Below are 57,671 nucleotides of genomic sequence, written 5' to 3'. Positions count from 1 at the left end.
GACCCAATTCACTTCTATAAATCGGCGTTATAGGTTCGATTTTTGGAAGATTAGTTTTCACAACAATTAGATGGCTCGTACGGTTTAATTGTGTTAATGTCTATCTGGTTTTGAGATTGATAATTGGTCTCGTTTATTGATTCGTTGATAGACAAGGAAGCTAAACTTAGAGGTCAACATTGAACTCATGATGAGTGAGACGGATTTACAGAGAGAAGAGCCTGAACATGCCAAAGCGTAGTAAAGAAGATACTGAAATTACAATTCAGAAGATCATGGATGCAGTAGTGGATCAACTATTGCGTCTTGGCTATGACAAAATGTCATACACAACACTAAGTCAGCAGACGGGTGTTTCAAGAACGGGTATTAGTCACCATTTCCCTAAAAAGACAGATTTCACCGCAGCACTAGACGGTCGAATCTTCAAAATGTTCGTTGAGCACGTAGAGTTTGAAAAAGGATTAGAAGAGTTTTCTTCTAGCTGGGTTGCCGCGCTAGACAGCGATGAGTTCTTAGCGATTCTACGTCTGCTATTCCACCATATCGTGACGTCACAAAGCACGCACGAGTTCGCAAGCAATGGTATTGATCGTCTATACAAGATGACTGAAAGCCAATACGGTGAAGGCAGTGCGAAAGAGCTAGAGTGGCTCATTGGTAAGTCCATCATCCGTATGGCACAATAACTTTTCTAAAAGCCTTCTTCGGAAGGCTTTTTTGTATCACCTCGCTTCAACATCTCTTATTGATGTACTGCCACACTGGCTTTTTAGCTTTCACCTTACTATTACTTCAATGATCTCAGCTTGTTAGAGGTCACTCTTTATCTATATTGCCGTTGCAGTATCTGATACGCTTACTATCTGTTAGACTTAATGAATTAGCTTCATAAATAGATGTAGGAGTAGGAATGTCATACCCCGTTCTAATCTGTGATGACTCTGCTTTAGCTCGAAAGCAAATGGCTCGCTCTCTGCCAGCATCGCTTAATGCAGACATTACATTTGCAGTGCACGGTTTGGATGCGTTAGAGCAGCTAGCGAACAACACATTTAAGCTGATGTTCCTCGACCTTACCATGCCAGAACTCGATGGCTTTGGAACATTAGAAGAAATCGGAAAACGTGGTATCGATGTACCCGTCGTCGTTGTTTCTGGTGATATTCAGCCAAAAGCGAAAGAGCGCGTAATGGCGCTTGGAGCCAAGGCGTTTATTCAAAAGCCGATCAATAAAGATGCACTCAATGCAGTGCTAAAAGAGCTTGTTGAACCAGCAAGCCGACCTCAGATAGTCACGCCAGTTGCGATTGATCTGCCTATTCTTCGCCGTCGTGATATCTATATGGAAGTGGCTAACGTTTCCATTGGTCGTGCCGCTGATGCGCTTGCCCGCCACTTTGACGTATTTGTCCACCTTCCTCTACCTAACGTTAATATCTTTGAAGTGAGCGAACTTCATATGGCATTGCGTGACCTTGCTGAGAACGATCAGGTTTCTGGTGTGTGCCAAGGTTTTAGTGGTGAAGGCATTGCCGGTGAGGCGCTGGTTCTGCTCAGTGATTCCAGTGTGTGTGATCTCAAACGCTTGATGAAAGTACCAGCAGACAGTGAAGAGTTAGAAGAACTCGAACTTTTGATGGATGTGTCTAACATCTTGGTGGGCTCGTTTCTAAACGGTTTGGGTGAGCAATCAGAAGTTCGCTTCTTCCAAAGCTCGCCAGTATTGCTTGGTCAACATATTTCTATCGATTCCATCATTCAGTCTACAACGGGTTCTTTTAAGAAAACCATGACATTTGAGGTGAGCTACAATATTGACGGAACAGATATCCGCTGTGACCTTCTGTTTATGTTTGTTGATGAGTCGTTGCCGTTATTGGACAACAAGCTTTCGTACCTAATGGAGGACTTTTAATGCTGAATCTTCCTGCTGAATTTGAGCAATTCCACTGGATGGTGGACATGGTACAAAACGTAGACTTGGGTCTGGTAGTCATCGACCGTGAATATAAGGTCCAAGTGTGGAATGGCTTTATGACGCACCATAGTGGGGTCCAATCTCATGATGCAATTGGTAAATCTTTGTTTGAGCTGTTCCCTGAGATCCCACAAGATTGGTTTAAATTAAAGACTAAGCCTGTTTATGATTTGGGCTGTCGAAGCTTTATCACATGGCAGCAGCGCCCGTACTTATTTAAGTGTCGTAACGTTCGTCCTGTGACCCAGCAAGCAGACTTTATGTACCAAAACATAACGCTCAACCCAATGCGTACACCAACAGGCGAAATACGTTCGTTGTTCTTATCAATTCAAGATGCCACAGCAGAGGCATTGGTCTCTCAGAGTCGATAGCGATAACCCTAAACTTTGCAGCTAACGCCAAGGTAATCCTTGGCGTTGTTGTATATGCTGTAGTTAAACCCTCAATTCGATTACCGCGATGATTCTGACCTCTTCTTTTCTCTACACTGCCGAGCAAGTTAAGCAAGGTGAACGCCTAGCGGCTAAATTGGCTGGCATTGAAATGTATGTTTTGATGCAACGTGCCGGTGGCGCAGTCTTTCGTGCAGTGCAGCAGACTTATCCTAACTGTGAGAACGTGATTGTACTGTGTGGCGGTGGCAATAATGGTGGTGACGGGTTTATCGTTGCAAAGTTAGCTAAGCAGTATGGTTTATCAGTAGCACTCTATTTGAGTTGCGATGAGTCGAAGCTTAGGGGCGATGCGAAACGAGCCAAAGATCAATGGCTGGAATGCGGGGGAGAAATTTCTTCAATCGGCCAGTTGAACCTCACCACACAGTCATCTAATTCAATCATCATTGACGCGTTGCTCGGTACTGGACTAAAAGGCGAAGTAAGAGCATCAGTGAAAAATGTGGTTGGGCTCGTTAATCAGAGCACTTTCCCTAAAGTTTCCATCGATATCCCATCAGGACTATGCAGTGATACCGGCGCTATTTTAGGTAACGCTATTCGAGCTAATCTGACCGTGACTTTTATCGGCATCAAACAGGGGCTTGTGACCGGTAAGGCCCGAGACGTAGTGGGAACACTTATCTATGACGGATTGCAGGTTGAGCGAGAGTTTTATTCGGTACAAGAGCCTACTGCGAGGTTATTAGATGCCAACGACCTTGAACTTCCTATCAGAGCTCAAACGGCCCATAAAGGCAACCATGGTCGTTTGCTTTGTTTAGGCGGAAATCAAGGCTATGCGGGCGCTATTCGTTTATGTGCCAGTGCTGCCGCTCGCAACGGAGCAGGGCTTATCACAACGCTTTGTCATGCATCATCAGTGTTGCCTTTGCAGGTCGCTTACCCGGAGGTGATGACTCGAGAATGGCAAGCGGGTTCAGACATTCTAGAAGGTAAGCTTCTGGAAGCGGATGTTATTGCCCTTGGACCGGGTTTGGGAACGAATCAATGGGCTGACTTAATGTACCAAAATGTTGTTAAGTCGAGTAAGCCCAAAGTACTCGATGCGGATGCGCTAACCATGTTGGCCCAAGAGCCGTTTGTCGACCCCAACCGAGTCATTACTCCTCATCCCGGTGAAGCTGCTAGATTACTTGATTGCACAGTCAGTGACATCGAAAACGATCGTTTCAACGCCGTTAAACGTATACAGGCCAAATATGGTGGCGTTGTTGTCTTAAAAGGGGCGGGGACGCTGATTTATGATGGCAGAGAAGTGTCGGTTTGCGATGCAGGCAATCCTGGAATGGCCAGTGGTGGAATGGGGGATGTGCTGACGGGTATGATCGCTGCTTTTCTCGCGCAAGGGCTACCCCCAGTCGATGCAAGTAAACTTGGGGTATTACTCCACAGTGTTGCGGCAGACAGTTTGGCAGACCAGTACGGCCAAATTGGGCTTCTGGCGAGTGACATTGTTGAAGAATCGAGGAGGGTACTGTCCCAATGGTGTAAAGAACGTCTGGATAAAAAATGAACTTTTTTCTTCCGTTTCTGGGACTTCGATTGTTATTTCACATTTTTTCGTTACAATGCTCGTTCTTTCCTGAATTGTGCATCCGTATTTGCATAAATAAGGACACGATTTCTCGTTTTTAGCTGGTTTTTATATCCATAAACTCATGAGCTAAAGACTTGTTTTAAATTGCATGTGTTGCTTGGTGTGCAACACCACTGTAAAGGATATTTTAATGCCTATTATTACTCTTCCTGACGGCAGTCAGCGTCAGTTCGACAACCCAGTTTCTACTCTTGAAGTTGCTCAATCTATCGGTCCTGGTCTTGCGAAAGCAACCATTGCGGGTCGTGTAGATGGCGAGCGTGTTGATGCATGTGATCTGATTGAAAAAGACGCAAGCCTTGAAATCATCACAGTAAAAGATGAAGTAGATGGTCTAGAAATCGTTCGTCACTCATGTGCTCACCTGTTAGGTCATGCGATCAAACAGCTTTTCCCTGAAGCAAAAATGGCGATCGGCCCAACAATCGATAACGGTTTTTACTACGATATCGATCTAGAGCACTCATTGACGCAAGAAGATCTAGAAAAGATCGAAAAGCGCATGAAAGAGCTTGCGAAGACCAAATACCAAGTTATCAAGAAAAAGGTAAGCTGGCAGGAAGCTCGCGATGCATTTGAAGCTCGCGGTGAAACATACAAGATCGAAATCCTAGACGAAAACGTCTCTCGTGACGATCGCCCTGGTTTATACCACCATGAAGAATACATCGATATGTGTCGTGGTCCACACGTACCGAACATGGGTTTCTGTCAGCACTTTACGCTACTTAACGTAGCAGGTGCATACTGGCGTGGTAACAGTGACAACAAGATGCTTCAACGTATCTACGGCACTGCATTCCACGACAAGAAAGCGCTTAAAGCACACCTAACTCGCCTAGAAGAAGCGGCGAAGCGTGACCACCGTAAAATTGGTAAGCAGCTAGACCTATTCCACATGCAGCAAGAAGCACCGGGTATGGTGTTCTGGCACCACAATGGTTGGTCTATCTTCCGTGATCTGGAAGTATTCGTTCGTGAAAAACTAACAGAATACGATTACCAAGAAGTGAAAGGTCCTTTAATCATGGACCGCGTTCTTTGGGAACGTTCAGGTCACTGGGATAAATACGCAGAAGCAATGTTCACAACAGCTTCTGAGAACCGTGACTACGCTTTAAAACCAATGAACTGTCCAGGCCACGTACAGATCTTTAACCAAGGTCTTAAATCGTACCGTGACCTACCGCTACGTATGGCTGAGTTCGGCTCATGTCACCGTAACGAGCCATCTGGTGCGTTGCATGGTATTATGCGCGTTCGTGGCTTCACTCAGGATGATGCTCACATCTTCTGTACTGAAAGCCAGATCCAAGATGAAGTGACTAGCTGTATCAAAATGGTGTACGATACGTACCAAACATTTGGTTTCGAAAACATCGTTGTTAAGCTGTCTACTCGCCCTGAAAAACGTGTAGGTTCAGATGAGATCTGGGATCAATCTGAAGAAGCCCTAAAACAATCTCTTGAAGCGATGGAAATTCCATACGAAATTCAAGAAGGTGAAGGTGCGTTCTACGGTCCTAAGATTGAATTTACTCTTCATGACTGTTTAGATCGTGCATGGCAATGTGGTACAGTACAGCTCGACTTCAACTTACCGGGTCGTTTGGGTGCAACCTACGTTGATGAAAATAACGAGCGTCAAACGCCAGTTATGATTCACCGTGCTATTCTAGGTTCACTAGAGCGTTTCATCGGTATTTTGATTGAAGAATACTACGGTTTCTTCCCAACTTGGTTATCGCCAGAACAGGCTGTAATCATGAACATCACTGATAAACAGTCAGGTTATGTTCAACAAGTTGCACAAAAACTACAAAAATGTGGAATTAGAGCCAAAGCGGACTTGAGAAATGAGAAGATTGGCTTTAAAATCCGCGAACATACTTTGAAGCGTGTACCGTATATGCTTGTTTGTGGCGACCAGGAAATGGAAGCAGGCGAAATCGCAGTACGTACTCGTAAGGGCAAAGACCTCGGCAAATTTAAGGTGGATGATTTTATTTCTTACATCCAAGACGAGATCTCTAGCCGTAAGCTCAATCTGGAGGAATAAACTATTAAAGGCGGAAGACGCGGCCAAGTACCGGCCAAACAAAATGCTCATCGTTTAAACGGTGAAATTCGTGGCGTTCGTGAAGTTCGTTTAACTGGCGCTGATGGTGAATCAGTTGGTGTTGTTTCAATTCAAGAAGCGGTAGCAGCAGCTGAAGAAGCGGGTATGGATCTAGTAGAAATTAGTCCAAACGCTGAGCCACCAGTATGTCGTGTAATGGACTACGGTAAATTCCTCTTTGAGAAGAGCAAGTCTGCTAAAGAGCAGAAGAAGAAGCAAAAACAGGTTCAGATTAAGGAAGTAAAATTCCGTCCTGGAACTGATATTGGAGACTATCAGGTAAAACTACGCAACCTGACGCGTTTCCTTGAAGAAGGCAACAAAGTGAAGGTAACAATTCGCTTCCGTGGCCGAGAAATGGCACACCAAGAGATCGGTGTCGACGTTCTAAATCGTCTTAAGGAAGACACTGTTGAATTAGCAGTAGTGGAATCTTTCCCTAAGAAGATCGAAGGTCGTCAGATGATCATGGTTCTTGCCCCTAAAAAGAAGTAATTAACGGCTTTGCAAGTAATAGAACTCAGCTGCCGTAAGGTGGCTGGGTTTTGTTCGCCCTGATTACTATTGTTTAATACAACTCAACAATGCGGAGTTATTCATCATGCCTAAGATGAAAACCAACAAAGGTGCTGCTAAGCGTTTTAAGAAAACTGCTGGTGGTATTAAGTTTAAGCACGCTACTAAACGTCACATCCTGACTAAGCGTACTACTAAGAACAAGCGTCAGCTTCGTCCAAATGCAATCCTTCCTAAGTGTGAAGTGGCTGCAGTTGCTCGTATGCTACCATACGCATAATTCTTTTTAGTTTATCAATCGTTTAGTTTAGGAGAAGCATAATGCCTCGCGTAAAACGTGGTGTACAAGCTCGTGCACGTCATAAGAAAGTTCTAAAACAAGCTAAAGGTTACTACGGTGCACGTTCACGTGTTTACCGCGTAGCTTTCCAAGCAGTTACTAAAGCTGGTCAATACGCTTACCGTGACCGTCGCAACAAGAAACGTCAATTCCGTCAACTGTGGATTGCACGTATCAACGCTGCATCTCGTCAGAATGGTCTATCTTACAGCCGTTTCATCAACGGTCTTAAGAAAGCATCTATCGAGATCGACCGTAAGATTCTTGCTGACATCGCGGTATTCGACAAAGCTGCATTCGCAGTTCTAGTTGAAAAAGCGAAAGCTGCTCTTTAATTAGAGTCAGTTATTAGGATTAAGGAAAGGAGAGCTTAGGCTCTCCTTTTTTATATCCGTCATACACCAACCCATCTCAATCGTTACTTCGAACACTCTGTTCAACCTCTTAAGCCTCTCGCCAGCATTACTCTATAAGCTCGAGAGCGGGCTCTGAACGCCACTAGCGCCTCTTTCTAATACATGGGTATAGATTTGCGTTGTGCGCACGTCACTATGGCCTAACTGCTCTTGTACGGTTCTTATATCTGCTCCAGATTCTAGCAAGTGGGTCGCAAAGCTATGGCGTAATGTATGGCATGTGACGTTCTTATCTATCCCGGCTTCTTTCGCGCTACGTTTAACGGCTCTTTGTAAGGCGATGGCGTTGATATGGTGACGTCGCAATTGATTGGATTCTGGATCGCGGGCGAGTTTTCCAGAAGGGAATAAATAGTGCCACTTAAATTCAAGCTCTGCTCCCTGATACTTTTTTTGCAGTGAACGGTTGAGCCAGACACCACTGTAGCCCGGGGTGTTCATATCTTTTTGGTAATATCGTCGTGCCATCGCTTCTTGCTCTTGAAGCATCGGGATAAGCTCTTTGGCTAGGGTCACTACTCGGTTTTTTCCTCCCTTGCTTTGCCAAACTCGTACTGCGTTATAGTCATAATCAATGTCTTGCACTCTAAGTCTGACCGCTTCCATAACTCGCAGGCCTGATCCATACAGCAACATGATGTGAAGGCGATACTTAGGATCGATATGCTTCAAGAATTGTCGGGTTTCATGTTTAGTAAGCACAACCGGCAATTTTCTATCGAGCAAGGACTTTTGAAATTTGATCTCGTTGTTGAGTGGGGTTCTAAAGTAATCGCGGTACAGAAAGTTAATCGAGTTAAGCGCCAAGGCCTGTGTCTTGGCTGCGACCTTGTCGTGAATGGCTAAATGCGAGAGAAAGGCTTCGACATGACTTTCATCGAGCTTAGAAGGGTGCTCCATATTATGGAAGGTGATGAACTTCTTAATCCAAAGTAGGTACGCGTCTATCGTTTTTGACGCATAGTGGCGCGTACGCATGTGCTCTTTAATTCCGAGTAAAAACTGGTTCTTCATAATGTCTGACTTGTTGTTCTGTTTTTTTATACAGTGATTTTGCTCAGTTGGAATTGCAATAAAGAAAGAGTTAAGAGCGGTATACTTCCTAGGTGATGCAAGTAGTTTGATTGGTGTTAAGCTTATGAGTTACAGAAAAATGTGAAGAAATGGTCGATAGCACAGATTAAAAAGTCCAATACCTATTTACAATGTAAATTTCTTAGCGATACTCTGAGAGGCCTCATTACGAAAGTACAAAGCTATAGAGCCCAAACGTGATTATAGGCCTCGAATTATTATCAAAATGGATTTAACGTGATATGGATAAACGCAGCAGAGATTATCTACAGAGTTTCCTAACGACTTTGGAGCAGGGTCAAGCAGAGCGTTATCACTCATTCAGTGCTGATTATTTCTGTGCCGATGAAGTTAATGCAAATATTTGCGCTGAATTGATCCTCCGAGGAGAGAAAACGGCTTCGTGTAGTCTGGCTCGCTGGTATACCCATGAAGGAGAGACCATGCCTGAAGTCGGCCACTTGCAAGTGGTCACTAACTGGTCAGGAGAGCCAATCTGCATTATTGAGATGACGGAAGTGTCACAGGCACGTTACTGCGACGTATCGGCTGAGTTTGCTGCCGCTGAAGGAGAGGGTGACAAAACGCTGCAGTGGTGGAGAGAAGCACATTGGCGCTTTTTCTCTAAAGAGTGCGAAGAACTTAAGATAGACCCAAGTGAAGAGATGCAGTTGGTATTGGAGCGCTTTAAAGTGGTCTACGCTCAATAGCAATAAAGTCATATGAAAACAAAAAGCCGCTAGACAGGTTCTGTCTAGCGGCTTTTTAAAAAAGGACTTACATTAGTCAACGAACATATAGTTGGCTTTAGTCACACCTCTATCATAAGTACAGAATGTGTCTGTAGCCGCTTCTGTTTTGCTATGAATTTTGATGTTGGTGATGACTTCTAAAGCACCGGCATCGTAACAGGCTTGCTGAGCGTTTTTGACAACCTCAAGTAAATGATTGAGTTCACCTTTCATCGTGGTTTCCATTGCGCCAACTTGATATGGCACATTAGCCGCTTTTACTACCTCAATCGCTTTATCAACCACTTCAAAATTGTTGCCTTCTTTTAGACGAGGGATAACTTGGAACGCAACGAATACATCTTTAACCACAGGGTTGTCTTGAGACATGATCTACTACTCATGGGGAATTATTATCGAGGCGTTGATATTACCATACCTCTAGTGATCAAGAGAAAACCAGAGGTATGAGTAGGCTTAGCTTGCGATGTTCATGGTCAAATTCAGATCAAGTGAGAGTTTAGACAGTTTATCTTTTAACACCCTGCGAGTTTTTTCTAACTCAGCCACAGGCACTTGGCTACCTTGAGCATGAACGTCAAGTTTGACACGAAGCTCGCGACCCACTTTAGTGACGGCTGCCACCTCTAAGTTTTGACTCACTTGCTTATCTAACGCTGATACTTCTGTGTCGACGGTATGACAAATCTCTTCACTTGGCTTCATCATCAGTAATTCTCGCAATGCGTCGCGCAGCATTTCAAAGGGTACTTTAATGAAATAGAACGACATCAAAATCATCATGGCTGGGTCGGCATAGACGGCATATTGTGAGAGAGGTGAAAACGACACCAACCACGCGGCGATAAATCCAAGAGTCACGGCGACACTGAGTAGCGTATCCATCTGCCACTGTTTGGCTTCAGCTTCAATCAGGCCAGACGAAAAGCGTTTAGATTTATTGGCGATATGCCACCAAGCGTAACCACAACCGATGACGTTTACGATGCCGAAAAGGGTTGCGATGCTGGCATCGACTTCACGGCCACCTGTGAATAGGGCAGTGATCGCAGAGTAGAGAGAGTAGGCAACGATAGCGAGAATAACACTGCCTTTAATGGCGATAACAATCGGTTCTAGAACAGACTTACCAAATGGAAACTCGCGCTTAGAGGGACGTTCAATAAATCGCGACACGGCGAGTGACAATAAAGTTAACAGCAAACTAACTAGAGAATAGACACCGTCAAAAACAATGACAAGTGAACCAACAAGCAATCCGAGTACTAAGCCACCGCCTGCAAAGCCCGATGCTAATAGAGCAGAGAAGGTGAGTATTCGTTTTTCATTTAAGCTTGTCCTGGCACACATAAAGGCATCTCTTGTATAAACACCCTTATAGTTTTCTCATAATCTGATTATTTCACAAACAGAATCTGCCTCACGCAAGTACCTACTTTGCTGTGTATTCAAATAAATTTATATTAATCAATGAGTTATGGCTGGTTTTTGCTGTCATTAAATTTGACGCTGACTGATTATTGCTCAAGCTAAGACAGAATGGTTTAGAAATCAAAGAGATACTCATTGAGCTTATCGGCAATCCAAGACATTCCCGGATGTTCTGCCATCCCTGCTGCGGTGAACATGCAGTAATCTTCCTGAGTTAATCCGTAGGTATGCTTGATGACTGCAAGATCTTGGTTTCTGAGAAGGTGACGGATTAAAGGTTCAGGAAGCACGCCCCACGCATCCTCTTCTAGGATGGTATTCAACATATAGTCAAAGCTTGAAAAACCGATATGGCGTAATGAGAAGGGCTGTAACTCTGGATTATCTTTTTCATTCAGATATACCATGACGGCTTGCATCGCGTTGCGGAGTTCTTCATCGGAAACACGTCTGAGGCGCGCAAGTGGATGACTTGAGCGACAGACAGACATTAGGCGAATTTTCCCTAGAGGCTGATAAGTCATCAATGGATCATCAATACGTTCATAGTCAACCCCAAAGGCAAAGTCCACTTGCGAAGTCGCCACTAAGTTGGCTAAATCCCCACTAGACGCCAGAACGATATTAAACGCAGTCGCCGGAAAACGGTTGTTTAACCTATGTGAAAGATCTTGCCAAAGCTCATCGGGAAGAGAATCATCGCGAGCAATCCAAACTTCTGCGTTGAACTCACCTGAGACTTGAGCGCAGGTCTGACGAATGCGAGATGCCGTTACCAATAAGTTTTGACTGTCTTTATAGATTGCTTTTCCGGCTTCAGATAAGACGAGGTTATTACCACTACGGACAAATAGTTCAACATCAAGGTCTTTCTCTAACGCCTTGATAGACATGCTTAATTTAGTGCGATTACATTCAAGTTGACGCGCCGCTTCTGAAACGGAGCCTGTGTCTGCAACGGTGCAAAAAGCTTCTATTTGCGAGAGGTTCATTAGGGACTCAATCTGGTTAAGATAGAATCGATCTTATAGTAAAGCTTTTCAAATGTCTGTTTTTAAGACTGAAATGCTATGAATTTCATGCAGTTTTGGTACTCTTGAGAGATGCCTAATGGATGTAGTTACAGGGAGATCATGATGGCTAACAGTTGGGACGATGTCGCAGTCAATTGGGATGCGGAAACGTCGACTAATATCTATGCTGATAAAGCATTGGAATCATTAAAAAGTGTCGTAGATATTAATGGGCTTCACGTTCTAGATTTTGGATGTGGAACGGGCTTACTCAGCCAGCGTATGTCGTCAGAGGCGAAAGATATTGTTGCTCTAGATAGCTCTGAAGCAATGATCGAGCAGCTTGATAATAAAGAGCTCCATAATGTAGAGCCTGTAGTGGATATGCTGAGTCGTGGCTTAGTCGCGATGCACCCAGCATTCCGAACGCAATTTGACCTTGTGGTTGCTTCATCAGTGTGTAGTTTCTTACCGAACTACGCCGATGTCGCGGATATTATCTATAGCTTGGTTGACGAAGGCAGTTACTTTGTTCATTGGGACTGGTTATCGGATAAAGATGAGGTTGGTGGAATGACCATTGGTCACGCCAAACAAGTTTTGACAAGCGTAGGCTTTGAAGAGGTTGTTGTGACAACGCCATTTGAAATCGATACGCCTCAAGGCAGTCTAAAAGTACTGATGGCGGTTGCGAAGAAGTAACCTAGTGCTTTAAGTCATGATGAATAAGCCCGATCTTGTGATCGGGCTTTCGTTTCTATAGCGTTTATCACTGCTGAGCTTGATACTGGCTTATCTCATCCAAGACCCAAGGGTTGGCGATTGCCCCTTTGTTCTTGACCTCTAGTCCATGAAGAACTTGTTTCACCGCTAACTCAACCAGTTTCCCTGACTTCGTTTTTGGCATTTCACTTAAGGTATAAATTTCACTCGGGACATGGCGCGGAGAACACTGCGTTTTGAGTGTCTGCTTGATTTGATCTTTCAGCTCAGTGTCGAGCGTATGCTCTGGGGCTAACTGAACAAACAGCACCACTTTTTCGTCACCATCGATTCTGCGACTGACCGCAATGGAATCCAAAACTTGTGGAATTTGATTAACCTGTTGGTAAATCTCAGCGGTACCAATACGGACACCACCAGGGTTGAGCGTTGCATCACTTCGGCCAAAGAAGATCATCCCATTTGATTCCGTCATCTCTACATCATCGCCGTGGTGCCAAGTATTATTAAACTTGCTCCAGTAGGCATTGTGATACCGTTCGCCGTCATCATGCCAAAAGCCCAGAGGCTGATTAGGGAAGCTATTGGTGCAAACCAATTCACCCCGCTGTGACACAACAGATTCCCCCTGCTCATTAAACACCGCGATGTTCATACCGAGTGCCGCACCTTGACACTCGCCTCGATACACTGGCGAAATAGGGTTCCCCAAGACAAAGCAGCCGCAGATATCGGTCCCACCTGAAATAGAGGCTAAGTGCAGGTCAACCTTAATGTTGCGATGCACAAAATCAAATTGTTGTGGGTAAAGTACAGACCCTGTAGAACACAGCGTTTTGAGGCAATCAAGTGCATAGTGTTCACAAGGAACAAAATCGCTTTTTTGTAGAGCCTCAAGATATTTCGCGGAAGTACCAAACAACGATACTTCGGCTTCGTCGGCAAGCTGCCATAGGACATCAGTATTTGGGTGCATGGGACTGCCGTCATAAATCACTAAGCTCGCGCCACTGGCGAGTGTAGAGACATGCCAGTTCCACATCATCCAGCCACAGGTGGTGTAATAAAACACTCTATCTTTCGGCTGAATGTCGCAGTGGAGCTGATGTTCCTTTAAGTGGTTTAAAATCGTGCCGCCAACCGAATGAACGATGCACTTAGGTTTGCCTGTTGTCCCTGATGAATAGAGGACAAACAAAGGATCGTTAAAGCTGATGCGTTGGTATCTTATTCCTCTCGGCAGGAAGCTAGCCAGAATTGCTTCCCAATCGGAAAACATAACTTGCTCTGCGTCATTCACCACAGCCTGCGTCGATAAGTATTCAATTTGGCATGTATTTACGATGCTTGGGATGGCAGCTACGATCTGACGGTTTTTATCTTCTAGCAGGAAAGGCTTACCATTGAACTCGTAGCCATTGCAGCAAAAGAGTATTTTAGGTTGTACTTGACCAAATCGCTCAACGACACTCTCAACGCCAAAATCTGGTGAGCTGGATGTCCAAATAGCGCCCAAGCTTGTAGTGGCAAGCATCGCGATGACGGTTTCCGTTAGATGTGGTAAATAACCGGCAACAACATCCCCTTTCTCAACACCGTTGTGTTTGAGCCATTGCTGAAGAACAGACACTTGGTCACACAGTTCTTGCCAGGTCATTTTACGGCTCTCACCACGCTCGTTTTTAAACCAAATAGCGATGTCATCCGGAGCCTGAAACGCGTACGCGAGAAGGTTTTCCGCGTAGTTGAGCTGAGATTGTGGAAACCAAATCGTGTCACGATTTGGCGTGAATGTGTCCCATTTAGGCAATCCTTCGCCTAAGATGCAATCCCCTTTGTAACCGATAACATCGCAAAATTGCCAAACTTCAAGCCAGAACTCTTTCTTGTGTTCAACAGACCAAGTGTGTAGCTGGTCATAATCACCGATATTAAATCCCTGAATATTAATGTGTTTAATGAACTGGGATAGGTTGGAACTCTCGATTCGCTCAGCGCTAGGTGACCAAATGGGTTCGCGCAAGCTAGGTTGGATATGAGACATGACATCCTCGTCTGAAGTACTCCTGAACTTGATTAAGCTTTGATGAAATATTAAACAAAGTCAAACATTCACCTCATCCTCAGATAACTGAAAATTAAGTAAAAAATGGAAATTGTAAAATATTTGTTACAGGAGTGCGAGCTTAGAGAGTATCTAGGTTCAATTGTCACCAATGCTTCATGGCGATAGGCTTTATGTAAAGGAATTGTTAATGAGGTTTTGTATGACACAGTACCATTCACGAGCAGTCAATGAACATGGAATAGTCGATTGGAGTGATGAAGACAACCAAGTTTGGCACGAGTTAATCATCCGTCAACAGAAGTTGGTTGAACAGCGAGCCTGTAAAGAGTACTTGGCAGGGCTGCGTTTACTTAACTTGCCAACTGATAAGGCGCCACAACTGGTTGATATTAATCGTGTTTTGAAAGGTGCCACAGGCTGGCAAGTCGAGCCGGTTCCAGCCTTGATTAACTTCGACCGATTTTTTGGCCTTTTGGCTGAGAAGAAGTTCCCAGTCGCCACCTTTTTACGCACCAAAGAAGAGTTTGATTACCTACAAGAGCCGGACTTTTTCCATGAGATTTTTGGTCACTGCGCGATGCTGACCAATCCAGAGTTTGCCGAATTTACTCACACTTATGGGCAGTTAGGGAAGCAAGCCAGTGACAAAGAGCGAACCTATCTCGCCCGTCTTTATTGGTTTACAGTTGAATTTGGTTTAGTGAAAGAAGGCGAAGAAACCAAGATCTATGGAGGCGGAATTTTATCTTCACCAGGAGAGACACTCTACGCACTCGATGACTCCGCACCACAGCGGTTAGAGTTTGATGTTCATACCGTGCTAAGAACCCCTTATCGCATCGATATTATGCAACCGGAATACTTTATCTTAAGCGACATCAAGCAGCTTTATCGACTGAGTAAAATGGATTTGATGTTTCATGTTAGACAGGCAATGCAAGCCGGACTATTACCCCCATTATTTGAACCAAAGGAAGTGACAAATGTTGAATGAATTACGTTGTGAGGCTTGTTCAAGCAGTGCTGTAGCGTTAGGTGAAGAAGAGCGTAGATTACTGTTCACTGAATTGAGTGAATGGACCATGCTAGAGCGTGACGGTGTGTGGCAGTTAGAGAAAGTCTACACGTTCAAAAACTACAAGTTGGCTTGGGCCTTTGCTAATCAAGTTTCTGAATTGGCAGAAGAAGAGTTTCACCACCCTTCGATATTATTAGAGTGGGGCAAAGTGACCGTGACATGGTGGAGTCATTCTATTAAAGGCTTACACCAAAACGACTTCATCTGTGCTGCGAAGTGTGATCAGTTCAATTAACCTACAAATATTAGGCGCTGATTTTCGCTTTCTGTGTGTCTAAGATTGCACCAAGTTGGCAGGCCGACACGGGCTTCGACTTCAAATAACCTTGGATGTAGTTGCATTTATGTTGGCTAAGTACTGCAAGTTGTTCTTGTGTTTCAACGCCTTCGGCCACGACCTCTAGATCAATGATGTGTGCCATATTAATAATGGCTTGGCACAAGCTGTCTGCATTACTTTGTCCCATCGCTATACGGCTGACGAAACTGCGATCGACCTTGATTACGTCAACTGGGTAGTCATTGAGGATGGATAGAGATGAATAGCCAGTGCCAAAATCATCCAAGTATAAGACAACACCGAGATCTTTGATGCGTTGTAACTGGTGGGCACTGCATTCATCCGCTAGCAGCATAGACTCGGTAATTTCAATGCCGATCAAGTGTGCAGGCACAGAGCATTCTTCAAGAAGATGAGCAAGAGTATGATAGATATGCTCAGACTCAAACTGCTTGGCAGAGACATTAATATTGACCCTAGGGACATGATGTTCTGGATACAACTTTTGCAGTCTAACGAGTGTTTTGAAGCATTCATGAGCAACCCAATCGCCAATCTTGATGATAAGGCCAGTCTCTTCAGCGATGGGGATAAAGTCTTGTGGGGAAATGGATCTCAGAGTGGGGTGATTCCAACGAAGCAGTGATTCAAAGCCAACCACTCTGTCGCTCTCTATGGCATAGATAGGTTGGTAAACTAAAGATAACTGTTTTAGGTCAAGGGCATTGGTTAATTCTTGTTCCAACTGAAAACGCTTTTTGGCTTGGTTGAACATTTGATCGTGGAAAAAGACAACTTTGTCATGGGTTGAGCTTTTCGCTTTGTACATCGCGGTGTCGGCTTCACGCAGAATACTAGCTAATGTCTGGCTAGGGTCAGTCACGACTGATATGCCAATACTCGCCCCGACGTGGCACGCTTGTCCCTCAATAATATAAGGCTGACTTAACACACTTGAATAGCGTTGACAGATATGAGTTAGCGCAGATGTAGAGGTGAGCTCGGGCAAACAAATCACAAATTCATCACCTCCAAACCGAAAACTCATGTCGTGATTTCGGCAATGTTTCACTAGGCGTTTAGCCACCTGCTGAAGAAGTTTATCTCCGTGTAAATGCCCCATGGAATCGTTGATGACCTTAAAGCGATCTAAGTCGATAAACAAAATCGAGAAGCCACGGCTACTTCCTTCAGCTAAGCGCGCTAGCTGTTTGTCGACTTCATTACTAAGGGCGGTTCGATTACGTAACTGAGTCAGGTTATCTTTAATCGCTTGTATGGCTAATGAACGAGTCTTCTCTTCAATCACTTGATCAGATACCTTGAGGCGAGTGGCATAAAAATTAGCGGCAAGGGTGGCTGAAAGGGTTAAAAGTAAGATCAAAAACGACGACGCAAAGCCATACATCAAAGTACTTCCAGAGCGATCTAACATCGAGACAGACAACGTCCATTCGGCGTTAAACAAAGGCACTCGAACGGTTCGGCTCGCCGAAACAATTCGAGTCAGTAAGCCATCATTTTCGAGTTCGGTGTTGAGGTGGGAGGCGAAGATCAAGCGGCTGTCAGGTTCTATATGAACCGAGATATCACTGTGAAGAGAGTTAACTTCTTGCTGCCAAATTTCACCGAGCAGCTCATGTAATACGATATCGGTCACGATGAACCCTTGAAGCTCTCCGCCATTTGAAAATTTAGGCAGTAACAGTTTGGTTGCTTGCTGGCCTTCATTTATATAACCCACCACACCGAAACGGTCGCTACTGATGGCTCTAGACATGGCAGTGACTATTTCTTGGTCACTGTCTAAACGAAGGCCTAGATAATCTGCGCCTTCGAATGTTGAAGAGATGTGGAAAATAGGGAGAACCGACTCATTCAAGAACCATGCGCTTTCTTCTTTGCCCGTGACTCGTGGATAGACCATATAACCTAGAAATCCCTGCTTTCTAGCCTGTCGTTCAAACTTACCTAGCTCTGCAATAGGAATAACCGGAGCCCACATAATAGGGTAGGCGATGCTCTGGCCATTATTGAGGTCAGTGAAAAAGGCTTCAAAGCTAGTTGGTGAAATAGTGCCACTGTTAGTGAGATAAGAACGGGTGGAGTAAAGCAGTGTTTCGATGGAAGCCAAAGACTGAGAGAGGGTCTGAATGCGGTGGTTGAGTTGATTGTCTAGTTGACGCGAGAGTTTCTGAGTCTCGTAGCTGTGGACCGTGATAAAACTAGCGACCATCAATACAAGGCCGATAAACCAAATTGGAATAATGTGCTTACAAGATAGGGCGAGTTTCACTGATCATGAGCTATGTTTGAATAAAGTAATTAAATAGTAATGATTCTCATAATCAATGCAAATGATAATTAATATCAAACTTGTTGAGTTAGTAACACTTTGTTAAATAAGAAAATGTCTTAAAATCATATATTAAGAGTGATCTTTATATGAATTTACTCTAAACCGATGTTTGAACCAAAGTGTGATGCAGGTCTATTTATGTGTTCAATCAGAAGGTTTCGGGCGGGACTGTTCAAGCGCGTCCAATTCGCTGACATAGTGACGCTTGAGTATATCTAACTGCTTGATTAAGAGCGTGGTGTCTTTAATTAACGCTTGGTTAAGCTGAGAGTAGTTTAGGCCGGTGACCATATTGATGGTGCTGGCACTGTTTTGGCAGTGCTGGCTAATATCAATCCAGTCTTGCTGTTGGTTTGCGATACGCTGGATCAGTGGGGCCAGGTTTTTGCGTTCTTGTTCAATGAGTCCAATGACGGTGAGTGAGGCGTGCAGTTGCTCCTGCATTCGTGTTTGATATATTGGATCTTTATTGGCCCACAGTTGTGTGAGTTCTTCGGCTGAAAACTCTTGAAAAAGAAACGGTCGGTCTTTGTGTTGCGTAAGGAAATGGTTAAACCGGGAAGCATGAAAGTTATAGCTTTCATCAATGTCTAACTGAATGTTAAGGAGATTATTCCAGCTTTTTTCATTGCAATGTGAAGCGGTGAGCTGAAAAGGTAAAGTGATCAGCACTGCTGCCGCTATAGTAGTAAAGTAATGCCATATCATAACTATGGATGCCGTGGTCTTGATTCGATAATTATAGGAAAAAATTCGAAGGAATATGAAAAAGCTAATAATGGTCGTCTTGCTACTTGTCGGAATAGGCTGCGCTGCTGGTGGCTATTACATTTTCTATTATAAGCCTCAGCAAGATGCGCTAGCGCAAGAAGCATTAGAAAAGAGTCAAGAAGCGCCAATTACACCTTTAGATATTGTCGAAGAGGAAGAAGAAGCGCCACCTAAAGCGCCAGTCACCGATTACTATGTGAGTCCACCTAAGTTGGGGGTTCGAGAAATGCCCAAGTTCGATGCGTTTGTCGAAAGCGTGGTCTACCGTGGCGACAAACTGCATATTCTTGAAAAGCGTGAGGGATGGGGGAGGATTTCTCCTTATTACGTCTATGAAGATGGTGGTCCTGAAGTGGCTGAATGGGTACCGATGGAAGCGCTACTTGAAGTTGCTCCGACGATTACCAATGAAGAACGCATCGAGACAATCAGCCATTACATAGAAAACTCTGATGACTTCAAACAATACTTCGATGTTTTCATCAAAACGACCGATTCATTACTCAAAGATGGGACATGCACACCTGAAGATTTTGAAGAGACTCAGGGCTGGATTCGTTCTGTCACGTTTAATGAGCAAGAAGCGTATTTTGTTTACTGTGGTGGCTTAAAACAAGCCAATAAGATCTATTTGGATGTGCACACCGGTAAGACGTTCTACCGCTAACACACTCTAAAACTGAAATATTAGCTTTTAGATTATTTTAGTTGTTTGACCCTGAGGTTAGATTTAATATCAGGGTGTCCTATATTATTTGGCTCGCCGATGTTTCAAAGACTTGTATCATATTTCTGGCTGATTTTGCTTGCGATGGTTTTACCAACGCAGGCTTTTGCCTATCTGTTACAAGCTGAAAATGAAGCGTCGGCCCGCTTAAGCTATCGAGGAGCGAACCTTGCTCCGACTTCGCAGCGTGACTTTCAAGCGCTGTTTGATGAGGTTCGTAATAGCTCGAACTCTGAACCTGTCAGCCAATCGGATATCTCTCATGATTGGCTTGCGATTATTCATGCGAACCGTTGGTCTACGCTGACCCGAGGTTTAGACGATACCGATCCTCAATCTGATTTTGAACCTGTAGGCTTTGAGCCTGCGGTTACTCCTCTCTATCGGTTATACAAACAGCCGGTCTTCACTTCAATGCAACGCGTTGCCACTCATCGTTCCATTCACCGTGTATCGGGGTGGAAAGAGTCGAACGCACTCTATGTTGCACTCAATAGTCACTTCTTAGCGATCTGAATTTAACCCAAGCGAAGAGAGAGTACTCTTCAAACGTTAAATACTAAGCGCGGACTCTCTGCGCATAGCAAAGTTAAGATAGATTATGACAAAACAACCTAGCAAACAGGCGAAATCCGCACGTCTGATGAACCGCTATTCGGCGTGGAAATATGTGGTGCTTATCGCCACTATCGTGATGCTTACCTTAAGCGCAATCCCGACATGGTATGGCGAAAAGCCGTCCATACAGGTGACAACGTCACAAGATGGAGATCAAACCGTACTCAACAGTGTGACAGAGCTGAACCACTACCTCGAACAGCGCAATATTGATGTCATCAAGATCGACCAAAAAGGCGATAAAACCACACTGGTCTTTGATGATGAAAATGAGCAGACTGAAGCAAGAAAAGAGCTCGATAAGCTACTTGGCAAAGAAGACAGCATTACGTTCTCTTATGTGTCAGTCGCTCCTGCTTGGCTGAGCGAAATGGGCTTCTCGCCAATTAAGTTAGGTCTCGACCTACGTGGCGGTGTGCAATTCCTACTGAATGTTGATATCGACAAAGCGTTTGAAGACCAACGTAATAGCTTGGTTGATGAAGTGCGTGATTTCTTACGCCAAGAGCGTATCCGTGGTGTTCAAATCACAGCTGTGGGTACCGAAGGATTCGACATTAAGAGCAATACAGAGCAGTCTTTGGGCTCGGTGCAAACCTTCTTAAAACAAAACTACCCAACATGGGATGTGAAGCGCCATTCTGACTTCATTGCGGTGAAGCCTACAGCACAAAGCAAGTCTGAATTCCAAACCGTTACATTGCAGCAAAACCTTAAGATCATGCGTGATCGCATCGAAGAGCTAGGGATCACCGAAGCGTTAGTACAGCGCCAAGGTGAACACAGCATTCGTATCGAACTGCCGGGTGTTCAAGATCCATCTCTAGCGAAAAACGTGATTGGTGCAACAGCAACACTGGCTTTCCATGAGGCGCGTTCTCCTTCTGAAGAGAAAGCGTATGGTGATGTGATTCTTAACGATAATGATGGCCGACCTGTTACTTTGGCTAAGCGACCTGTACTGACGGGTGAGCACATCATCAACGCCCGTGCTGGCATCGACAAAATGGGGTTCTCTGAAGTAAACATTTCGCTTGATCATGCCGGTGGCAAGATCATGAATGACTTCTCGGGCAACCACATTGGCAAACCGATGGCGACGGTCTATCGCGAATACACAACCAATGCTCGTGGTGAAACAGAGCGTAGCGAGAAAGTAATCAGTGTAGCGACGATTCAATCTCAGTTGGGCAGCCAGTTCCGTATTACTGGCGCAGGTTCAATGGAAGATGCGCAGAACCTAGCCTTACTGCTTCGTGCTGGTTCATTAACTGCGCCTGTTACTATCGTTGAAGAACGTACAATTGGTGCTTCGCTCGGTGCGGAAAACATTGAAAACGGTTTTGCAGCACTAGCGCTGGGCTTAGCAATGACACTGACATTCATGGCGCTGTGGTACCGCCGTTTAGGCTGGGTGGCAAACGTTGCTTTGATGATCAACATGGTGAGCCTACTTGGCCTCATCGCACTACTGCCTGGTGCAGTACTGACACTACCGGGTATTGCGGGTTTGGTGCTGACCGTGGGTATGGCGGTGGATACTAACGTGCTTATCTTCGAGCGCATTAAGGACAAATTAGCGGAAGGGCGAACCTTCGCGCAATCCATCGATTTAGGTTTTGGCAGTGCTCTAAGCACCATCTTGGATGCCAACATTACAACGATGATCACCGCAGTGGTTCTTTATTCAATCGGTAACGGCCCAATTCAGGGCTTCGCATTGACTCTCGGTTTGGGTCTATTAACGAGCATGTTCAGCGGCGTATTCGCGTCTCGTGCAATCATTAACTTAGTTTGGGGACGCGACGCTCGTCGTGATGTGAGGGTTTAATCATGGTTGAATTTTTTAAACAGCGTATTCGCCGTATCCGTTACCTAACGAGCTTTGTCTCTGTTGCACTGATGGTGATCTCTTTAATCGCTTTGGGTGTGAACGGGCTCAACATGGGCTTAGATTTTACTGGAGGTATGGTGACAGAAGTAAGTGTTGATGCGAACGTTACTCATGATCAGCTTGTAGACACCCTAGAGCCTGCGTTAGGTGAGTTCACCAATGTTACGCATTCCGATCAAGAAGGTCGCTGGTTGATTCGTTACCCAATCCCAGCAGAAGGTCAACAGATTGTAGACTTAACCAAGGTTCTGTCACCGATCTCGCATCATATCGAGGTGGTAAGTAACAGCATGGTGGGCTCTCAAGTGGGTCAAGACTTAGTGGATCAAGGTGGTCTTGCATTGCTTATCTCAATGCTGAGCATTCTTGGTTACCTCTGTTTCCGATTTGAATGGCGCTTGGCGAGTGGTTCACTCGTTGCACTGCTGCACGATGTCGTATTAGTGTTAGGCTTTTTTGCCGCGACGCAGATGGAATTTAACCTAACGGTGTTTGCTGCCGTGCTTGCGATTCTCGGTTATTCACTCAATGACTCAATCATCATTGCAGACCGCATCCGAGAGCTGTTGTTAGCGAAACAATCGACGCCAATCGAAGAGATTAATGACCAATCGGTTATTGCAACCTTCTCTCGTACAATGGTGACGTCGGGTACCACATTGATGACGGTGTCAGCGTTATGGATCATGGGCGGCAGCGCACTGCAAGGATTCGCTATCGCCATGTTCATTGGTATCTTATCGGGCACATGGTCTTCGATTTCAATCGGTACGGTACTGCCAGAGTGGTTCAAACTTGAACCTAAGCATTACCTCCCTGTTGAAGTGGATGATGCGCCATAGAGTATCTAAGCGTATAAGTTGCCTTTGAATGACTAGCCCTGCCGACAACGCAGGGCTTTTTGTGTGTGCTGTTTTGGATGGATCAAAAAAGCCTCCCGAAGGAGGCTCAACTTACAAGGAAAAGAACTCAGTTACATCGCAGCTTCAAAGATGGCAGAGATTTCTTCATGTGTTGCTTGTTTCGGGTTGGTAAAGCCACACGCATCTTTCAGGGCATTGTCTGCAAGAGTAGGGATGTCTTCAGACTTCGCACCTAGCTGCTCAATACCTGTCGGAATGCCCACATCTTTAGCCAGAGCAACAATCGCGTCAATCGCTGCGTTTGCGCCTTGCTCAGCTGTCATATCTTCAACGTTTACGCCCATTGCTTTTGCAACATCACGTAGACGCTCTGGACACACTTGCGCGTTGTAGCGCTGTACGTGTGGTAGAAGAATCGCATTACATACACCGTGAGGTAGGTCATAGAAGCCGCCTAACTGGTGTGCCATGGCGTGTACGTAGCCCAGAGACGCATTGTTGAACGCCATGCCAGCCATAAACTGCGCGTAAGCCATTTGTTCACGAGCTTCGATGTCTTCACCATTCTCAACAGCGGTACGTAGGTGAGCCTGAACCAGTTCAATTGCTTTAATCGCCACAGCGTCTGTGATTGGCGTTGCTGCGATAGAAACATACGCTTCAACAGCGTGTGTTAGCGCGTCCATACCCGTTGCTGCTGTCAGTGACGCTGGCTTAGCAAGCATCAGCTCAGGGTCGTTTACTGAGATTAGTGGCGTGGTGTGCTTATCAACGATCGCCATTTTAATGTGACGCGCTTCATCAGTAATGATGCAGAAGCGAGTCATTTCAGACGCCGTACCTGCTGTGGTGTTGATAGCGATCAGCGGTAGCATTGGTTTAGCCGATTGATCGACACCTTCGTAGTCAGCAATTTTGCCACCGTTAGATGCAACAAGCGCAATGCCTTTTGCACAGTCGTGTGGAGAACCACCGCCTAATGAAATAACGAAATCGCAATCGTTGTCAGTCAGTAACGCAAGACCATCGTTCACGTTGCTGATGGTTGGGTTTGGTTGTGTGCCGTCAAACACAACCGTTTCAACATCACGCTCAGCAAGCATATCTTGAACTTGCTTAACCATACCGATTTGGCTCAAGATTTTGTCGGTAACGATCAAGCCTTTCTTAAAGCCTTGAGATTGAATACTGTCAGTGGCGTCTTTCAGGCAGCCTGCGCCCATGAGGTTTACTGTAGGGATAAAAAATGCACTTGTCATTGGATTGCTCCATTCTTATATATTTAATAACTGCATCTAGATTCGCATAACAATCCAGGGATTTATTTTGATCTTAGACAAACAACCTATCCAAAAGTGGTAGGTGGAATTGGAACTGTGATGTAACGCTTCATTCTGATTAAAGTTGTTAAATATTAGTGGGTTAACGCAATCGATTTCTCAACAGGAGCGGGGGATGTAGATGGCAGCATGTCGGCGTATTTGGTTGGGGGAAGTAGCCCAATCATCCATAGTGGGAGGCTGGGCTAGCGAAGTCATTTACTCATCAGAGCGTTCTTCATCATTCTCTTGAATAGATTCTTCGGCGGAGCTTAACTCTTCTGGTTCTTCTTCGGCATAGTTTCTAACAACAAAGGGAATCAGCATTACGTTTGAAGGAAAGAATCGTTTCATTATTGGTGCCTCATACAGCGAGTAAGATAGGCTGATTATCTCGCCAATGACTTTCGTAATCTTGTTTCAGGTCATTTTGCCATCATCTAAATGCAACCAATTCCTTAACGTGAGCAGGCGGTCACATTCGCGAATACAGCGGTGAGTATGCAGAGAGTAGCGCTGCGACTTAGCGAAAATGTTTCGCTTTTTATAAGGAAAGATCTAGACTAGCTGCGTTGCCATAAGGAGAAACAAATGAAGTACGATTGGATCTTGTTTGACGCTGATGAAACCCTGTTTCATTTCGACGCGTTTAAAGGAATGCAGCTGATGTTTGCGCGAAAAGGTGTGGATTTCACTGAGCAAGATTTTGCCCATTACCAGACGGTAAACAAGCCGCTTTGGGTCGATTATCAGAATGGTACGATTACCGCACATCAACTCAAGCACACACGTTTTCAGGAATGGGCGAATAAACTAGAAACAACAACTTCCGAACTTAACAGCGCGTTTCTAGAAGCAATGGCAGACATCTGTACGCTACTGTCAGGTGCAAAAGAGTTGATGGACTCACTCCATGGCAAAGCGAAATTAGGCATCATCACCAATGGTTTTACAGAGCTTCAGGCGATTCGTTTAGAACGTACAGGAATGAGTCACTACTTTGATCACGTAATCATCTCAGAAGAGGTTGGTGTCGCTAAGCCTGACAATGCGATTTTCCACCATGCTCATGAGAAGATGGGATTGCCGTGTAAAAGCCGAATTTTGATGGTGGGGGATAACCAACATTCTGACATTCTTGGTGGCATTAATTTTGGTATAGAAACCTGTTGGTTGAACAGTACCGGTGCTGACGCTGACCTGTCAATTGAGCCGAGTTACACCGTAGAATCACTCCACGAACTAAAAAATATCCTGATTGCCTAACTGAAAGTGATCCAACCTGTGCTTCAAGCAGTACGTACTGTTGACGCACAATGGTGGAGATAATGCGATGTCGGTTCTTGGCAAAATAGTCGATTTAGATGTGGGGCACGGTTACGGTTTCATAAGAGATGAGAACAAATCTGAGATGATCTTTTTTCATGTAAGAGATCTCGACAAAACGACCATTAAACCTCACGTTAATGAGTTGGTAGAGTTTGATATCGAATCTGACTTAAACGGTTGTTTACTCGCATTAAATATCTCCCCTAGCTTGATGAAATAATAGTAATAAACAATTTGAGAGGCACACCTAATAAAGGTGTGCCTCTTTTTATGTGTCGCATTTCTAAGCGCTTCATCCATTCAAAAGTCGCTGACTGAGTTCTTTGCTCGACATATCCTAACCATTCTTTTTCTCTCTCACTATGATTTGATCTTGCTCAAATTTTAACCGATACCTTGCCTCTATTGAGCATCAAGTGGCATATTTGTGCTATAGGTTAATGCATATAAATAAAAATGCGCCCTAAGGCTGCAACTGCTAGGTAAGGTAATACAATGTCTATACAAGGAACGATCTCACACTGGGATTCTAGTAAGGGCTACGGTTATATTTCCGTAGAGAATCAAGACGCGAAAATATTATTTCATATTAGTGATTTAGAGAATGCTTCTCAGCCCCCCTGCGTAAGCGAGCGTGTCATTTTTAGGCTTGGCTCTGACAATGATGGTGTCATGAAAGCAGTTAAGGTCGAGCGTCCAATAGTCTTTAACTTCTCTTTAGCTATCGTTGTGTGGTTTGTTAGCGCACTTATTGGCAGTGTGGTTCTTTTAGATTTCCCTGTTATTGTCTGCGCCTTTTATCTCTCAGTGAGTACCATAAGCTACATCGTGTATGCGTTTGACAAACAAGCTATGCTTCACGGCGGTTGGCGTATACCGGAAATCACGTTTCATTTACTTAACATTGCTGGTGGTTGGATAGGGGCATTAATTGCTCAGTCGGTAATGCAGCACAAATATCACGACATCGGCTTTAAATTGTTGTTCTGGTTAACCTTCATGATGAATATTTTATTGTTTGCTTGGTTGCTAACGTCTGAAGGAACGATGGCGCTGCACAGTGCTATCTATCAATTGAGAGCTTCTTGACGAGATTATCTCAGAACCGAAATTAAAAAACGCTCCATTATTGGAGCGTTTTTTAATTTAAATGACAAGTACTCTTATTATATTTTATATGAAACATATAATTATTTACTCTAAGTCGAATAGAGCCTGTGATAATTCATTGAATTAGAACTGTAAGTAACTTATTGAATGGTTTTAAAAAAGTCTTTAAGCATATTACAAGCCACTAAGTCCATACAATTACTCATACATTAATCTTTTTCCGCTCTTCAAAAAAACTGAATAACAAGCGCAATTATTTTTAATTTGTTTGGGTCTTATTATTCGTACCATATAGGTAATCGAACGGACATAAGGTTCGAGTTAAATCGCAGTGTCGTTGCATTGCGTTAAGGTAACTAAGGAGTCAGTTATGATTAAAGTAATGAGTTTAGCAAGCGTAATGTTGTTTAGTTCTATTGCAGTTGCGGGGTTGGGCGGAGCTTCGCAAACAGTCATCAGCAGTGAATCAATGAGTGGTGCACCAGCCGCTTCTAAAGATGCTGCATTGGCTGCCGGTAAAACCATGATTATGGAGATCAACGAAAAGTCTCCGTATGAATTAAGCCGTTCAGTACATTACTCTTCAAATATGCAAGTAGACGTGAATTCTTTTGAGCTTTTAGATTCTCATGTCACCGTAAATGAAATTGTCACAAACGAAGGGGATATTGCTTATCAACCTGTGATTAATGTCAGTTACGAATTTAAGGCTCGAGATCGAGACTAATTTTTTAAGAGACAGTTTTTGCTAGCGCATAATAAAAAACCCAAGCACAGGCTTGGGTTTTTTCATGAATTGAGCAATTAGCTTTCGGCTTCGACTAATTCTTGTGGCTCGTCTCGGCGCGCTGCCTCAAGCATCTTACGAATAACAACCGATGACACTAGAGCAATAGCAACCATCACGACTGCTAAGATAGTTAACAATTGGAAGTATTCGCCGTAAACGTTCTGAACCACTTCTTGTGTGATCTCTTGACCTTTTTCTAAAGCGATAGAAGTCGAGAATACTGCACCTACGATACCACTTAGCGCCATTGCAACTGAGAACAGCGATACAGAGAAACCTTCGATATGTTTAGGTGCCACAGACAGAATAAATGCTACTACTAAGCTACCGACAATGACTTCCGCAAATGCTTGGAAGAAGTGGATTGCTAGGAAGATTTCAGGTCGAATGATCACATCTTCGCCCACGTTCATCACCGCCATGGTTAAGATGCCGAAAGCAATCGCAGTAAAGATGAAAGCAAAACCGATCTTAGTCGCTGTAGAGAAGTTGATGCCTTTCTTTTCCAAAGAAGAGAAGGTGTAGGCAATCACAGGGCCAGCTACGATACACCAAAGTGGGTTCATCGCCATGGATGCTTCAGGAGCGATTGGAATCAAGTTAAATAGATCACCACGCATGGTATTGATGGTTACCATCGTCATTGACGTCATCATCTGGCCGTAGTAAACGAAGAAACACGTTGTCAGTACGGTCATGATTAAAATCGTACCCATCTTAAGGGCATCTGATCGTTCAGACTTAACCATCAGAGAGATGAAGTACAAGATTGCTGCTGCGCCAATCGCGTAAACGATGTTTTGGCCGATATCCATGTTTGAGAACATGAAGAACACCAAGCCCACCATAGCAGCTGATAGGCTGATAAATGCAATCCAGTTTTTTGCGCTAACAGGTTGCTGATCAATATTGGCACCAACGTTAACTAACTGTTTGTTGAATACAATGAGAACGCCGAAAGCAATCGCTGCCATAACCGCTGATAAGCTAAAGCTGCCGTGGAAACCAATCACAAGCACAAACATTGGGAATAGGTATTGGCCTAAGAGTGCGCCTACGTTGTTTACTGAATAGTTAACAGGGTAGCCGTTTTCAAAGTCCTCTTCTGAAGCGAAGGTGCGTTTGTATAGACTTGGGTAAGAAGGAGACATTAAGCCACGAGCGTAACTAGCCAGTGCAATACCCACGAGAGCCATTGGAACGTTGGTTGCAGAAGCGCCCATTACCAATAGAGTGTAACCCGTTGCGAAAGTACCGTAGGCAATAGTTAAAGAACGATAGGCACCAAGGAATTTATCTGCTATAAAGCCGCCCGCAATAGCAAAGAGTGGCCCGATAGAAGAGAAAGCACCCACGACCATCATGGTGTCAGCTTCGCTATACCCTAGATCTTCTAAGAAGAAACGGGTCAAAATCACCATCACACCATAGAATGATAAGCCAAACATCGCCTGGCAGAACATCATTGATTTATTGAGTTTATTCCACATAATTGTCTCATTTTGTTTGAATAACACAGAATTAACAACTATCTATGTTGTGTATTCTAGTATGTTATAAATTGAAACAATTATCGCAGAATTCATTCTTGATGCACGATTTTTTCTCGATCTCGCATAATTTTTTATAATGAAATTGATCTAAAACGTTTGCGTTGAATATTCTGCTTCAACAAATGCTGACAAAACATCTCACTAAACCTTTTTGAAGCCGCTATCTTTGTGGTAGCCTCCCGAAAAATGCTTAGTAATGTATAAGGAATGTAACGTAATGAAGATTTTTAGTAATTTCGATAGTGGTAGCATCGACGTTGTAAGTCTCGCAGATAGAAATAATATTCAACTGAAGATCCCAAACGATAACCAATCGGAATTTTATCAATGGTTTCACTTCCGCTTAGAGACTGAAGCGGAACAGTCGCACACGATTTCATTACTGGATTTAAAAGGATCAGCGTACCCAGACGGTTGGAAGGGTTACGATGTCGTGGCGTCTTATGACCGAGAAGAGTGGTTCCGCATTCCTGCTGAGTTTGACGGTGACACACTAAGCTTTACGGTGATTCCTGAGCATGGCTCAATCTATTTCGCTTACTTTGCTCCATACACGTATGACCGTCACCTAGATTTGCTGCATATGGCGCAATCAGCTCATCATTGCCAATTAGAGACACTTGGCTCGACTTTAGATAACAACGATATGAGCCTACTGACATTCGGCGAAATGGAAGAAGGCAAAAAGCGCATTTGGTTGATTGCACGCCAGCACCCAGGGGAGAGCATGGCAGAGTGGTTCATGGAAGGCTTGATTCAACGCCTATTGGATGAAGACGATGCAACAGCGCGAGCGTTACTGGAAAAAGCGGTGCTCTATGTTGTACCAAACATGAACCCAGACGGCTCTATTCGTGGTCATCTGCGTTGTAACGCGATAGGCGTTAACCTTAACCGTGAATGGCAAACACCATCAATGGAGCGCAGCCCAGAGGTTTTCCTAGTTCGTGAACGCATGCTAGAAACCGGCGTGGATATGTTCCTTGATATTCACGGTGATGAAGCGATTCCATATAACTTTGCTGCAGGCTCTGAAGGGATCCCATCTTATGATGAAAGACTGCAAAGCTTAGAGTTGGCATTTAAGAACGCGCTTGCTTTGGTAACACCAGAATTTCAAGACGACCATGGCTACGATAAAGATGAGCCGGGTAAAGCAAACTTAACGGTCGGCTCAAACTGGGTTGGAGAGCAATTTAAGTGCCTTTCTTACACGATTGAAATGCCATTTAAAGACAACAATGACTACCCAGATCCACTGTATGGTTGGTCGCCAGAACGCAGTGTGAAGTTTGGTCATGATATGTTGGCGGCAACACTGGCCGTGACTGATAAGATTTAGTCTCGAGCTTAAATAAAAAAGGTGCAGATTGTTCTGCACCTTTTTTTGTTGTTGGCTAGCCAGAGTGGTTATTCACATGGTGGCGCCATATGGATCACGGCTAAGCCCCCAAGTGACGTCTCGCGGTATTTCTTGTTCATGTCTTTACCGGTCTGATACATGGTCTCAATGACTTTATCGAGCGAGATTAAACACTTGCTGGTGCGTTTTAGCGCCATACGAGAGGCATTGATCGCTTTCATTGCGCCCATCGCATTTCGTTCGATGCACGGCACCTGAACTAAGCCCCCTATTGGGTCACACGTCATGCCTAACGAGTGCTCCATGGCAATCTCTGCGGCGATACAGATTTGCTCGTTACTGCCGCCTCGCAATGCCGTTAAGCCTGCTGCTGCCATAGAGGATGAAACGCCTACTTCACCTTGGCAACCTACCTCAGCCCCAGAAATAGACGCATTGGTTTTGTACAAGATGCCGATAGCGCCAGCCACCGCCAAAAAGTCTTTGAGCTGTTTGGTATCGAGCTCTTTGATAAAGCGATGGTAGTACATCAAGACCGCAGGGATAACACCTGCTGCACCATTGGTTGGAGAGGTAACGACTTGTCCACCCGCGGCGTTCTCTTCACTTACAGCAAAGGCAAACAGGTTAATCCAGTCCATGATCTCCATAGGATCGTTTTCGATAGCCGCATTGGCTTCGAGCTTCTTAAGTAGGTTAGGGGCACGGCGTGTGACTTCTAATCCACCTTCCAAAATCCCCTCGGTTTCAAAGCCTCGTTGCATACATAAAGACATCACCTTCCAAATTTGGTCAGCTTTGTGGGTAATGTCATCTTCGTTAAAGAAGCAACGTTCGTTTTGTAGGATCATTCCACCTAAGCTGAAGCCATTCTTTTCGGCCATCGCTAGCATCTCGTCGGCACTAGTGAATGGGAATGGTACATCTACATCGTTGCTAGTACCGCCATCTTTGAGTTCCTTCTCGGTTGCAATAAAGCCACCACCGATGGAGTAATAGGTTTCAAAACCAATCTGAGTGCCCAACGAGTCGTAAGCGGTGATGGTCATGCCATTTTCATGCAGCGGTAGGTTGTCTGAATGAAATAGAATGTCATTGTCATAACTGAACTCAATCGTATGCGCCCCAGCTAAGGAGAGGTAACCATCTTCGATCGTTTGAGACAATGCACGTTTAGCACTGCCCATTTTGATGGTGTCTGGCTTGTTACCTAGCAACCCAAGTATCACGGCACGATCGGTGTGGTGCCCTTTGCCCGTTAAGGAAAGCGAACCATAGAGGTCTACTTGAACTCGTTGAACCTTACTGATTGAAGCAGCGAGTAAACGAGTAAAGTGATAACCTGCGATCATAGGGCCGTTAGTATGCGAGCTTGAAGGGCCCACCCCGATTTTGAAAATGTCGAATATTGACAGCATAAAATGACTTCCTATTAAAATGGCCTGTCGTGCAGACTCTTATAAGTACTATTATGGCATCTGGCGAAATAGCTGACGTGATACTCGCCCGATAACAAAATTTTAACCTTTGCTAACCTAGCGAGAAAGAGAATACTTGTACAGTACCTGAGTAATTTAGTAGGAATAATTGAGACTTGGACAAATAATGAACGTTTCTGATGTGATACTGGTTTTAGGTAAACGCTTGCACAATAACAAACTGACTGCTGAAGGGCGCTCTCGTGTTGATGCGCTGATTTCTCTATTGGCTTCAGTAGACTGCACTCGTACAGCATTGGTCTTCTGTGGAGGGATAACCCCCAATCAGACAAACTCAGAAGCGCGAGAAATGTACGAGTACTTTATGCAGAGCCTGCCAAATCCACAGCCTGTACTTCCTGAAATCTTGCTAGAAGATAGATCGGTAAATACCATTGAAAACGTCATCAATGCTGCCGATACCTTAATTGAAAGTAAGTTGTGTCAAACAGGCCAACAAGTCACAGTACATTTCGTTTCAAACGATTACCACCTCAAGCGTATTTTTGAAATCCAGTCTTTGATGGATGAGCAGGGCTTACTAAGAGTGCTGAAGAGCCGCTGTGCATTGAGTGGACTTGATATCACAATTCCAATTGAGCATTCTGCGCACACTTACGTGCCTTACCCTCATACTACCGAGCAAGGAAACGTCTTTTTGCTGCTCGACGAGCTGACGACTTATCGAGTGTACCTAGAGGGAGTAAAAAGAGGGGCGTTTGATCGACCGCTGAATCAAGTCCGAGCAGAGCCGCTTAAGATCGCAAGCAAGGCGCTAAAGAAGTTGTTGGACCTTGAGTTAGGAAAAGAGGTGTCGGACGAATTAGAGGTAATAAAAAGGGCAGTCGAAATGACTACCCCAGATTTACCTTATCAAGAATTGGCTGAGCAACTCTTGTTACTTGATACTACTTTGACTCAGCTGAATCGCACGCTTGACCCTGAGCGGCAGAACGTTTGACTAGGCGATTAGTTTTGAACGCAGCAAAAGCGATAATGCTGTAAGCCATAAGTTCAGTCGCCTCTTCAGACAGGTTTTTTATTTCGCGCATGTAATGGTCACCCATGACGGCATGCCAGAACGACCCCATCCCATAAAGGCGAGTGAATACCAGCAGAATCACTAGACCTGTTACCAAGATAGGCATGTAACGAGTATTCAATAACTGAGCCATTTGCTCGATGGTTTGATTGCCCCCTTTATAAGCAATGTAGCAGGCTGTTACCGTTACGGCTAAAGCGGGAACAGCCCACGAGCCATGAGCAATCAAATCAAACCAAGCATCCATTTCGCGAAGCATCAACACGGCAAAGAATCCGGCGATCAAAACAGCGGCATAGTTGGTATTCTCTTTGGTATTGGCAAGGTGATAGAAGCTGCCAATAGTGATTGTGAGCATGAGAAGTTGCGCTGATTCTGTAAAAGAGGTTTCGCCTAGCGTGTTGTGTAAAAAGATGAAGTCTGCACGTAAACACAAGTTAACCAAAATACTTAAGGCGGCCACGACCAACGCATTCAACGCGACTTTTTGAAACGTTTCTTTAGCGTAAGGGGAAAGTAAGGTTTGTTCGCTCTCTTGCGGATGTGACGAAGATGAACTCTGAGATTTCATGGTTGGCCTCGGTATCGGCTTAGTGTGACTTGGGTCGCATTCTATTCCGTGTGAATCATGAAATGTCAGAAGATTGTCATAATGAAACAATGTTCGATTTAAAGGAGCCGTACGTTAAAATAGCGTACGGCTCTCTTCAAGCATTGCGATAGTGACACGTTATTTTGTTAACGTGTTGAATCGATTAGTTAGTCGATTCTTCTTTGTGGTTATTACGGTAGTATTCCCACTGTTCCACGCGTTCTTCGTCAGAAAGTACACAGTAGGTGATGCGTTGATCGCTTTCACTCACGGTCTCTAGCTCACCGCCTTTTTGAACACAGTATACTGCAGCAGGGTTTGCCATCGAGGTGTACTCTTTCACCTCATATTCATCTTGTTCACTTGCACAACCCGTTAAGGCAATAGCGCCCACCATAGACATTACGATATACGCTTTCTTCATAAAATTTCCTCAATTGAATCAATTGGTAGCATATCGAGTATAGAGGATCGGTATAAAAGTTCTGTCTTAGGTTTGTCAAAAGGTCGCTCAGGTCTAATATTATAAATAGTTATTGATAATAGTAATGGAACAGCTCTTGAAACCTTATCGATAGTTATAATAAGGTATCTCATACTTTATAACGAATAATGAAAGCATAGGAAGTGCCGAATGTCGGAGCAGAAACATCGACTTGTAACCCGTAGTGATTTTGATGGCTTAGTATGCGCAGTATTGCTCAAACAACTCGACCTCATTGATGACATTAAATTTGTTCATCCTAAGGATATGCAAGATGGTGTGGTCGAAATCTCATCGAATGACATTGTGACCAACCTACCTTATGTAAAAGACGCTCATCTGGTTTTTGACCACCATTTATCAGAGACCATCCGTAACAAAGGTGAGCGACCAAACCACATCATTGACCCGAATGCGCCTTCTGCAGCCCGAGTCGTTTGGGATCATTACGGTGGAGAAAAGACATTCCCATCGGAGTGGCTTGATATGATGGAAGCCGTGGACAAAGGGGACTCGGCACAATTCAACCGTGATGAAGTGCTAGATTCAACAGGTTGGAACTTACTGAACTTCTTAATGGATGCGCGAACGGGCTTAGGTCGATTCCGTGAATTTCGAATTTCGAACTACAACCTCATGATGGATTTGATTGAGTACTGTAAAAACCACACCATTGATCAAATCTTAGCGTTGGAGGATGTGAAAGAGCGTATCGACTTATATCGTGAACATGAGAACCTGTTTAAAGAACAAATCCAACGTTGTGCAACCGTTCATAACAATCTCGTTTTTCTCGATCTGACGGGTGAAGAGGTGATCTACGCGGGTAATCGTTTTGTGATTTATGCTTTGTACCCACAGTGCAACATCTCAATCCACAAGATGTGGGGATTCCAAAAGCAAAACACCGTATTCGCAACCGGTAAATCGATTTTTGATCGCGGTTCTAAAACCAATGTTGGTGAACTGATGCTGAAATATGGTGGTGGTGGCCATAAAGCGGCAGGCACTTGTCAGATTGATAACGACAAAGCCGAACAGGTACAGCAAGAGTTGATTGACGTGATCACCGCTGATGGTTGATAGACGTTTTTAATCGCTTTTATCTGATAGACAAAGCTAAAAAGAAAAGCCCCAGTGTTGTCACTGGGGCTTTTCAATATTGAGTCGCTGCTTGTAAGCCTAAAGTGGCATCACACGGTTTCGGCCGAGATCTTTTGCTTCATACAAAAGTTTATCTGCACGCTCAATTAATGACTCAGCGGATTCGCCAGGCTCAATTTCAGCCACCCCAAGTGAAATGGTGATGTTACCCACTTGCTCCGCCGTTCGGCGATCTCGAATAGAGAGCTTTTCAATCGCTCGGCGCAGGCTTTCTGCGTATTGACGAGCGACACGAAGAGACTTGTTCGGCACGATAAGTGCGAACTCTTCACCACCAAAGCGGTAGGCGTGAATCCCTTCTCGACAGCTTAGCTGAATGCGGCGCGCGATAGATTTGATCACCGTATCACCAAACAAATGACCATAGGTATCATTAAACGCTTTGAAATGGTCGATATCAGCTAATACTAAACACATCTTCTGCTCAGAGCGACAAAGAGTATTGATGTCGCTATCAAACGCTCGGCGATTGTATAGGCTAGTGAGAGAGTCGAAGAGGGCATCTTGTTGGACTTCAGCAAGCTGGCTTTTTAGCTGGTGGATCTCTTTAGTCGCATTCTCAAGCTGATTATTGAGGAAACGGGTGGAATGCCTGATCTCTCGTGACTCAACAACCAACTGACGAATCACCTTCATCACTTCGTCCAAAGACATGGACTCATCATCCACTCTCTCTAGGTTTTCGAAGCTCTTGTCGATCATCTGCGAGAATTGAGACGTGTCCGTTAAGGTATCGGACATCGAATGAGCCACTTCATTAACCAAGATTTCGATATTCGCACGTAGGTCGTGCATATCGGTCTCTGTTCGGCTCGCAATATGGGTATTGTAAAGCTGCTCTCCAGCTGCTGGTGGGCAAATGCCATAATTCTCGATGACGTCATCGAGTTCACGGTTGAGCTGAGGGACTACATTATCAACATAGGTGTACCACAGCGCATAGTTCGCTGGGGTCGCAGCCACGTGATGTTTCATCATTAATGGAACAGCTTTCTTGAGATTCGCTGTGGATTTTTTAAAGTCGTCGTCAGTCATTTCTTATGAGCAATTCTTATCAAGACATCCTATTCATTAAGATTAGCGGATTTAATGCTTAGATGCTTGATTTGATATCAAATTATATTCACGAGTTAATTAGAAAATTACCTTAGCACAAGTTAACTTTATGAACTGTATGTTCTTTGCTCAACCAAACTCGATTTGTCAGCAAAAGTATTACGAAATATGAGAGGTTTGCGCAACGTTCTGCTCTAGCGTTTTTGCCCCTCTAAGCATCGCACTAATGAGGTCGCCGGCATTAAACTTTTCGAGCGCTTCATGAGCACCCACTTGTTTTGCACGTTCAGTACAAATTTCGCTTGAAAGTGAGGTGTGCAGAATAATGTAACTATTGCTTAGGTCTGATTCATTTTGTGTTTCAAACGCCAGCTCATAACCATCGAGTCCGGGCATTTCAATATCGCTGACTAGAAGTTCAATCGGTGAACCCTGTGCTGCCTTTTCTCTCATTAATGCAAGGGCATCTAGGCCATTGTTGCAGATTAAATAGGGGATATTGATGCTATCGAGGGCATCAGACAGTTGCTTTCTCGCGATAGATGAATCATCGACCAGTAAGATGCTCAACGCTTTAAGTCGTTCACGTTCGATGTCTGTCAACATAGGAATATTGGTCGATTCATATTGTGGGTAGATTTTCGAAAGCAATAATTCCACATCGAGCATTTGCACAATGTTGTCTTGATAACGGGTTATTCCGGTCACAAACACATCATTGCCTGCAGTTTGTGGTGTCGCTTCAATCGACTTCCAATCACATTCAATGATCTTCTCAATCGAACGAACCATAAACGCGACAATAGTACGTAAACAGTCGGTGACGATCAGGTAACAAGAATCATATTCTTCAGGTTGGATTGGACGAAAGCCAATGGCAGCTGGCATATTGATCACTGGGATGGTCTTGCCACGTAATGACACTGTCCCCACAACATGATGATGAGAATAAGGAATTTGTGTCGTGGGCTGATAAGGGACAATTTCCCTGACTTTCAGCGTACCGATTGCAAAGAGCTGTTTGCTTTGATTAAGGGTAAACATCAACATACCCTGTGATTGATTCGCTTTGCTAACTGTCTTTGCCATAAATGGTTTTCTCTTGGTTCTCTTACCTCTATGGTAGCGGATTCGGGGCTATCTTCAATGCATCAAATCAATTTCGCCTACGTTATAGCCAGTAAGGGCTAGAGCGTGATGATTTTATCTGAATGCTTGGGTGAAGATCTCATTACTTTCGGGTACAATCCGCGCCAGTTCAGCGATTTTTTACAAGGCATCATTATGGCTAATACAGCAGCAGCTCTGCACATTCTAGTGAAACATAAAGAGCAAGCAGAAGACATCATCAAGCAGCTTAAAAAAGGCGCAAAATTTCAGACTCTAGCGAAGAAATACTCAACGTGTCCTTCTGGTAAAAAGGGTGGTGATCTGGGTGAGTTTCGCCGCGGTCAGATGGTTCCTCAGTTCGACAAAGTGTGTTTCTCTGGCGAAACACTAGTGCCGCACCTAGTCAAAACCAAATTTGGTTGGCATGTGGTTAAGGTGCTTTACCGAACCTAATAAGTTTTTTAATAAAAACAAACAGATATGTTAAATGGCGAGCTTTCAGCTCGCTTTTTCGTATCTAAGGCTCGGAAAGTACTCAAGTGCGTTATAGGGCGTAATGTTTCTTTAGATCCGGCGGTGGGGAGCGTTAGGGGGCTCGCTCTTAATGTAACGATGATTAATGATGTAGTGTTGTTAAATATTTGGTCGCAATATTTGATCGGTGGCTCATATTGCTGTGTGTTTATTTCTTATGCTTATGAGTGGGTTGGGGTGTTCGCTTATTTTTATGGCTAGGGAAAGAGCATGAATGATTGCAGTCACTTGAGTGCTAGTGCGTCGCATTTGTCCGTATTGGAATTAGAGCAAATACTTAAGTTGGAGCTTGCCAAACTTGGGGTTGAACAGTTCGTACTTATGATTGTTGATGCTAATCAGAGGCCTATCTATCAGAATGTCTGTGGATTCAACCATAAGCAAATGCAGGTGTACGAGGAGAACATGGCACATGATGCGTTCTTTGAGCACTATGCGCATAATGGCTATTTAGGGCAGCTTCTCTATATGCAAGAAATGTTGCCAATGAGAAAAATTCGAGACCCGATATTTAACGAAATACTTGTTCCTACCATGGGCTTGTATCACTCGTATAGCGGTTTAGCCCCACTATTGGATGAGCACTATGTAATGCTTTCAAGCCATTGCGATCATGCATTGAATTACCGCTCACGAAAAAATATAGATTCGATTTGGTGTTTTCTGAGCGCATGGGGTAATTATTGGCTCGCGCAAACAGTGATGACGACTCAGCTACGGCAGTTTGAGAGTGCAATGGAGAGAAACTTACTCGTCGAAAGTCTCACCCAAGCTGAAATTGACGTACTTAATATGTTGGCGCAAGGCCTAGATGGAAGTGAAGTCGCCGCGAAGCGCAACGTATCAAAAGAAACGGTGCGTAGCCAGATAAAGCACATACTGCATAAAACGGGTTGTCGACATCAAAATCAGCTTTTAACGCGCTATTTTCAATCAGGTGTTCAAAGCGCATCTAAGTTCATGACTCTCTCACATAAACTGACTAGATTGATTTAAATCAATCTATGTTATTGTAATTCTAATCTGTCCCCCAAACGGGTGATGAGTTCATAGTTGGCCTTTTCTAAGCTGTTGATGAATCAAATCGATGCACGCTTGCTAGGGAGGCACTATGAGAGTCAACAAAATTGCTATTGCGCTAGGGTTGACCAGTGCAATTGTTATCGTGGGATGTGATGGAGGGGGATCCAACTCTTCTTCAAGCACCACACCATCTTCTACAACGACTTATTCAGTTAAAGCCATCGACGGCTACTTACGAAACGCAAAAGTTTGGCTTGATATTAATCGAGATTATCTTCATGACGAAGGAATAGAGCCAAGTGCGATAACCGGTGAAGGAGGGCTTGCAGAACTTGATGTTACCGATATCGAAAACTATCAAGACTACCAGCTTGTTGTACATGCCATCGCAGGGGAAACCGTTGACGAAGACACGATTGATGAGGCCAATCCCGCTGGTCAAGTGATGCAGGGAAGCATGGTGTTATCTGCGCCAGCAGGAGAGTCCAGCATCACACCACTTTCATCATTTGTAAATATATTGATGAATAAAAATCCTAACGCATTAGATGATCCAGAGCAGCGAGCGCTGCTAAAACAGCAAGCCATTCAAGACGTGGCTAATCAACTTGGTCTTAATCCCGATACTCTTTTGGGAGACTTTCTTGATGAGGGTACTGAAGATCCCCAAGCCGCTTTTGCTGCTCAAGGTATTGTTAAGTCAGAGCAAATTTTGCCTGAGACACCTGAAGCGATGGCAGATCTCATGCAAGATATTCAGAGTGCAGGTGAAAATGCGAGTGAAGCGGTTGCTGAACTCATGGTTGCGGAAGCAATCAATGAAAAAATCAAGCAAGTGGTTGAGTCGACAGAGATTAGTGAGCTAGCAAATACGTTGCCTCCTGTTGCTCCACCACCAAAAAATATGACGCCTGTCGATGATGATGCTGACGGAGTACCTAACGATCTAGATGAGTTCCCAAATGACGGCAGTGAGTGGGTGGATAGTGATGACGATGGAATGGGCAACAGCCAAGATGCTTTCGATTATGATCCAACAGAGCAATACGACACGGACGTCGATGGTATAGGTAACAATGCGGATCCGGATGACGACAATGATGGCTTTGCCGATGATATTGATGCTCACCAGTTAGATGCCACAAAAGCAGGAGACCACGACGAAGATGGTATTGATAGTGTTGACGACCAATACCCATTTGACCACGACAATGACAGCTACCCTGATGATCAAGATGCTTTCGATGACGATCCCCTAGAGTGGTTAGACTCGGATAGTGATGGCGTCGGAAACAATGCAGATTTAGATGATGATAACGACGGCATCGACGATGAAGATGATCTTCATCCGTTTGACGATACCCTAGCAGGCGATCCGGATAACGATGGGGTCGATACCCTAGTCGATGCCTACCCTAACAACAGTGAAAAATCGGTGGCAGATGTTGTTGTTACAAATAGCCAATACATGCCGGTTCTAAACGTGAATCATCGCCAAGTTGTTAAACTTAATGTGGAGGTTGAACAGAGACTTGAAACGTTTAATGTGGGTACTGTCACCACAACTTTGACCACTCGTTACCTTAGTGACAACGGCGTTGAATATGGCTACACGCAGAGTATTGATATTGAAAGTGATACTGGTTTTTCACGTGTTGAAGAGTTCCGGTATGACTTTAACTTAGACGGAAGGGCTCAGTTTGTCGGCCGAATCCTAGATATAGGTACTCGTACAGAGGGAAGCGAGAATTATTGGCGATATGTCGATGAGAGTGACGCAAGTGTAGAGGGAGGCGTCAACGCGTCAGGCCGGTTATTCGATGATCTTGATTTTTCCTCAAGAGCTCACCCAAACAACTTATTTGGGGTTGATACTGTTCAATACTTCACAGTGACTTTGGAAGATGTTGAGGGCAAACATCAATATACATCCAATATGACGCAGTTCGATGTTGCTGGCTTCGAGTATGAAGATATAAACACACATAGTGCCAACTATTCGAGTGTTAACCGAAGTGTTGTTGATAATCTGCTTCAAATTGGTGTGGAAGACTCTCAGGATTGGGAGGCGGATGGTAGCATCAACACTGTGTTGCTTTTAGGTGTGGGTGAAGATGGTGAGTATGCAACTGGGTATACCATGCCGATTTATGCCAATCCACAAGATGGTGTTCATGAAGAATACGCAGATTTCAATTATACCGCGGGCAACTGGGATAACCTCACCAGCTATTGGTATGAATATTACCGCGAGCATAAATCTGATGGCAGTGTCGTTGAACAAGGATGGCGTTTTGTTCTCGATGAAAGTAACAATACCAAGCTTACTTCACAAAATGCTCCTAATGCCTATTTATTTCATGAATGGGATCAAACAACTCGCTACATTTCACCGACTGAACGAAATGAGCACGTTACATGGACACATTATGCTTTAGATGCGTACAGCTTTACTGCGGCTCAAGATAATCCTGGTCAAGCGTATCGCATATACACTCATCAAGTTGATGATATTTGGACAACACTTTCCTTCGATGAGTGGGGTTCTAAAGATGTGGTCGATCTCCCTAGTCAAATTGAGAGTGCACGTTCGGGTGGAACTTGGGTATATGACATTGATGCATCGATACTGCCGGGGTTAGATCGCTATGCTGCCTCGTTGCCAAATGCGACCTTCCAATACTATCCCGACGGTATGCCACGACGTTGGTATGCTGTTACCCAAGATCCTCGAATAACTGAGGGAACGCCAACGGTAGTCCCTATCACTTTGAGTGATGATGGTATCGTGGCAAACAGTCATGTCGTTAGCAATGGTCCTGACTTAATTTTGGTAGCACCAATGGATGAGAATAATATCAACCCTTGGTTTGACTCATACTATCGTCAACGTATTGATATGTATGGACTAAATATGGATCCGAACCATTTTGACTGGACAACTAATATCGGGCAGTTATTTAAGAATGAAGCCGATGCGCAGACACGTCTTAATGAAGTGTTGAATCCGACCTATCGAGTCTGTTCACACCAAAATACCGGTGAGAAAAGTAATCCAGCAGATGGATATGGGGACTTTGTAGCAGCGGCAAACCAATGTGGTTATATAGGCATTGATGCGAGTTATCTCGATGGTTTAACCCTCTACTATCAAGAAGGTGAGGTGAACTATTTCAGTTATCAATTCAATATGAATGGTACAGGCAACTATTATGAATCGAATGGTTACACTGATAATTTTAGTTGGTATATCACCGATAATGGGATTATTAGCATCAATAATGGTGGTGACTCTGAATACCTCGCTTATATTGCTGATGAAGATGGACGCTACAGTCTAGTTGGGTTCTTTGAGTGGGACGAGAATGGAACGCCATACAGCGAGATCTTCGGTATGGAGATGACTAGCTACTTATCCAATGGTTATAAAGTCTGTACCCAAGGTGATACTGAATGGGATGAGATAAATAACCAGCCTGCAAGCTCACCTCAATATTCGGATCTTCAAGAAGCCGTAAACCAATGTGGAGGATCTATTCCAATTACTGTTGAGATGATGGATGGCCTAGTGTGGCATGATTACGAAGCGGACACAGATAGACACAAAATTTGGACCTTCTATCCTGATGGTACGGTGACTAAAACTAAGAATGGCGTCGAGTCGGAGCCATTTACCTGGCTAATTGATGCTAATGGGTATTTGAATATCATCTATGACCAAGGTAACCCTGATGATTTTATCATAATGGCGTTGATTGCGACGCAAGATGATAAATACAGTTTGAAAGCCTTGGACAGCTACCCTGAAATGGTAGATGGACACATCGAAGTTTGGACGGAGATCGTAACAGAACAATTCGTGACGACTAACCCAGTTGATAAATCAGCGGTGATATCCACCCTTATAGATCAACAGAATTGGTTCTCTCCATGGGCCGATTGGAGTGAAGACGAGCAAAAAGATCATCTCTACTTCGATAATATGGATGTTACTCAAGAGGTGTTGGCATGGACGGGGTCTAGTGTCGTGACGACCAATAAAACGTTATCGAGCATCGATATCAGTGATGACTTCGATCTGATGCTGACTGACGATGGCTGGGAAAATGTCACAGGGTTTGAGTTCGATCTATCCAACAATGATATTGTCGGAGCGTCTCCTGTTGCACCTAGTTTAACTTACTCAATTATCTATGCGCAGATACACAGTAAAGAGGGGGGCAACATAGCGAGCGAGGCTCCTGGTGATTGGATTCATTATTCCAATACGTCAGAGACCTATCCTAGTGGGTCAGAAGTCGTTGCTTTAACGATGCGCAATGATAGAGATAGCTATTACTTGTTAGATTGGCGTCCATATCACATGTTGGCGGAACCTGGTGTAGAAAATGACAGTGATCAAATTCATAGCCTTGAAGAACTATTTGTCGCTAGTAGTGCAGGGGATGGAGTACTAGGGGACTTATTGGACTCTACCAGTATTGGTCATGAAGTGAGCGTCGAACTCGTCCGCCCTCTAAGCACAGATACAACGGGTGAGGCTCACTTTTACACAGTGGATTGGCATAACAGTAATGCGATGTTAATTGCTTCAAGCCAATGGGATCTACGTACGCTGAATGGAGAGCGGTTAGTACTGTTCGAGATCCCTCAGGTGGTCATTGATAATTACGGCAATGTGATTGATTCAAACTGGATGTTCTATAGCGTCTATCGATCAGAAACCGGTGGAGATGACTTAACCCACGTTGGTCAGTTCTTTGAAGCGCGTAGTGAGTTAGATGAAATCCATCTGTTCAATGAAGTAGCGAAAGACGCAATCATTAATGCAGCAGATATTCAATAATACTCGCTGGAGTAACGATAGCTCCGGAGATGTCCGGAGCTATTACTACTGACTAGAAAAATACGCAGAAATGTCTTTTAAATCTTGATCGTTGAGTTTTGAAAGCTGTGCTTTCATCATGTCAGCGAGTGGACCTGTGCGATTGCCATCTTGATAATCTTTCATGGATTGAAACAGATACTGAGCATTTTGCCCTTTGATATGAGGATAAGTCGGGTTCGAAGCGATGCCGTCTTGGCCATGACAGAAGATACAGCTTGGCGCTTTTACCTTTCCGAGTTTGGCATCACCAAAATTAGGGTTAGCGAGCGAGACGCTTGAGAAGAGTGCGGCAGCAGCAAAAATGAATACACGAATCATTGAAAGTACCTGTTTACTATTAACAGGCGAAATAATAAAGCTTCCCCCTAGGGGAAGCTCAATGGTGTCAGATCAAGAAATGATTTAAGAGAGATGGGAAGCAAATTTCTCTGCGAAGCAAAGCACATCTTGCTCGCTGATGTCCTTGTGAGTGACAAAACGAATCGGGTTTCCTGGGCTGATAGTAATGCCATCTTGGTTAAGCTTTTCAGCAATCGCGTGGATATCAATTTGGCTATCAAGTTTAGCAAATACGATGTTAGTCTGAACAAACTCACTATTCACTTTCACGCCGGGTAGTTGATCTAGGCGCTCAGCGAGCAGCTTGGCATTTGCGTGGTCAACTTTCAGCTGGCCAACTTGTTCTGTCAGCGCCAACTTACCTGCAGCGGCTAAGATACCCGCTTGGCGCATACCGCCACCGACCATCTTACGTAGACGACGCGCTTTGGCGATAAAGGCTTTGTCACCGAGCAGCAATGAACCAATCGGAGCAGCAAGCCCTTTAGAAAGGCAGACGGTCATCGAATCGAAATACTGTGCGATCTCTTTAACATCGATATCAAGCGCAGCTGCGGCGTTGTATACACGAGCGCCATCAAGATGCAGTAACAAGCCATGCTCATCCACAAACTCTCGTGCCTGCGCAAGGTAGCTCATAGGTAGCACTTTGCCATTGATGGTGTTTTCTAAACTCAGTAACTTAGTGCGAGCAAAGTGGCTATCATCAGGTTTGATTGCTGCTTTTAGCTTACCAAGGTCAAGCGTACCATCAGGGTTATTCTCAATCGGTTGAGGTTGAATAGAGCCCAAAACGGCTGCCCCACCGGCTTCATACTTATAGTTATGCGCCTGCTGGCCACACAAATACTCATCACCACGTTCGCAATGGGCCATTAAGCCTAAAAGGTTGGCTTGCGTGCCGGATGTCGTAAATAGTGCCGCTTCAAAACCATGGCGTTCGGCAGTCCATTGCTCCAGTTCATTTACGGTTGGGTCATCACCATAAACATCATCACCAACCGGTGCTTCTGCCATTGCCTTACGCATGGCTTCTGTCGGTTTCGTTACCGTATCAGAACGAAAATCCATTATTACTCTCTCCTAAATATATCCGCACAGCTTTGCTTTACTTAAACATGCGATGGTTTTTGTATCTGTAATTTCGCCGTTAATGACTTTACTTTCAAGTTGTTCAACAGAGAGGGCTACCACTTCGATAACCTCATCGTCATCACAATCGTAACGGCGGGTCAAAGTCAGATCTTTGGCGACAAACAAATGTTGTATTTCATCACAAAATCCCGCCAGAGGTGTTACTTGGCCTAGAGATATCATGGTTTGTGCGCTGTAGCCAGTCTCTTCTTCAAGCTCTCTGTGCGCGCAGGCATCCACCTCTTCATCGCTTTCCAGTGTGCCGGCAGGTAGTTCCAATAACCATTTCTTAAGTGACGGTCTGAATTGATTGATGGTGATGATATTGCCGTTATCGTCAATCGGCAGAATCACGGCTGCGCCCGGGTGTGAAATGGTGGTGTGAGTAATGGTGTTGCCGTCTGGTAGTTGTACGTCTTCTTCAATAAGAGCAATACGTTTCCATGTATGTAGGGTTTTTATATTGGTATTCATTTTGACTTAATAGGCCCCAGAAATAGACAGGGACTACATTACAGACAATGCTTAAATAGATAAAGAGACAAGGTGAAGTGGGCGCATCGCAATAGGCAATGATAAGTGATGTTCATCTCAAAATTGCAAACATTGATTTCATCGCGTTACGGAAATATTCGTTCTGCTATAAATGCTTATCATATTTGAAATTGCACTTGTAACAAAGTAATAACAAATGTATAAACTCATTTATACGTACAGTGGTTTATAGGTAGGAGAGCGCAAGTAATGATGATTCAGAGTCGAGCTACTCACTCGCAAAAAGCGTTACTCTCTGAGAGAATAAATAAACTCGCGAAAGCCCTTTCTGATGGGGTTTACGAGCGAGAAGAAACAATCAAATTATGTCTACTCGCTGCCCTAGCGGGTGAAAGCGTTTTTCTATTAGGCCCCCCTGGCATTGCAAAAAGTTTGATTGCAAAACGTCTCATTCAAGCCTTCGATAATTCTTCTTACTTCGAATATTTAATGACGCGCTTCTCGACACCTGAAGAAGTGTTTGGTCCTTTAAGCATTCAAGAATTAAAAGATAACGGTCGATATGTTCGACTCACAGACGGTTATCTACCGACCGCACAAGTCGTATTCCTCGATGAGATCTGGAAAGCAGGCCCGGCAATTTTGAATACGCTGTTAACCGTCGTGAATGAGAAGACCTTTAAGAACGGTAGCGAAATTGAACGTGTGCCGATGCGCTTGTTGGTTTCTGCATCCAACGAGTTGCCCGATGAAGACAGCGGCTTAGATGCATTGTATGACCGTATGCTGGTGCGTGTGTTTGTAAACCGTATTCAAGATAAGCAGAACTTTAAGTCGATGCTTACCGTGGGCACTCCTCAAGAAGCCTCTATCCCTGAAGGATTAGCCATCACTGATCAAGAATATCACCAGTGGCAATCAGAACTGGAACAGCTTGAGCTAAGTGATGATGTGTTCGAAAAGCTTTATGAGCTCAAGACACTACTTGAAAACGCAGCGACCGCCGACAGTGGTCTCGATGCGTCTGATACCGAAATGTACGTGTCTGACCGTCGTTGGAAAAAGGCGGTGAAATTGCTTAAAGCGAGCGCGTACTTTAATGGCCGTGACTCGATTAACCCTCTCGATATCTTGTTACTTCAAGACTGTTTGTGGAACAGTCCTGAATCGCGTGACATTGTGCGTAAGGTCATTCGAGACTTTGCGCTAAAACATGCCTTTGATCAGCAAGATGTAGAACAACAAATTACCTTGTGTCGTGAGGAACTGAGCGATATTCAAGAAGAGCTAGAATCTGAGTTTGGCACCATGCTTTCAATGGAGTCGACGACTGGTCTGCTTAAAAAACAGATCCACAGCTACGATATTTCAGACGCGAAAAGCTACAAGGTAGGCAGTGCGTTTGATTTGATTAAGCTTGTGTTGTTGCAGAGTAATATGTCAGTGACTGAGTCTGAAAAAGGCGACAGTCGTTGGGTCTACGTGCCTAAGAATGAACTCGAACGTGTGATCAAAGAAGGTCATGGCGATGTTTACGGTTATGTGAACACCAATACCAACCTAGTTCGCCTTCGTTTCGATATGGACGCAGCCAATAATCTTGTTATCAAAGACATTGCCAACCGAGCTGTGTTGGTGACTATTGTGACCACTAAAGGCTTGGATGAGTCCCTCTACCAAGAATGGCTGACAAAATCTGAACAAGCAATGGCCCAACTTGAGCAGGCGGAGCACCATCTATTACGTGTTCGTTCTAACTTCCACGGTGCACTGCCGCATGGCTTTGTTGATCAAGAGTTGCCAAGAGCGATGGAGTCGAGCCTACAGAACTTACAGCAGGTTCTAGAAACAACCAAAGCGGAGTGCGAACGCACTGTCTTCCGTTTCAAAACCTTAGATCAATTCTTTGCGTAGGAGAGTGGAATGCTAGGTGCTGACGGACTTAACCTTGTATTAATGATCGCAGATTCAGGCATGATTGATTCTGCGGTCAATGATCTGATGGCACGTTCACAAATGATGGCGGTGACTGAAAACCGAGGGGTAAAAAGCTCGGTTAAAAACCATCTTCTGAAGTGGCGTGGTAGTGTTAAAAAACGCATCACCAAGGTCTGTGAGACCGAACGTTTCCAGCATGAACTCGCCCTATATCAAGAGGTCATTCACTGGAACGAAGCGGAATTTTTCGACAAAATTTCCGACATCATCAAGCAGTTAGAATGGCACTCTGCCTTCTACATGCAAGCTCGCCGCTTAATGGAGCAAAACAAAGGGTTAGAGAACCCGATGTTTCCGCACTATTTCTGTGACCAATGGTATCAAAGTTTATCAGATGCGATCCGACAAGCTCAGCTTACCGAGTTAGAAGCCAACAAAGAAAAAGCCCTTAAAGATCTCTATCAACGCATGGAAACCATGAAAAACATGGACAAAGTGACCGAGAGTGGCGATGAGGGCAGTGTGGGTCGATTATGGGATATGGCGTCTGCTCGACTCAGCAGAACAGACCTCACCGTGATGAAACGTCACGCTGAGTTTTTGGCGAAGAACAAAGGCTTGCAAGAAATTGCTGAAAAGCTTGGTCGCATGGCGAGCCAGGTCGATGATCCTGATTTGAACCGTGCACCAGTTGAAGAACCCCAAGTAGTGGAAGAGAAATCCGATCAAGCTACTGATGACATTGTTGGCATTCATGAAGGTGATGACCTTAACAAGCTGCTGCCTAACGAAACCATGTTCTTGGCCTACCCAGAGCTTGAAGTGGTGTTCTACAAACATTTAGTCGATAAACGTTTGATGAACTACAAGATGCAGGGTAAATCTCGCACGCTACGTAAAGTGAGTGCCCAAAAGCCAGACAATGCAAATGCGGATGTCGAAAAAGGGCCGTTTATCGTGTGTGTCGATGCCTCAGGCTCAATGAGCGGATTCCCAGAGCAATGCGCTAAGGCTATGGCGTATGCGTTAATGCAGATTGCATTGGCAGAAGATCGAGATTGTTACGTGATTCTGTTCTCGACTGAGCAGATTACCTATGAATTGACTAAGCAAGACGGCCTACGTGAAGCGAGTGACTTTTTGACTTACAGTTTCCACGGCGGTACCGATTTAGAGCCGGTACTGATGAAATCTATTGATTTGATGGGCGGAGACAAATACCGTAATGCGGATATGGTCGTCATTTCGGATTTTATCGCACCGAAGCAGTCGGAAGAAATGCTAGAGAAAGTCGCCCAACTTAAGGAAAGCAAAAACCGTTTCCATGCTATTAGCTTATCGAAATACGGTAACCCTGAGTTGATGTCGATGTTTGACCACAGTTGGTCGTATCACCCGAATTTAGTTGGTCGCTTAATGAAAAAATGGTAGAGCAACATGCTCTACCATTTTTTTTGGATTTTCTAAGAGCTACTGCTTAGTAAGCTAACGGCATCTCGTTTGAAGAATCTGGCGTGTGGTTCACACGGATCAAACCGAACATCGCAATCACTGACATCACCAGCATCAGAGCACCTAACGGCATTTGGTCAGGAGCAGGGATAAGAGATGCACCTAACGTCGCGAGACCAGCCCCTAAGTTCTGCATACCACCTAATACTGCGCCACCTGTGCCTGCATGGTACGGGAATGGAGACAATGCGCCTGTTGTCGCCGCAGGAAACAAGATACCTGCACCTAAGAAGTAAATCGTTGCACCACCAATCAGAGTCAGGGCATTGGTCTCACCAAATAAGCCCGGCACTAACACGACCACAGAACCCACCATAATGGCAACTAGGCCGACATTAAGAGCACTCTTCTCGTTACGTTTGGTGGCAATAAAGCTTGAAAGCGCTGCGCCGACTAAGTAACCCGGAATCGGCAATACAAACAGCAAGCTGACTGTCGTTGCAGGTAGCTTTAATACACCCCCTAGCAATACACCCGCTGCCGCTTCAAAGATCGCAATCCCTGAAAACGTCGCCACTAAGCAGATCAAGTAACCTTGAAAACGGCGATCGGATAAGACGTAACGGTAGCTGTGCGACACTTTCTCGTAGCGGCGTTTCTCTACGGGTAAGGTCTCTTTAAAGCTGGTCATCATAGTAATGACCACGGCAATGCCAAATAGCGCTAAGAACATGTAGCTAGAGCGCCAACCCAATGACTCAGTCAGGTAGCCACCTAATACTGGTGCGATCAGTGGTGAGAAGATCACACACATGCTGATTAAGCTGTTTACTTTATGTAACTCTGAGCCTTCAAACAGGTCGCGGGTTAAGGTGCGTGACATAGCGCCACCACAGCCAATACCTAGGCCTTGAATAAAGCTACCTACAAGAAACCACTCGTAACCGTGAGCAAACAACGTGACCAGCGTCCCTAAGATATAGATGAACAAGCCGACAATGATGATAGGTTTACGACCTAAGCGATCAGACAGTGGCCCATAAACGAACTGAGAAATACCGTAAGGGATCAGATAGCAGGCCATAACTGCTTGTAGCGCAGCGGGCGTAACCAGAAACTCACTCGCCATATAGCCGATAGAAGGCACATACATGGTTTGAGTCATTTGACCAACAGCAGTCAAAATCGCAATAAGAAACGTGAGTTTTACAATTTGTGAAGACGCAGACATCTTGGCGGCACCTAAGTATTAAACGCAAAAACAATTAGCTTTGTGAAAACAGAGCTAATTTGAAGATTTATAAAGGGAAGTTTCAGGCGCGAGATATTAGTGGGTGTTGAGGATGCTATCAACCAAAAAGTGTGATCTGAAGCAGGATAAAAATTTTGATTTTGGATTAGAAAAAGTAATCCAAAATCAAATCTATGGTTTGGGCGATATTTATGCGGTAGGGAGTGCAGTTAGGCACTTACGACATAGGCAGCTATCAGAGCTTGGTAAGTCAGACGTGTCGCGCTTTTCAATATTGAAACACCAACACGTTGATTTGCCTATGCTGATGTCACACTGCGCAGGTTGTCGGCAGTTAGGGCAGCTGTGAGTCGACTGTTTGGCGCTGATTCTTTCAATCGCTTGGTCACGCTCTTGATCGGTGTAGTGTCTCCAATTAGCAATTTCATCCATTGTTCTATGGCAGCCGCTACAAATACCATCGTTGTTCTTACAAGCTGCAATACAAGGTGTCTTCACTGTTATTTTCCAATCAATTGTCTAACCAGACCGCGACTATACCGTTATTGTTTGTCGACAGCAAAAGCAGAACAAGGTTGGGTCATTCCTACTGTTTCTCAAAAGTCGGAGGTTGGTAACTCAACGACTGATCTTGTTTCATAAACAGGTTGCTGGCGATAAGACTACCGAGGCCGATGATCAACAATGCACACCATACTACGGCACTGGGTTGCTCTGAAAAAGCGCTCATTGCCAAGAGTGTCGCAATCGCTGGCGTTGCTGCGCCAAAGGCCGCCGTTCGCTCTGCGCCCAGAACGGAGATGGCGTGAAGATAGGTAAACGCGGCCACTAATCCTGCTCCAACACCCTGCAACAACGTATGGCTGATCAACTCAGTTAAAGGCCACTTATCGTAAGGTTGAGAATACAAGTAGCTGTCTAAAGCCCCGCTTACAATGAGCAGTATCAGCATGAACGTGGAACACAATGAAACCAAACCCGACGCAACCAAAGGGTTGAGGTTAGAAACTCGAGCGCAAATAGTAAACGTTGCCCACATCATGCTGCCGGTTAAAAACAGCATGTGGCCATGCAGTAGAGTCAATGAAGCAGCCCCTAGGCTTTGACTTAGGAAAAGGCCAATACCGGTTACAACCAGCCCCAATCCAATGACACGATGGCGACTTAGGGGCTGTTTAAACAGTATCACTGCGATACCGGTAACAAACAGAGGTAGCGTTCCTGGGATCAGTGCACTGCCATCCGCGACAGGGGCCAAACGCATACCAGCACCCGCAACCAGTAAGTAGGGCAATCCGCTGCCGACAAATAGACCCAATAGGTAGCGCTTTGGAACCGCTAAAATGGAATGCCGAGCTTTATAGACAAGTGGGCATAGCAAAAGACACGGGATGATGAATCGTGTGAGGGCAATATCAGCGGTCATCAGATCAGAATGAGCGCCCCCGCGAAGGGAAAGAAAAAAACCTGACCAAAGTAACAAGGTGGCAATCATTGCCAAATATCCAGAAACCATATCCATACGTGAGCTAAGTTTTAATTATGATTATTATGGAGCGTATCTTGGGGTTAAATCTGGCAATATTGATTATCAAAATAAGTATTATTGATGAAATCAGCTAACATAGCTGAAAATTTTGATGGAATGTGACGGTACGAGATATGGATAGGATCGATAAACACATTTTACGCCTGCTTCAGCAAGACGCTCGCCAATCGACCGCAGACATTGCAGACAACGTCGGGTTATCGGCTTCGCCTTGTGCACGTCGTATTAAGCGATTGGAAGAGCTGGGGATTATCGCCAACTACCGAGCGAGCTTAAATAAAACGCTGATTGGTGTCGGCATGACGGTGTTTGTTGAAGTGAGCTTGAACAATCACCAAGCCAGCAGTATTGAAGACTTTGAACAAGCTATTCAAGAGATGGACGAAATCATCAGCTGTCACGTTGTATCAGGCGCTTATGATTACTTGCTTGAGGTCGTGAGCCACGATTTAGCTGGATATGAATCGTTTACAAGAAAACTGCAACGTTTGGATAATGTAAAGGATATTCACACTCACTTGGCGATACGTCAGGTCAAAGGGGAAGGTGAGCTTCCAATCTATTTGTCGCACCAAGCTAGCTAGCTCATTTTCTGTGTCACTTGGCGTGATTCCAGTTGGTCATCTAAGGCTGGGGTATAGACTGAGACTCGGTTACGCCCCAAATGTTTGGATTTGTATAACGCAAGATCAGCTCGTTTCATCCACTCTTTAATCTCTTCGAAGGTCTTGGATTCAGCGACCCCCGAACTGATGGTGACCGATTGCTGGTGCGCAAAGTTGACCATTCGAACTTGATTCGTGAGGTGATTCATTAGTCTCTCCGCCAATTTAAGATCTCGGTCTTGAATCAACAATAAGAACTCATCGCCACCTAAGCGAAAAAGCAACTCTTTGTCCGTAGTCACTGCCTTAATGGTTTTGACCGTATCGATAATCACCTTATCGCCAATGTCATGACCGTGGTCATCGTTCACTTGCTTGAAATTATCGATATCAATGATGGCAATGCAAGAGCAAGGGTACTGCGCAATGGTGCGCTCTAATGCGGCAGGCAATTCGTGTCGATTGTAGGTTCCAGTCATTGGATCTGTCACTGATAAGGAGCGGAGCTCTGCTTGCAAGTTTCTCACTGCCTTTACAACGACATGAACAATAATCGTGGTAACCACCAAGGATATCAGATAACGCAAAGTGACTTCCGGAGTTTGGTGCTGTAAAGCTGCGAGCGAAGAAAAGAGGATCATCGTTACGTTGGTGACTAAGGCTTCTCGTCGAGGTAACAGAAAGATGGTACTGATAACGATGGGGTAAAGCCAGTAGGTGGCGAGTGTGCCGAATACGTTGATGGCTAACACCGCAGACACGGTCAAGAGAGCAAGGGGAATGTAGTAGCTGAGGAGTGTTGTGCGATTAAGAATGATCGCTGAAATTTCAAGCAGTAATGAAATTTCGAATGCCAGTAAAACCGCTCCTAGCATGATTTCGTCGTTAAATATGTTGTTGATCCCTAATGGAATAAAGATCAATAGAGTGATTGAGGCGATGAGTTTTAAAACTTGCGTTTGTTGCTCTTGGCTGAGTATTGCATCTTGCTCTAGGCGTTGCACTGCTTTGCTTTTACCCATTAGCACACCCCTTTCTACCGCTTATTCAATATTATTGTTATAACAATAAAATTAAGCATAAAAAGGGGCTGGCGCAACTCTAGAGACAAGTGAGTTGTCTCAGATTTGATTATTCAGGCTTAGTAATGCTACCAAGCTCCAAAACAGGCGCTACATCGATGTCTTCGGCATTCATCATAGAAGAAATTCTCTGGACCGAAGAAAGCAATAAAGACTGCTCCCATTCCTCCAAGCGTTGGAACTTGGTGATGAAGCTTTGTTGGAGTGGTGTCGGCGCATCTTCCAAAAGAGCTTGGCCTTTTTCCGTCAGGTACGCGTGTACTTTACGCTTATCTTTGTTACTTCTGACACGTTGAACTAGACCATTTCGCTCTAGACGATCAAGGATCGTCGTGGCCGTTGCTTGACTCATGTTCGTATGGTCAGAGAGCTGACGGATAGTGACTTCGCCTAGCTCTCGAATTGAACGCATCAATATTAGCTGGGGTCCAGTTAATCCAGACTCTTTACTTAATTTTTTAGAGTGTAGATCGATCGCTCTGATAATTTGGCGAATCGAAATCAGGACTTCTTCGTGCTTTTCCAATGCGGTTCCCTAGTCGGTTGAGATAAGTAGGCGAAAATACATCAATTGAGTAATGAAAAAAAGCCTCAAACCTCACAAATAGCTATAACGTTGAGTTGTTAATTTTTGCTAGAGTGAGTGAAATGTTTCGTGCTCAAACAGTATTTTTAACTAAGCTTAGCGTATCTTGGTCGCTTTCTAGTCACAAGCGTAGGTCTTTGGCTAAAATATGACTAAAAAACAGCTTATTACTGGAACAATGTGACAATCAGCGTACAATATTGAGACGTGTGTCATGTGGTTTAGCTTAGAAATCATTTTTAACTCTAATGATTCGACTAATAACCTTGATACACAGACAGGAATAAATGCTAGAGAGGAATCATGACTAAAGGCATAGACAAGTACAGTATCGACAGTACCGATTACACTATCGGTCAAGATAACGTACAAAAATGGGGATTCGATGTGCACAACCCGGTATTTGGCTGGAGTGCAGGTCTAATTGCAGTATTCTTAATCGCTGTGTTGGTTATGGATGCCGAGTCTGCGAAAGCAACGCTAGATGGCATCAAGTGGCAAATTATCGGTAGCTTTGACTGGTTATTCATCTGGTCAGGCAACATCTTCGTTGTTTTCTGCTTAGCACTGATTGTATCGCCAATGGGCAAAATTCGCCTAGGCGGCACAGACGCAACCGCAGATTACTCTTATCTTTCTTGGCTCTCAATGTTGTTTGCTGCGGGTATGGGTATCGGCCTCATGTTCTGGAGTGTGGCAGAGCCAGTGGCTTACTTCACCGGTTGGTATGAAACGCCACTGGGTGTCGAAGCGAATACACCAGAAGCCGCTAAGCTTGCATTAGGTGCGACCATGTACCATTGGGGTCTCCACCCTTGGGCTATTTATGGTGTTGTTGCGCTGTCACTGGCTTTCTTTGCGTACAATAAAGGCTTACCTCTTTCTATTCGTTCGATTTTCTACCCAATCCTTGGCGATCGCGCTTGGGGCTGGGCGGGTCACATTGTTGATATTCTTGCGGTACTGGCGACGCTATTTGGTCTAGCAACGTCCTTGGGCTTAGGCGCACAGCAAGCAGCAAGTGGTATTCATCACGTGTTTGGTGTTGATGCTGGTCTTGGCTTGCAAATCACGGTCATTACTGTGGTCACACTACTTGCGGTTGTATCGGTACTTCGCGGTATCGATGGCGGCGTAAAAGTGATCAGTAACATCAACATGATTGTTGCGTTCTTACTGCTAATCCTTGTTGCTCTAATTGGCTACGCAATCGTCGTGGGCAACATCGGCACAACACTGATGGCTTACGTAGAAAACCTTATCCCTCTAAGTAACCCGCATGGTCGTGAAGATGAAGCTTGGTTCCAAGGTTGGACGGTATTCTACTGGGCGTGGTGGATTTCATGGTCACCATTCGTAGGTATGTTCATCGCTCGTGTTTCTAAAGGTCGCACGGTTCGTGAGTTCATCACTGCTGTTCTGCTTGTTCCTACTGCAGTGACGGTTCTTTGGATGTCAACGTTTGGTGGCATGGCGATCGATCAAGTGATGAATGGTGTTGGTCAGCTAGGTAACGAAGGTCTAACCGATATTTCACTGGCGATGTTCCAAATGTTTGATGTACTGCCATTTGGCTCAGTGCTGTCAATCATTGCGGTTGTACTAGTACTTGTATTCTTCATTACTTCTTCGGACTCGGGCTCGCTAGTTATCGATAGCATCACTGCTGGTGGTAAAGTTGATGCGCCAGTGATTCAACGTGTCTTCTGGGCATTTATGGAAGGTGCGATTGCGGTTGCACTACTGTGGATTGGTGGTTCTGAAGCAGTTCAAGCGCTACAAGCGGGTGCGATTTCAACGGCACTACCGTTTACTATTGTGCTGCTGTTAATGTGTGTAAGCCTACTAATGGGTATGCGTACAGAGCGCCGTTAATCAATTAATTGATTTGATATGTGAAAGCCAGTCAGTGAATGCTGACTGGCTTTTTTATTGTGTGTGTACTGCCATTTCTTTGGAGTAGGCTTAGTGTTGGGACACTTCAAACGATTGTTTGTGACTAAGTAAATACCAACGTATGCAGTGATGCACGACCCACATGACCAATGCTGTCACGGTTACTGCAACAAAAATGGAGCTGAATCGGTACAGAATGGAGAAGAACGCATCTTTCTGCTCAGGTACCAACGAGGTCGTTAGTGGCACGGCTAGAGCCGACATAGCTGAAAAAGCGATCGCCGCTTTAGCTTGGCCTTTAGTGAGCCACAAACAAAACGGCGCCATGGCAATGGTGACCGCTAACCAGAACAGTAATCCATGGCTGAACCAGTTGCCTAAGATAAGCTGAACCGCCATACCCGCAATACATCCTAACGCTGTTCCAATGATGCGAATCTTCGCCATTGCAAGCGAACCTGCCAAGGTCATCGGGGTCAGAATAATCAAGATCGATGCTTGCGCAGAGAGCGAGTCATAAAGATCGGCCACTTGGAACACGATAAAGGCGACCATCGCTACGACCCAGCCCATCGCCACTTGGCTAATGTAGTCGATGTCACTTTTGACGGGCGTACTCATCTCTTCTTGCACTGATTCTGATTTCGGTTCTGGGAACAACCAATATGCCAGCGCACAGACAACAATGTTACCGAGCGTAATGACCCATAGATTGACGTTAAACTCTTCAATATCAATAAAGTCGTAACTCGCAAAGTTAAGCACAATTGATCCAACAAGTAGACCCATATAGCCGAACAGATAAGTTTTTGGGTTCATCATTGCGATGCATTTGAACAGCATCATGATACCCACTGCCACCAGCATTAAGCTTGGATGAAACTGCAAGTATTCCAGTAAGAATGTCGCCTGTATGGTTGTCCAAATTGCTGATATGCACACCATCAGTAACATAGGCCAATGGAAATGGTTCATACGCCCTAGAACGAACAGCGGCAGCATCATAGCAAAGAACCCGTAAGACCAACCAAATAACATACTCAGGGCAAGGCCGCAGGAGCAGCCAAACCAGATTCGCATCGCTTTCATGCATTAACTCCTAATAGATGTAGTGGAACCAGCTCGCGATATGAATTTGCACTTGCGCCATAAAGTGCCAGAAAGGGTTGGTTTCTGGGTAGAGTACGACCGTAACACGAGAGCCAATAAACAGCGCTGAAGGCATCGGACTGTCTGAGTCTAGGTTTACCCGAGTACGCTGCGCGTCACGTACCCATCGGTTGTTCACTTCGACTTTGGTTAAGGCGCCATTGGGAGCCTGCTGAGCCGTCGACACGCCGTAATCTTGGCTATCAATGTTGAATGCGAACACATCGCCAGGGTACGCATCGAAGGCAACTAGGGCGTGATAACCCGTAGACACATTG

General features: G+C 44.6%; 55 protein-coding genes (1 of these 55 only partly in view). 30 read left to right on the top strand and 25 right to left on the bottom strand.

Annotated features, from left to right (window positions below):
• The first annotated feature begins 227 nt into the window (after nucleotides 1-227).
• The 8 genes from EJ063_RS02135 to rplT all read left to right on the top strand — a co-directional run bounded on the left by EJ063_RS02135 (nucleotide 228) and on the right by rplT (nucleotide 7,349).
• The gene (locus tag EJ063_RS02135) at nucleotides 228-689 is read left to right on the top strand and encodes a TetR/AcrR family transcriptional regulator (protein ID WP_126572359.1); all 462 of its coding nucleotides are present in this window, start codon (nucleotides 228-230) and stop codon (nucleotides 687-689) included.
• Nucleotides 690-913: 224 nt separating this feature from the next.
• The gene (locus tag EJ063_RS02130; protein ID WP_126572358.1) at nucleotides 914-1,918 is read left to right on the top strand and encodes a response regulator; all 1,005 of its coding nucleotides are present in this window, start codon (nucleotides 914-916) and stop codon (nucleotides 1,916-1,918) included.
• Nucleotides 1,918-2,355, top strand: coding sequence for a PAS domain-containing protein (locus tag EJ063_RS02125; protein WP_126572357.1), 438 nt, complete (start codon nucleotides 1,918-1,920; stop codon nucleotides 2,353-2,355). Before EJ063_RS02130 ends, EJ063_RS02125 begins: the two co-directional genes overlap by 1 nt.
• An 88-nt stretch (nucleotides 2,356-2,443) precedes the next feature.
• A complete protein-coding gene (locus tag EJ063_RS02120; protein ID WP_126572356.1) occupies nucleotides 2,444-3,955 on the top strand; it encodes an NAD(P)H-hydrate dehydratase in 1,512 nt (503 codons plus the stop codon).
• 214 nt (nucleotides 3,956-4,169) lie between these two features.
• Entirely contained in the window at nucleotides 4,170-6,098 is a 1,929-nt protein-coding gene (gene thrS / locus EJ063_RS02115) for a threonine--tRNA ligase (RefSeq protein WP_126572355.1), read from the top strand.
• A gap of 3 nt (nucleotides 6,099-6,101) precedes the next feature.
• Complete coding sequence (infC, locus tag EJ063_RS02110; RefSeq protein ID WP_126572354.1) at nucleotides 6,102-6,653, top strand: translation initiation factor IF-3; 552 nt, start codon at nucleotides 6,102-6,104, stop codon at nucleotides 6,651-6,653.
• Nucleotides 6,654-6,759: 106 nt separating this feature from the next.
• Nucleotides 6,760-6,954, top strand: coding sequence for a 50S ribosomal protein L35 (gene rpmI, locus EJ063_RS02105; protein WP_004411425.1), 195 nt, complete (start codon nucleotides 6,760-6,762; stop codon nucleotides 6,952-6,954).
• 41 nt (nucleotides 6,955-6,995) lie between these two features.
• The gene (gene rplT, locus EJ063_RS02100; protein WP_004401084.1) at nucleotides 6,996-7,349 is read left to right on the top strand and encodes a 50S ribosomal protein L20; all 354 of its coding nucleotides are present in this window, start codon (nucleotides 6,996-6,998) and stop codon (nucleotides 7,347-7,349) included.
• Between the two features lie 132 nt (nucleotides 7,350-7,481).
• Here rplT and EJ063_RS02095 read toward each other — a convergent pair whose 3' ends face one another.
• Entirely contained in the window at nucleotides 7,482-8,444 is a 963-nt protein-coding gene (locus tag EJ063_RS02095; protein ID WP_126572353.1) for an integron integrase, read from the bottom strand.
• Nucleotides 8,445-8,746: 302 nt separating this feature from the next.
• On the opposite strand from EJ063_RS02095, the gene EJ063_RS02090 reads away from it, so the two are divergent.
• The gene (locus tag EJ063_RS02090; RefSeq protein ID WP_126572352.1) at nucleotides 8,747-9,214 is read left to right on the top strand and encodes an ASCH domain-containing protein; all 468 of its coding nucleotides are present in this window, start codon (nucleotides 8,747-8,749) and stop codon (nucleotides 9,212-9,214) included.
• A 72-nt stretch (nucleotides 9,215-9,286) separates the two neighbouring features.
• On the opposite strand, the gene EJ063_RS02085 is transcribed toward EJ063_RS02090, so the two are convergent.
• From EJ063_RS02085 to EJ063_RS02075, 3 genes are all read right to left on the bottom strand, one after another.
• A complete protein-coding gene (locus EJ063_RS02085) occupies nucleotides 9,287-9,625 on the bottom strand; it encodes a thiamine-binding protein (RefSeq protein WP_126572351.1) in 339 nt (112 codons plus the stop codon).
• Nucleotides 9,626-9,712: 87 nt separating this feature from the next.
• Entirely contained in the window at nucleotides 9,713-10,606 is an 894-nt protein-coding gene (locus EJ063_RS02080) for a cation diffusion facilitator family transporter (protein ID WP_126572350.1), read from the bottom strand.
• A 194-nt stretch (nucleotides 10,607-10,800) separates the two neighbouring features.
• Nucleotides 10,801-11,679, bottom strand: a complete 879-nt coding sequence (locus EJ063_RS02075) for a LysR family transcriptional regulator (RefSeq protein ID WP_126572349.1) — start codon at nucleotides 11,677-11,679, stop codon at nucleotides 10,801-10,803.
• A 144-nt stretch (nucleotides 11,680-11,823) separates the two neighbouring features.
• Here EJ063_RS02075 and EJ063_RS02070 point away from each other — a divergent pair, with 144 nt between their 5' ends.
• A complete protein-coding gene (locus EJ063_RS02070; RefSeq protein ID WP_126572348.1) occupies nucleotides 11,824-12,402 on the top strand; it encodes a class I SAM-dependent DNA methyltransferase in 579 nt (192 codons plus the stop codon).
• 67 nt (nucleotides 12,403-12,469) lie between these two features.
• Here the strand turns inward: EJ063_RS02070 and EJ063_RS02065 are convergent, their stop codons facing one another.
• Entirely contained in the window at nucleotides 12,470-14,467 is a 1,998-nt protein-coding gene (locus tag EJ063_RS02065; protein ID WP_126572347.1) for an acetoacetate--CoA ligase, read from the bottom strand.
• A gap of 223 nt (nucleotides 14,468-14,690) precedes the next feature.
• Here EJ063_RS02065 and phhA point away from each other — a divergent pair, with 223 nt between their 5' ends.
• Entirely contained in the window at nucleotides 14,691-15,485 is a 795-nt protein-coding gene (phhA, locus tag EJ063_RS02060; protein ID WP_126572346.1) for a phenylalanine 4-monooxygenase, read from the top strand.
• The gene (locus EJ063_RS02055; RefSeq protein ID WP_126572345.1) at nucleotides 15,475-15,804 is read left to right on the top strand and encodes a 4a-hydroxytetrahydrobiopterin dehydratase; all 330 of its coding nucleotides are present in this window, start codon (nucleotides 15,475-15,477) and stop codon (nucleotides 15,802-15,804) included. The genes phhA and EJ063_RS02055 overlap by 11 nt, the downstream gene beginning before the upstream one ends.
• A gap of 10 nt (nucleotides 15,805-15,814) precedes the next feature.
• Here EJ063_RS02055 and EJ063_RS02050 read toward each other — a convergent pair whose 3' ends face one another.
• Together EJ063_RS02050 and EJ063_RS02045 are read right to left on the bottom strand one after the other, a co-directional pair.
• Nucleotides 15,815-18,145 carry a bifunctional diguanylate cyclase/phosphodiesterase gene (locus EJ063_RS02050; protein WP_126572344.1) on the bottom strand — a complete coding sequence of 777 codons (2,331 nt, stop codon included), beginning with the start codon at nucleotides 18,143-18,145 and terminating at the stop codon, nucleotides 15,815-15,817.
• A gap of 207 nt (nucleotides 18,146-18,352) precedes the next feature.
• Nucleotides 18,353-18,916 carry a hypothetical protein gene (locus EJ063_RS02045; RefSeq protein WP_126572343.1) on the bottom strand — a complete coding sequence of 188 codons (564 nt, stop codon included), beginning with the start codon at nucleotides 18,914-18,916 and terminating at the stop codon, nucleotides 18,353-18,355.
• A 55-nt stretch (nucleotides 18,917-18,971) separates the two neighbouring features.
• Here EJ063_RS02045 and EJ063_RS02040 point away from each other — a divergent pair, with 55 nt between their 5' ends.
• From EJ063_RS02040 to secF, 4 genes are all read left to right on the top strand, one after another.
• Nucleotides 18,972-19,646: a flagellar basal body-associated FliL family protein gene (locus EJ063_RS02040; RefSeq protein WP_126572342.1), complete on the top strand. Its 675-nt coding sequence runs from the start codon at nucleotides 18,972-18,974 to the stop codon at nucleotides 19,644-19,646.
• 99 nt (nucleotides 19,647-19,745) lie between these two features.
• On the top strand, nucleotides 19,746-20,222 hold the full coding sequence (locus EJ063_RS02035) for a hypothetical protein (RefSeq protein WP_126572341.1): 477 nt from the start codon (nucleotides 19,746-19,748) through the stop codon (nucleotides 20,220-20,222).
• An 85-nt stretch (nucleotides 20,223-20,307) separates the two neighbouring features.
• Nucleotides 20,308-22,155, top strand: coding sequence for a protein translocase subunit SecD (secD, locus tag EJ063_RS02030; protein WP_126572340.1), 1,848 nt, complete (start codon nucleotides 20,308-20,310; stop codon nucleotides 22,153-22,155).
• Nucleotides 22,156-22,157: 2 nt separating this feature from the next.
• A complete protein-coding gene (gene secF / locus EJ063_RS02025) occupies nucleotides 22,158-23,060 on the top strand; it encodes a protein translocase subunit SecF (RefSeq protein WP_126572339.1) in 903 nt (300 codons plus the stop codon).
• Nucleotides 23,061-23,191: 131 nt separating this feature from the next.
• Here secF and yiaY read toward each other — a convergent pair whose 3' ends face one another.
• Nucleotides 23,192-24,340 carry an L-threonine dehydrogenase gene (yiaY, locus tag EJ063_RS02020; protein ID WP_126572338.1) on the bottom strand — a complete coding sequence of 383 codons (1,149 nt, stop codon included), beginning with the start codon at nucleotides 24,338-24,340 and terminating at the stop codon, nucleotides 23,192-23,194.
• 279 nt (nucleotides 24,341-24,619) lie between these two features.
• Nucleotides 24,620-24,754 (bottom strand): hypothetical protein, encoded by a 135-nt coding sequence (locus EJ063_RS21310; RefSeq protein ID WP_279630361.1) that lies wholly within the window; start codon nucleotides 24,752-24,754, stop codon nucleotides 24,620-24,622.
• A 237-nt stretch (nucleotides 24,755-24,991) separates the two neighbouring features.
• Here EJ063_RS21310 and yjjG point away from each other — a divergent pair, with 237 nt between their 5' ends.
• From yjjG to EJ063_RS02000, 4 genes are all read left to right on the top strand, one after another.
• A complete protein-coding gene (yjjG, locus tag EJ063_RS02015) occupies nucleotides 24,992-25,666 on the top strand; it encodes a pyrimidine 5'-nucleotidase (protein WP_126572337.1) in 675 nt (224 codons plus the stop codon).
• A 67-nt stretch (nucleotides 25,667-25,733) separates the two neighbouring features.
• The gene (locus EJ063_RS02010; RefSeq protein WP_126572336.1) at nucleotides 25,734-25,949 is read left to right on the top strand and encodes a cold shock domain-containing protein; all 216 of its coding nucleotides are present in this window, start codon (nucleotides 25,734-25,736) and stop codon (nucleotides 25,947-25,949) included.
• A gap of 275 nt (nucleotides 25,950-26,224) precedes the next feature.
• Nucleotides 26,225-26,818, top strand: a complete 594-nt coding sequence (locus EJ063_RS02005) for a DUF1294 domain-containing protein (RefSeq protein ID WP_126572335.1) — start codon at nucleotides 26,225-26,227, stop codon at nucleotides 26,816-26,818.
• 391 nt (nucleotides 26,819-27,209) lie between these two features.
• On the top strand, nucleotides 27,210-27,566 hold the full coding sequence (locus EJ063_RS02000) for a DUF3316 domain-containing protein (protein ID WP_126572334.1): 357 nt from the start codon (nucleotides 27,210-27,212) through the stop codon (nucleotides 27,564-27,566).
• 77 nt (nucleotides 27,567-27,643) lie between these two features.
• Here the strand turns inward: EJ063_RS02000 and EJ063_RS01995 are convergent, their stop codons facing one another.
• Entirely contained in the window at nucleotides 27,644-29,119 is a 1,476-nt protein-coding gene (locus tag EJ063_RS01995) for a peptide MFS transporter (protein WP_126572333.1), read from the bottom strand.
• 280 nt (nucleotides 29,120-29,399) lie between these two features.
• Here EJ063_RS01995 and EJ063_RS01990 point away from each other — a divergent pair, with 280 nt between their 5' ends.
• Nucleotides 29,400-30,524 carry a M14 family metallopeptidase gene (locus tag EJ063_RS01990; RefSeq protein ID WP_126572332.1) on the top strand — a complete coding sequence of 375 codons (1,125 nt, stop codon included), beginning with the start codon at nucleotides 29,400-29,402 and terminating at the stop codon, nucleotides 30,522-30,524.
• A gap of 68 nt (nucleotides 30,525-30,592) precedes the next feature.
• On the opposite strand, the gene EJ063_RS01985 is transcribed toward EJ063_RS01990, so the two are convergent.
• Nucleotides 30,593-31,963: an L-serine ammonia-lyase gene (locus EJ063_RS01985; RefSeq protein WP_126572331.1), complete on the bottom strand. Its 1,371-nt coding sequence runs from the start codon at nucleotides 31,961-31,963 to the stop codon at nucleotides 30,593-30,595.
• A gap of 187 nt (nucleotides 31,964-32,150) precedes the next feature.
• Between EJ063_RS01985 and EJ063_RS01980 the strand changes: the two genes are divergently transcribed.
• Complete coding sequence (locus tag EJ063_RS01980) at nucleotides 32,151-32,984, top strand: YdcF family protein (protein WP_126572330.1); 834 nt, start codon at nucleotides 32,151-32,153, stop codon at nucleotides 32,982-32,984.
• Here the strand turns inward: EJ063_RS01980 and EJ063_RS01975 are convergent.
• Both EJ063_RS01975 and EJ063_RS01970 read right to left on the bottom strand, forming a co-directional pair.
• A complete protein-coding gene (locus EJ063_RS01975; protein ID WP_126572329.1) occupies nucleotides 32,932-33,636 on the bottom strand; it encodes a hypothetical protein in 705 nt (234 codons plus the stop codon). The genes EJ063_RS01980 and EJ063_RS01975 overlap by 53 nt on opposite strands.
• Nucleotides 33,637-33,820: 184 nt before the next feature.
• The gene (locus tag EJ063_RS01970) at nucleotides 33,821-34,081 is read right to left on the bottom strand and encodes a putative hemolysin (protein ID WP_126572328.1); all 261 of its coding nucleotides are present in this window, start codon (nucleotides 34,079-34,081) and stop codon (nucleotides 33,821-33,823) included.
• Between the two features lie 210 nt (nucleotides 34,082-34,291).
• Here EJ063_RS01970 and EJ063_RS01965 point away from each other — a divergent pair, with 210 nt between their 5' ends.
• Nucleotides 34,292-35,224 carry a DHH family phosphoesterase gene (locus EJ063_RS01965; protein WP_126572327.1) on the top strand — a complete coding sequence of 311 codons (933 nt, stop codon included), beginning with the start codon at nucleotides 34,292-34,294 and terminating at the stop codon, nucleotides 35,222-35,224.
• 99 nt (nucleotides 35,225-35,323) lie between these two features.
• Here the strand turns inward: EJ063_RS01965 and EJ063_RS01960 are convergent, their stop codons facing one another.
• On the bottom strand, nucleotides 35,324-36,340 hold the full coding sequence (locus tag EJ063_RS01960; RefSeq protein ID WP_126572326.1) for a GGDEF domain-containing protein: 1,017 nt from the start codon (nucleotides 36,338-36,340) through the stop codon (nucleotides 35,324-35,326).
• A gap of 180 nt (nucleotides 36,341-36,520) precedes the next feature.
• Complete coding sequence (locus EJ063_RS01955; RefSeq protein ID WP_126572325.1) at nucleotides 36,521-37,450, bottom strand: chemotaxis protein; 930 nt, start codon at nucleotides 37,448-37,450, stop codon at nucleotides 36,521-36,523.
• Nucleotides 37,451-37,645: 195 nt separating this feature from the next.
• Between EJ063_RS01955 and ppiC the strand changes: the two genes are divergently transcribed.
• The 3 genes from ppiC (at nucleotide 37,646) to EJ063_RS01940 (ending at nucleotide 43,874) form a co-directional block, all read left to right on the top strand.
• Complete coding sequence (gene ppiC / locus EJ063_RS01950) at nucleotides 37,646-37,924, top strand: peptidylprolyl isomerase PpiC (protein WP_005472248.1); 279 nt, start codon at nucleotides 37,646-37,648, stop codon at nucleotides 37,922-37,924.
• Between the two features lie 291 nt (nucleotides 37,925-38,215).
• Nucleotides 38,216-39,001 (top strand): helix-turn-helix transcriptional regulator, encoded by a 786-nt coding sequence (locus EJ063_RS01945; protein ID WP_126572324.1) that lies wholly within the window; start codon nucleotides 38,216-38,218, stop codon nucleotides 38,999-39,001.
• A 115-nt stretch (nucleotides 39,002-39,116) separates the two neighbouring features.
• The gene (locus tag EJ063_RS01940; RefSeq protein ID WP_126572323.1) at nucleotides 39,117-43,874 is read left to right on the top strand and encodes a hypothetical protein; all 4,758 of its coding nucleotides are present in this window, start codon (nucleotides 39,117-39,119) and stop codon (nucleotides 43,872-43,874) included.
• A gap of 45 nt (nucleotides 43,875-43,919) precedes the next feature.
• Here EJ063_RS01940 and EJ063_RS01935 read toward each other — a convergent pair whose 3' ends face one another.
• From EJ063_RS01935 to EJ063_RS01925, 3 genes are all read right to left on the bottom strand, one after another.
• Entirely contained in the window at nucleotides 43,920-44,234 is a 315-nt protein-coding gene (locus EJ063_RS01935; protein WP_126572322.1) for a c-type cytochrome, read from the bottom strand.
• Nucleotides 44,235-44,318: 84 nt separating this feature from the next.
• Nucleotides 44,319-45,326 carry a low-specificity L-threonine aldolase gene (gene ltaE / locus EJ063_RS01930; RefSeq protein ID WP_126572321.1) on the bottom strand — a complete coding sequence of 336 codons (1,008 nt, stop codon included), beginning with the start codon at nucleotides 45,324-45,326 and terminating at the stop codon, nucleotides 44,319-44,321.
• 12 nt (nucleotides 45,327-45,338) lie between these two features.
• Nucleotides 45,339-45,863: an NUDIX hydrolase gene (locus EJ063_RS01925; RefSeq protein ID WP_126572320.1), complete on the bottom strand. Its 525-nt coding sequence runs from the start codon at nucleotides 45,861-45,863 to the stop codon at nucleotides 45,339-45,341.
• A gap of 273 nt (nucleotides 45,864-46,136) precedes the next feature.
• On the opposite strand from EJ063_RS01925, the gene EJ063_RS01920 reads away from it, so the two are divergent.
• Nucleotides 46,137-47,798, top strand: coding sequence for an ATPase RavA domain-containing protein (locus EJ063_RS01920; RefSeq protein WP_439333265.1), 1,662 nt, complete (start codon nucleotides 46,137-46,139; stop codon nucleotides 47,796-47,798).
• A gap of 9 nt (nucleotides 47,799-47,807) precedes the next feature.
• The gene (gene viaA / locus EJ063_RS01915; protein ID WP_126572318.1) at nucleotides 47,808-49,253 is read left to right on the top strand and encodes an ATPase RavA stimulator ViaA; all 1,446 of its coding nucleotides are present in this window, start codon (nucleotides 47,808-47,810) and stop codon (nucleotides 49,251-49,253) included.
• Nucleotides 49,254-49,299: 46 nt separating this feature from the next.
• Here viaA and emrD read toward each other — a convergent pair whose 3' ends face one another.
• From emrD to EJ063_RS01900, 3 genes are all read right to left on the bottom strand, one after another.
• A complete protein-coding gene (emrD, locus tag EJ063_RS01910; protein ID WP_126572317.1) occupies nucleotides 49,300-50,505 on the bottom strand; it encodes a multidrug efflux MFS transporter EmrD in 1,206 nt (401 codons plus the stop codon).
• 210 nt (nucleotides 50,506-50,715) lie between these two features.
• Complete coding sequence (locus tag EJ063_RS01905) at nucleotides 50,716-51,024, bottom strand: DUF1289 domain-containing protein (protein WP_126572316.1); 309 nt, start codon at nucleotides 51,022-51,024, stop codon at nucleotides 50,716-50,718.
• Nucleotides 51,025-51,112: 88 nt separating this feature from the next.
• Nucleotides 51,113-52,042 carry a DMT family transporter gene (locus tag EJ063_RS01900; RefSeq protein WP_208640349.1) on the bottom strand — a complete coding sequence of 310 codons (930 nt, stop codon included), beginning with the start codon at nucleotides 52,040-52,042 and terminating at the stop codon, nucleotides 51,113-51,115.
• A 146-nt stretch (nucleotides 52,043-52,188) separates the two neighbouring features.
• On the opposite strand from EJ063_RS01900, the gene EJ063_RS01895 reads away from it, so the two are divergent.
• On the top strand, nucleotides 52,189-52,659 hold the full coding sequence (locus EJ063_RS01895) for an Lrp/AsnC family transcriptional regulator (RefSeq protein WP_126572315.1): 471 nt from the start codon (nucleotides 52,189-52,191) through the stop codon (nucleotides 52,657-52,659).
• Here the strand turns inward: EJ063_RS01895 and EJ063_RS01890 are convergent.
• Together EJ063_RS01890 and EJ063_RS01885 are read right to left on the bottom strand one after the other, a co-directional pair.
• Nucleotides 52,656-53,702 carry a GGDEF domain-containing protein gene (locus EJ063_RS01890; RefSeq protein WP_126572314.1) on the bottom strand — a complete coding sequence of 349 codons (1,047 nt, stop codon included), beginning with the start codon at nucleotides 53,700-53,702 and terminating at the stop codon, nucleotides 52,656-52,658. The two genes, EJ063_RS01895 and EJ063_RS01890, sit on opposite strands and share 4 nt — an antisense overlap.
• Nucleotides 53,703-53,811: 109 nt before the next feature.
• Nucleotides 53,812-54,288: a MarR family winged helix-turn-helix transcriptional regulator gene (locus EJ063_RS01885; RefSeq protein WP_126572313.1), complete on the bottom strand. Its 477-nt coding sequence runs from the start codon at nucleotides 54,286-54,288 to the stop codon at nucleotides 53,812-53,814.
• Nucleotides 54,289-54,651: 363 nt separating this feature from the next.
• Here EJ063_RS01885 and EJ063_RS01880 point away from each other — a divergent pair, with 363 nt between their 5' ends.
• The gene (locus tag EJ063_RS01880; protein ID WP_126572312.1) at nucleotides 54,652-56,223 is read left to right on the top strand and encodes a BCCT family transporter; all 1,572 of its coding nucleotides are present in this window, start codon (nucleotides 54,652-54,654) and stop codon (nucleotides 56,221-56,223) included.
• Between the two features lie 90 nt (nucleotides 56,224-56,313).
• Here the strand turns inward: EJ063_RS01880 and EJ063_RS01875 are convergent, their stop codons facing one another.
• Together EJ063_RS01875 and EJ063_RS01870 are read right to left on the bottom strand one after the other, a co-directional pair.
• Entirely contained in the window at nucleotides 56,314-57,333 is a 1,020-nt protein-coding gene (locus EJ063_RS01875) for a DUF2955 domain-containing protein (RefSeq protein ID WP_126572311.1), read from the bottom strand.
• Nucleotides 57,334-57,343: 10 nt separating this feature from the next.
• Nucleotides 57,344-57,671, bottom strand: partial view of an HlyD family secretion protein gene (locus EJ063_RS01870; RefSeq protein ID WP_126572310.1) — the end only. It continues 737 nt past the right edge of the window; only the last 328 of its 1,065 coding nucleotides appear in the window; its start codon lies beyond the right edge, outside the window; it ends in the stop codon at nucleotides 57,344-57,346.

Source organism: Vibrio aquaticus, assembly GCF_003970385.1.
GTDB lineage: Bacteria > Pseudomonadota > Gammaproteobacteria > Enterobacterales > Vibrionaceae > Vibrio > Vibrio aquaticus.
The sequence above is the reverse complement of the archived record's forward strand: the minus strand, read 5'-3'. Positions and strand labels throughout refer to the sequence as shown.

Coding starts and splice junctions, on each gene's coding strand:
- EJ063_RS02070 (WP_126572348.1), top strand. CDS start 11,824: ATGGCTAACAGTTGGGACGATGTCGCAGTCAATTGGGATGCGGAAACG.
- EJ063_RS02085 (WP_126572351.1), bottom strand. CDS start 9,625: ATGTCTCAAGACAACCCTGTGGTTAAAGATGTATTCGTTGCGTTCCAA.
- EJ063_RS01945 (WP_126572324.1), top strand. CDS start 38,216: ATGAATGATTGCAGTCACTTGAGTGCTAGTGCGTCGCATTTGTCCGTA.
- secD (WP_126572340.1), top strand. CDS start 20,308: ATGACAAAACAACCTAGCAAACAGGCGAAATCCGCACGTCTGATGAAC.
- EJ063_RS01895 (WP_126572315.1), top strand. CDS start 52,189: ATGGATAGGATCGATAAACACATTTTACGCCTGCTTCAGCAAGACGCT.
- EJ063_RS02055 (WP_126572345.1), top strand. CDS start 15,475: ATGTTGAATGAATTACGTTGTGAGGCTTGTTCAAGCAGTGCTGTAGCG.
- EJ063_RS02080 (WP_126572350.1), bottom strand. CDS start 10,606: ATGTGTGCCAGGACAAGCTTAAATGAAAAACGAATACTCACCTTCTCT.
- secF (WP_126572339.1), top strand. CDS start 22,158: ATGGTTGAATTTTTTAAACAGCGTATTCGCCGTATCCGTTACCTAACG.
- EJ063_RS02065 (WP_126572347.1), bottom strand. CDS start 14,467: ATGTCTCATATCCAACCTAGCTTGCGCGAACCCATTTGGTCACCTAGC.
- EJ063_RS01925 (WP_126572320.1), bottom strand. CDS start 45,863: ATGAATACCAATATAAAAACCCTACATACATGGAAACGTATTGCTCTT.
- EJ063_RS01970 (WP_126572328.1), bottom strand. CDS start 34,081: ATGAAGAAAGCGTATATCGTAATGTCTATGGTGGGCGCTATTGCCTTA.
- EJ063_RS02090 (WP_126572352.1), top strand. CDS start 8,747: ATGGATAAACGCAGCAGAGATTATCTACAGAGTTTCCTAACGACTTTG.
- EJ063_RS01955 (WP_126572325.1), bottom strand. CDS start 37,450: ATGGCAAAGACAGTTAGCAAAGCGAATCAATCACAGGGTATGTTGATG.
- rpmI (WP_004411425.1), top strand. CDS start 6,760: ATGCCTAAGATGAAAACCAACAAAGGTGCTGCTAAGCGTTTTAAGAAA.
- EJ063_RS02010 (WP_126572336.1), top strand. CDS start 25,734: ATGTCGGTTCTTGGCAAAATAGTCGATTTAGATGTGGGGCACGGTTAC.
- EJ063_RS01940 (WP_126572323.1), top strand. CDS start 39,117: ATGAGAGTCAACAAAATTGCTATTGCGCTAGGGTTGACCAGTGCAATT.
- EJ063_RS01965 (WP_126572327.1), top strand. CDS start 34,292: ATGTCGGAGCAGAAACATCGACTTGTAACCCGTAGTGATTTTGATGGC.
- EJ063_RS02000 (WP_126572334.1), top strand. CDS start 27,210: ATGATTAAAGTAATGAGTTTAGCAAGCGTAATGTTGTTTAGTTCTATT.
- ppiC (WP_005472248.1), top strand. CDS start 37,646: ATGGCTAATACAGCAGCAGCTCTGCACATTCTAGTGAAACATAAAGAG.
- EJ063_RS02035 (WP_126572341.1), top strand. CDS start 19,746: ATGTTTCAAAGACTTGTATCATATTTCTGGCTGATTTTGCTTGCGATG.
- EJ063_RS02045 (WP_126572343.1), bottom strand. CDS start 18,916: ATGATATGGCATTACTTTACTACTATAGCGGCAGCAGTGCTGATCACT.
- EJ063_RS02075 (WP_126572349.1), bottom strand. CDS start 11,679: ATGAACCTCTCGCAAATAGAAGCTTTTTGCACCGTTGCAGACACAGGC.
- phhA (WP_126572346.1), top strand. CDS start 14,691: ATGACACAGTACCATTCACGAGCAGTCAATGAACATGGAATAGTCGAT.
- EJ063_RS02120 (WP_126572356.1), top strand. CDS start 2,444: ATGATTCTGACCTCTTCTTTTCTCTACACTGCCGAGCAAGTTAAGCAA.
- thrS (WP_126572355.1), top strand. CDS start 4,170: ATGCCTATTATTACTCTTCCTGACGGCAGTCAGCGTCAGTTCGACAAC.
- EJ063_RS01900 (WP_208640349.1), bottom strand. CDS start 52,042: ATGGTTTCTGGATATTTGGCAATGATTGCCACCTTGTTACTTTGGTCA.
- EJ063_RS02040 (WP_126572342.1), top strand. CDS start 18,972: ATGAAAAAGCTAATAATGGTCGTCTTGCTACTTGTCGGAATAGGCTGC.
- yiaY (WP_126572338.1), bottom strand. CDS start 24,340: ATGACAAGTGCATTTTTTATCCCTACAGTAAACCTCATGGGCGCAGGC.
- EJ063_RS01980 (WP_126572330.1), top strand. CDS start 32,151: ATGAACGTTTCTGATGTGATACTGGTTTTAGGTAAACGCTTGCACAAT.
- EJ063_RS21310 (WP_279630361.1), bottom strand. CDS start 24,754: ATGAAACGATTCTTTCCTTCAAACGTAATGCTGATTCCCTTTGTTGTT.
- EJ063_RS02125 (WP_126572357.1), top strand. CDS start 1,918: ATGCTGAATCTTCCTGCTGAATTTGAGCAATTCCACTGGATGGTGGAC.
- EJ063_RS01990 (WP_126572332.1), top strand. CDS start 29,400: ATGAAGATTTTTAGTAATTTCGATAGTGGTAGCATCGACGTTGTAAGT.
- EJ063_RS01960 (WP_126572326.1), bottom strand. CDS start 36,340: ATGACTGACGACGACTTTAAAAAATCCACAGCGAATCTCAAGAAAGCT.
- EJ063_RS02005 (WP_126572335.1), top strand. CDS start 26,225: ATGTCTATACAAGGAACGATCTCACACTGGGATTCTAGTAAGGGCTAC.
- EJ063_RS01985 (WP_126572331.1), bottom strand. CDS start 31,963: ATGCTGTCAATATTCGACATTTTCAAAATCGGGGTGGGCCCTTCAAGC.
- EJ063_RS01995 (WP_126572333.1), bottom strand. CDS start 29,119: ATGTGGAATAAACTCAATAAATCAATGATGTTCTGCCAGGCGATGTTT.
- EJ063_RS01920 (WP_439333265.1), top strand. CDS start 46,137: ATGATTCAGAGTCGAGCTACTCACTCGCAAAAAGCGTTACTCTCTGAG.
- EJ063_RS01935 (WP_126572322.1), bottom strand. CDS start 44,234: ATGATTCGTGTATTCATTTTTGCTGCTGCCGCACTCTTCTCAAGCGTC.
- EJ063_RS01890 (WP_126572314.1), bottom strand. CDS start 53,702: ATGGGTAAAAGCAAAGCAGTGCAACGCCTAGAGCAAGATGCAATACTC.
- EJ063_RS02135 (WP_126572359.1), top strand. CDS start 228: ATGCCAAAGCGTAGTAAAGAAGATACTGAAATTACAATTCAGAAGATC.
- EJ063_RS02095 (WP_126572353.1), bottom strand. CDS start 8,444: ATGAAGAACCAGTTTTTACTCGGAATTAAAGAGCACATGCGTACGCGC.
- ltaE (WP_126572321.1), bottom strand. CDS start 45,326: ATGGATTTTCGTTCTGATACGGTAACGAAACCGACAGAAGCCATGCGT.
- EJ063_RS01975 (WP_126572329.1), bottom strand. CDS start 33,636: ATGAAATCTCAGAGTTCATCTTCGTCACATCCGCAAGAGAGCGAACAA.
- EJ063_RS02130 (WP_126572358.1), top strand. CDS start 914: ATGTCATACCCCGTTCTAATCTGTGATGACTCTGCTTTAGCTCGAAAG.
- rplT (WP_004401084.1), top strand. CDS start 6,996: ATGCCTCGCGTAAAACGTGGTGTACAAGCTCGTGCACGTCATAAGAAA.
- EJ063_RS01880 (WP_126572312.1), top strand. CDS start 54,652: ATGACTAAAGGCATAGACAAGTACAGTATCGACAGTACCGATTACACT.
- emrD (WP_126572317.1), bottom strand. CDS start 50,505: ATGTCTGCGTCTTCACAAATTGTAAAACTCACGTTTCTTATTGCGATT.
- EJ063_RS01875 (WP_126572311.1), bottom strand. CDS start 57,333: ATGAAAGCGATGCGAATCTGGTTTGGCTGCTCCTGCGGCCTTGCCCTG.
- yjjG (WP_126572337.1), top strand. CDS start 24,992: ATGAAGTACGATTGGATCTTGTTTGACGCTGATGAAACCCTGTTTCAT.
- viaA (WP_126572318.1), top strand. CDS start 47,808: ATGCTAGGTGCTGACGGACTTAACCTTGTATTAATGATCGCAGATTCA.